The organism is Campylobacter bilis (genome assembly GCF_016806695.1).
In the GTDB taxonomy this organism is placed as follows: Bacteria; Campylobacterota; Campylobacteria; order Campylobacterales; family Campylobacteraceae; genus Campylobacter_D; species Campylobacter_D bilis.
The window spans coordinates 1-57,671 of sequence record NZ_WUED01000010.1 but is presented as its reverse complement, the minus strand read 5'-3'; the positions used below and the strand labels follow the sequence as shown (position 1 = coordinate 57,671).

Genomic DNA, 57,671 nt, shown 5'->3' with positions numbered 1-57,671 from the left:
CTTGATCACATTGGCTTAGCTTATAATAACCCCAAGCTAGAGAATCTAGATAATATAAATTATGAGGTTCTTTTTCTAAAGCAAGCTTGACAAACTCAATACCTTTTTTCACATCTAAATCATAATCAATAAGTAAATATCCATAGTAGTTTAAATATAAAGGATTGCTTTGTTTTTGGATGGCTTTTTCGAATTTCGCTTTAACAGAATGGATGACTTTTGGGCTGAGTTTTTTAGACGCATTGGCACTTTCAAATTCAAAGATGGCGGATTTTAAAAGATATTCTTTATCTTTAGTCTGGTGGTATAGCTTGAGGCTTATTTTATTAGCTTCATCAAAACGCTTTAAATTCTGATATAAGGCAAGCTTGATATCATCATCTAAATCGTATTGTAAGGCAAGATCTAAGGCCTCTTGGGTTTTAGCCTGTAAATTTAAAAGCTCGACTAGGGCTAAAATGAAAGATTTGTCATGGCTAAGCTCATAAAGTTCTTTATAAAGTTCTTCTAAGGCCTCTAGATTTTTCTCATCAAAATAAATTTTTGCTAATAAAAGGCAAGCTCTAGGTGAACAAGAATTTGTTTTTCTTGCGAATTCTAAGACATTTTTGATATTTAAAGTATCATTTAAAAGCACATAAACGCCTATTAATTTAAACAAAATTTCTTCATTTTGGACTTGATTATAAGCAGATCGATAGTATTTTGCGGCATGTTTTAAATCCTTTTTTCTGACTAAAATATCGCCATAAAGTTCTAGATTTCTAGGATCGCTGTCTTTTTTCCCTAAAAGATCTTGCATGAGTTTTTGAGCATCATGGAGATTGTTAGAATGTAAGGCATACAGGGCACTAAGACGCTTGAGATTGTCGTTTTGGTCTCGGTGAAGCTTTGCTAGATTGTTTAATTGCTCTTGCTTATCAAGATTATTAGCTAGGGTTAATAAAAAGGCATTTTGCAAAAAAACACTATCATGATAGTCTTGATACAGTGCTAAAAACTCATCTCTGGCTTTTTGGTATTGTTGGTAATACTCATAGGTGTAAGCTTTCATAACTCTTTGATCAAAATCACTAGTTTTGTATTTTTGATCATCAGGATAAAAGACAAAGGTTTGTGAAGTGCTACAAGCAGCTAGTAAAAAAGCTATTAAGACAAATAACAAATTCCTATACATTCTTTTTCTAATTCCTTTTGATGCGTTTTAAAGTATTCCCAAAATGGAAAAGTACGGCATTGTTTTGGACGTAAATCATAAATGCTGCAATTTCTTTCTTGGGTATTAAAAAAAATACAAGCAAAACCCTCTTCAAATTCAATTTCTTTAAAACTCATTCTCAAACCTACTTTTTTAAGGTATTTATGAGTGAATTCCTCTTTTTCTAAATTTAAATGCTTTCTTAATGCTTCTAATTCTTCCTTGCTTGCAAAAATATTTCCGCTTTCTCCGGTGCAACATTTGCCACCGCATTTTTCACAAGCATTCTCATCAAAAGCAAAAGAAAAATCCTTCTTAAATATCATAGCTTTCTAACCTAAATTTCAAATGAATTTCTTGCATTTGTTTGCTTAAAATTTCATTTTCATATACAAAAAAAGGTGTTAAAATCTCGCAAGGGGATTTAACACCCTTTTTTACCTGTATTAAAACCAACCTTGCTGGCTTATTTTCATGCGTGTGGACAAAACAAAGTTTTGTTGCTTTCATTCTCATGTCTTTGAGTGCGAAAAAAACTTTATCCAAAGCTGAAGCTTCATAGCAAAAATATAAGCTTCCATGAGGTTTTAAAATAGCATGGGCTTTATTAAAAAAAACATGTAAAGGCAAAAATTTTTCAAATTTACTGATGTATTTGTGGACATTAGGGCTTTTATAAGAAGCTTGAGTATAAAAAGGAGGATTGCACACTATGAAATCAAATTGATTTTGGCTTTGGAATTGATTAAAATCTACGTGGAAAACATGTGCTTGGATATGATTGGCTTTGAGATTTTTCTTGATCAAATAAATATTTTCTTCTTGGATATCTAGCAAAGAAAGGTTTAAATGCTTAGCATGTATTTTAAGCAAAATACCTATAATGCCACAGCCTGCACCTACATCAAGGACATCCCCTTTCACGCCTTGTTTTAAAATAAAATCAGATAAAAGCAAAGAATCACTATTATAACGGTATCCTTGGGATAATTGGGCTAGAGTGATTAACATAAAGTGTTAATGCGTCGGGATTTTAATACGGTTTGGATATTGTTTTTGAGGCATTTTTGTGGTATTTTCATCTTCAGAATGTGAAAAATGATTTGAAAAATTTTCTGCCTTTAAAAAAGAAAACACTAAAATGGCTAAAAGAATAATTTTCATTGTATGTTAACCTTATATATTTATATCGCCTTTAGCATGGTGTCCCCGGCGAGATTCGAACCCACGACCTCAAAATTAGGAATTTTGCGCTCTATCCTGCTGAGCTACGAGGACAGAAAAAAAGCGGGAAATCCCGCTTAGGCGTTTCTTTTTTTAATAATTTCTTCGGCAACATTTTTAGGAACTTCATCATAGTGATCAAATTCCATAGAATACGTCGCACGACCTTGGGTTTGGCTTCTAAGATCTGTAGAATAACCAAACATTTCAGCTAGAGGGCAAAAAGCAGTGATGATTTTATTACCACCTCTTTCATCCATGCTATTGACTTGACCGCGACGCTTATTAAGATCCCCAATAACATCACCCATATAGTCTTCAGGAGTTTCAACTTCAACCTTCATCATAGGTTCTAAGATAATCGCACCTGCTTTTCTAGCACCTTCTTTAAAACCCATAGAAGCAGCAAGTTTAAAAGCCATTTCCGAAGAATCGACTTCATGATAACTTCCATCATAAACAGTGACTTTAACATCCTCTACAGGATAGCCAGCTAAAACACCATTTTGCAATGCTTCTTGGATTCCTTTATCCACTGCTGGGATGTATTCTTTAGGAATGACCCCACCTTTAATATCGTTTACAAACTCATATCCACTGCCTGGTTCAAGTGGTTCAAGACGTAAAAATACATGGCCGTATTGACCGCGACCGCCTGATTGTTTAGCGTATTTGTATTCTTGCTCGACAGTTTTTCTAATGGTTTCACGGTAAGCTACTTGAGGTTGACCTACTTCAGCTTCTACTTTAAACTCACGCAACATACGATCTACAATGATTTCAAGGTGTAATTCACCCATACCTGAAATGATAGTCTGACCACTTTCTTCATCTGTAGATACTCTAAAGCTTGGATCTTCTTGGGCTAATTTATTTAAAGCTATAGACATTTTTTCTTGATCGGCTTTGGTTTTTGGCTCGACAGCAACAGAAATAACAGGATCTGGAAAGTCCATTCTTTCAAGGATAACTTTATCTTTTTCACTGGCTAAAGTATCACCTGTTAATGTATCTTTAAGTCCTACAACAGCACCGATTTCGCCTGCATAAAGTACTTTGATTTCTTCCCTTTTGTTAGAATGCATTTTCAAAAGACGGCCGATTCTTTCTTTTTTATCCTTAGTGGAATTATAAGCATAAGATCCACTTTCTAAACATCCACGATAAACACGCACGAAGGTAAGCTGACCTACAAAAGGATCTGTCATGATCTTAAACGCAAGGCCTGCAAACTCACCATCATCAGTTGATTTTACAGATACTTCGGTTCCATCTTCGTACTCGCCTTTGATATTAGCAACCTCATCAGGAGCAGGCAAATAAGCCACAACAGCATCAAGCAAAGGTTGAACGCCTTTATTTTTAAAAGCAGTACCACAAAGCATAGGAACTATAGAAAGGCTTAAACATCCTGCTTTAATGCCTGCTTTAATTTCTTCAAGGCTTAGTTCTTCTGCGGCTAAATATTTTTCCATTAAAACATCTGAAGTTTCACAAACCGCTTCGATCATTTTAGTACGGTATTCTTGGGCTTTTTCTTTAAGCTCATCAGGAATTTCTTTTTCTACATAATCAGTAGGTTTAGTATCATCTTCCCAAACTAAAGCTTTCATAGTAAGAAGATCAACAACACCTTTGAAATTGTCTTCAGCACCGATTGGGATTTGAAGAGGGACAGGATTAGCTTTTAAGCGATTGCGGATTTGTTCTTCTACATTATAAAAATTCGCACCAATTCTATCCATTTTATTAACAAATACTATTCTTGGCACGCCATATTTATTGGCTTGTCTCCACACAGTTTCGCTTTGAGGCTGTACTCCACCTACGGAACAAAACACCGCCACAGCACCATCAAGCACACGCATAGATCTTTCAACTTCTATAGTAAAATCCACGTGGCCTGGAGTGTCAATAAGATTGATTTGATGTTCTTTCCAAAAACAAGTTGTAGCGGCTGAAGTTATAGTGATGCCGCGTTCTTTTTCTTGCTCCATCCAGTCCATAGTAGCAGCACCATCATGAACCTCACCTATTTTATGACTCATACCTGTAAAGAAAAGAATTCTTTCACTAGTGGTGGTTTTACCCGCATCGATATGTGCAGCAATGCCTATATTTCTAACTTTTTTTAAAGGAGTGCTTCTTGACATTTTTTATCCTTCTTACCAACGATAATGCGCAAAAGCTTTATTTGCTTCAGCCATTTTGTAAGTATCTTCTTTTTTCTTAAATGAAGCGCCTTTGCTATTAGCAGCGTCTAAAAGCTCGGCTGCAAGCTTATCAATCATAGTTCTTTCGCTTCTTTTTCTTGCAAAAGAAATGATCCAACGTATCGCTAAAGCCTGTTGTCTAGCTGGACGCACCTCCACAGGAACTTGATAAGTCGCGCCCCCAACACGGCGTGATTTTACCTCTAAAAGAGGCTTAATATTTTCAATAGCATCATTAAAAATATCGATGCCTTTTTTATCGCCACCTTTTTTATCAATGGCTTCTAAAGCACCATACATGATAGTCGTCGCTGTGCTTTTTTTGCCATCGTACATTAAAGAATTAATGAATTTTGTGATTATTTTATTACCATAAATCGGATCAGGTAAGACCTCTCTTACCGGAGCTTTTCTTCTTCTCATTATTTTCCCTTCAAATTTTAAATTTTACTCAAACAAAATCAAATCTAAGGATTTGTCTGTGCATAAAGATTACTTCGCAGTGCCTGCTTTAGGACGTTTGGCACCGTATTTAGAACGAGAGACTGTTCTTTTTGCAACACCTGCTGTATCAAGTGCACCACGAACTATGTGGTATTTCACCCCTGGTAAGTCTTTTACCCTACCTCCACGCACTAAAACAATGCTGTGTTCTTGTAGATTATGGCCTTCACCGCCGATGTAGCTGATCACTTCAAAGCCACTAGTAAGTCTTACTTTGGCAACTTTTCTTAATGCTGAGTTTGGTTTTTTAGGAGTTGTAGTATAAACCCTAGTGCAAACTCCCCTTCTTTGTGGACAATTTTTAAGCGCTGGAGATTTAGATTTTTCTAAAACTTTTTTACGCTCTTTTCTAACCAATTGATTTATGGTTGGCACAATCATTCCTTTCTTTAAAAATTATAATAAACTTTGGATTTTAGCTAAATTTTGCTTATAAGATTATAAACTAAATAAGATTTTCGCAGATAAAATTGGAATTTTAAAATTCTTAAAAATTATCCTATCTAAAAATATAGATAGGATAAAAATCACTGTTTATTTGTGTTGTATTGTAAATAAACTACATGGGTGGCTAAGTACTCTTCAAGACCATGCTTTCCATCGGCCCCACCTATACCACTTTTTCTAAAACCTGCATGAAATCCTTGCATGGCCTCAAAATTCTCACGATTTATATAAGTTTCTCCAAAATTTATTTCTTTGCTAGCTCTCATTGCTACATCTAAATTCTGTGTATAAATAGAACTTGTAAGCCCATATTCACAATCATTTGCCATATCAATAGCTTCATCAAGGGTGTCAAATTTAGCAATAGGTAAAATTGGGGCGAAAATTTCTTTTTGCATGATTTCATCCTCATGCTTAACATTAGTAAGAACACTTGCAGGAAAATAATATCCACTTGTATCAGTGATCTTTGCACCGCATTCTACAACCGCTCCTTTAGCTTGGGCTCTTTTAAGTATTGCTAAAGCATTATCAAGCGCTTCTTGATTGATAAGTGGACCCATGTCAAAATCGCCTTTTAAAGGGTTGCCAACGCTTACTTGACTCATAGCTTTTACAAATTTATCCACAAATTCATCATAAACACTAGTATGCACATAAGCTCTTTCAGCACAATTACAAACCTGTCCGTTATTACAAATTCTGCTGGCCTTGATCGCTTGCACTGCTAAGTCAATATCTGCATCCTTATACACTATAGCCGGGGCTTTGCCTCCAAGTTCTAAAGAGACTTTGATGATATTTTTAGCTGCAGCCTCCATGACTTTAGTCCCTGCTTTAATGCTTCCTGTTAAGCTTACCATACCTAAATTCTCATTGCTTGATAATTCAGTCCTACTACACTGCTTTTACCTGCTACTAAATTAAACACGCCTTTTGGTAAAGAACTTTGCGAAACAAGTTTGGCAAATTCAAAAGCATTATTTGGGGTTTGACTGCTTGGCTTTATTACTATAGTATTTCCTGTTAATAAAGCTGGTGCCATCTTTCTAGCTATGAGAAAAAACGGAAAATTCCAAGGCAAAATTCCACTAACTACCCCAATAGCACTTTTATACAAATTATATATGTTCATTTGGCCTATCACTTTGTATGATTTCACCCTCATACCTTCTAGCCCATTCAGCTGTATAATCTATACTAAGATGCTGTAAAATTGATCTCTATGTTGGCCAAAGCTTTAGTTTTTCCTTGCTCTTGGATTAAAATATCACTTAAAAAATTAGCATTTTTACGTATTAAATCAGCAATTTCTTTTAAATGGTTCGCCCTTTGAATGGCTGGTTTGGCCTCCCAAGCCTTTTGGGCTTTTTTGGCTGCATTGATTGCTCTTTGGGTATCTTCTAAAGAAGCACTGGCTACTTTTGATATTACTTCTTTAGTAGCAGGGTTTAAAACCTCAATAAATTCTCCGTTAATATAATTTAAATAAGTTTTCATTATTTTCTCCTTTTTTAATCTAAATGAAAGACTTCTTCCATATTCAACCATTTATGACCTGTACAAGTTAAAAATACTTGGCAAGGATCTGTTGCTTTCCACCATTTTTGAGTGTTTTCATCCCTTGCCATCTTAGCCATATCTGCTTCAAAATCAACACCTACGTACTCAAAATATGCAAATAAATATTCCCCAAACAAATAAATGGAATAATTTTGTATATTGCACTCTTTAATCTTAGCACAAACGCCTTCATAAGGGTTTGCATGAAGATTTTTATATTCTTTTATTTTTTCTTTTTTTATCTTGATAATTTGACCGTATCTTTGCATTAAAACTCCTTATAAATTGATAAAGCATTTTGATAAAATATCTTTTCTAAGTCTTTAAAAATCTTACTGTTTATAATAAGTTTGACCCATTGACTTGGATTTATTTTTGCTACAGGATAATTACTACCGAAAATAAAATTATCTTCATTAAAATTTTCTTTTAAAAAAGCAAAAAGCTCATAAATAAATTCTTTTGGAGTTTGACTTGAAAAATCATCAGTAGCTGAAAGCTTGATATATAAATTCGGGAATTTCTTCAAAAGACTTAGTTCTTTTTATACTCAGATAAACGATGTATTTTTGGGTTTCCTAGATGATTTAAAACCACTTTTAAATTAGAATTTTCACTTAAAAATTTTTCTAAAAAACCAAGTTCTTCATTTTTTATACAAGCTTCAAAAGGTATATTTAAAGCCTTTAAAATTTCTATTTTCTCTTGAAAATCTGAGTCAAATAATCTTTTAGCACCTTTTGTGCTTGTATGCATGACTTCCCTAAAAGAACTAAGCTTTGCCTTGTATTTTAAATCCGCTAAACAAAGCAAAAGATTATAAAGCTTTTTTTTGCTCAAAGGCAAACAAAGCCTCTTTTTGCAAATCATCACTATTAACTTCAACATACATAGCGCCTAAAAATTGAAATTCTTTATATTCTTCTTTTACTTTTAAAAAATCATAATTTTGTTCTAATTTTTCCTTGCCTTTCAACCATGAAATAGGCATTTTTTCTAAATCCCATAGGTGCAAATGTGCGTCAAAAATCTTTTGCATTTCAAACCTTTGCCTTAGAACCAAAAAAACCATAATATGACACGTATAAAAACAAAGGTGCCATTGCCAAATATCCCATGCTAGTGCCATAATGATCATTAATAAAACCTATGATTAAAGGCATTATAGCTCCCTCTCTCTCCCTACTATACTCATCACAAGCAAAGATCCGCCCAATTTTACTTGATTTAAAGGCAAATTCTTCGTTGCAACTGCGAAAATAGTAGGAAAAGAAATAGACATGAAAAAAATAAAGCAATTAAAAGAACTGTGCTAAAAAATCCTTGTGCAAAATATAAACTAACATATATAAGTACATTGATTAAAGAATAAAAACCTAAAATTTTCTCACCTTTAATGATTTTCATCAAAGGAGTGGAAATAATGCGTCCTAACATAAATGTGATTAAAGCTATAGAAAAATAATACGCACCTTGAGAATCTTTTAATGTTTCATTATGCTTTATTGTGTAATTGATAAAAAACGCTCCGGCTGCAACTTGATTAGCTACATATAAAAATTGTGCTAAAAGTCCTAAATTAAAATGCCTATGTTTAAAAACCTCTAAAGGTTTAGAATTGTCTTTTTGAACAAAAGCATTTGCTTCTAGAAGCTTGCATTTTTCTCATCTCCAAGTTTTACTATATAAGGATTAGCACTAGTTTCTAAGGACCCAATACCACAAGCTAGAATAAAAAATGCAAATAAAAATAAATAAAAAGAAGCTAAATTAGTAGCAGGTATAATAAGTAAAGCTTCTATAGTATAAAGGGCTAAACCAAAAATAATCCCCATTTTATAAGAATATTTTTTGGCTATATAGCCTGCTGGTAGTGCTATTATAAAATAAGCAAACTGTAAAAATCCACTTTCATGTTGGCTAATATGAAAGTGATTTTGAAAATTTTTATTCATCACGTCAATAAGTCCATAACTTACACCCCATAAAAAGAAAAGAGAAGTTACTAAAATAATAGCTATTTTAATATTTTTAGAATCAGTCATTTTTAACTCCTTAAATTTCATCCCAATTTAAAGCCCTATCTAAATGAACATAACCGCCATCTAGCACTAAAATTTGTCCTGTTGTATGCGAAGCTAAAGGGCTAAGCGTAAACACTGCAGTATTTGCGATCTCTTCTACAGTGGTGAAACGGCGTCCAAGGTATAGTCTTTGCGATTTTTTCATATTGTCTTTTAGGATTAGAGAAATTTTGCAACCACTTTTTATAAAGTGGAGTCATTACTTCAGCCGGAGCTATAGCATTAACTCTAACATTATCTTTAGCAAAAGCACAAGCCCATTCTCTAGTAAAACCCATTTGAGCCGCTTTTGCAGAAGCATAAGCACTGGTTTTTCCCTGTCCTGTAAGGCCTGTTTTCTCACTATATTTAAAATACTGCCTTGTTCTTTTTTAATATATGGCAAGCATTCTTTTGTCATAGTATAATAGTGAAAAAGATTGTTTTCATAAGATTGGATCGAATCTTTAATACTTACATTTTCAATGTGCAAATTATCATTCATTCCTGCATTATTGACAAGGGCGTAAATTCCACCATGCTTTGTAGCTACCTCTATGACAAAATCTTTAATTAAACCATAATTTTTCAAATCAAGCTCATAAAATTCATAATTTTCACACAAGCTTTTCAACTCTTGATCATGCTTTTTAGATATAGATCTTGAAAACACTATGGGAATTCCACCTTCTATAGCCCATAATTTAGCAATGCTATAACCAATGCCTTTAGCACCGCCTGTAATAATACAAATTTTGTTTTTAATTTTTAAATCCATTTGTTCTCCTTTAATCTTAAACTAACAAGTTGTAGCAAGCCTCCAAACTGAAAAATCATTTTGCTCGTTTATTTCTGCTTTTACCAATTCTCCATACGAAATCCGTACGATTAGTTCTATAAGCTCATCGCACACTTCTTCTTTTGTTTTAATCCCATCTAGTATACTTCCTGCATTAATATCAATAGCATCGTTCATGTTTTTATAACAAAAAGTATTAGAACTCATTTTAATAGTAGGTGCAATAGCTGATCCCGTAGGAGTGCCACGACCTGTAGTAAAAACGCAAATATTTGCCCCACCTGCAACCATGGCACTGAGTTGTTCTATATTATTTCCGGGTATATTCATAAAAGTAAGACCCTTAGAAAGCACAGGTTTAGCATAATCAATCATATCCATTAAAGTCCGAGTTCCAGCCTTATAAACACATCCTAAAGATTTTTCTTCTATGGTGCTAAGCCCGCCTGCGATATTTCCTGGACTAGGATTTGCTCCCCGGATATCTGTATGAAAAGATTTGATTAAATTCTCGTAAGCTAAAATCTTATCATATACCCTTTTAGCCACTTCATCATTTTTTGCTCTTTTAGCAAGTATAGCTTCACAACCTATAAGTTCTGTAGTCTCTGCTAGGATTACCGCACCGCCTTGATCAATTACAAAATCACTCAAACTCCCTAAAACAGGATTTGCACTAAGCCCGCTATAACTATCACTACCACCGCATTCTGCAGCTAAAATCAAATCACTAAAATCGCCTTGACTTTTTTGTAAATTTCTAGCTTCTTTTAGCATGGCACTAACGATTTTTATACCTTTTTCTATAGTATTTTTGCTACCGCCACATTCTTATATCACTAAGTATTGAACCTTTTTATAAGGTGTTGATGCTTTGATTTTTTCAGCTACTGTTTTAACTTGTATCACTTCACAGCCAAGCCCTATGATCAAAACACCAAAAACATTAGCATTAGTGCCATGACCTATTAAAACATCCCTAGTTTGTAAAGCATCAAATTCAAGTTGAAAACAACCATGCTGATGGTTGATATAAACTGCACCATGGCATTGTTGGGCTATGTTTTGACATACTTTATTAGCACAATGTACACTTGGTATGATAATGACTTTATTTCTTAAACCTAATTTTCCATCTTCTCTTCTATAACCTCTTATCTTTTTCATTTTTATTCCTTATCTGCACAAGCTCTAATGCCTACGATATTATGTACATGCACCCACTCTCCTGCATTAATATTACAACTTGCACTGGCTATGGCTTGTGCATATTTAATAATAATTTCATCTTTTTTAATATTTTTTAATGCAAACTTATGTCCACTTGGGATATCATTTAAAAGCTCTATATTTGCTAATTTTTAGCCTTTTTGAAAATCGCGTAAAACCGTAGCTACATTGTCTTTTTCATTTATTATAATATAATCTTTCATAATTTGATACCTGTTTGTTTTTCTATAATCTTAATAAGTTCTTTAGCTTCATTAAAACGCGTATTTAATTCTTCTTTTGCAACAGAAGATAAAGGATGTACACTCGTATTTGCAAATTCAAATCCTCTAGCTTTTAAAAGTAAAGCAAAGCCCATAGGAAAAGCCATACTCATAGCAAATCTTATAGCCTTTAATAAGCTTTTTTGGATCAATAAAGCCCTGGATATGTTTTTTTTCATTAATCAATTTATAAATTTCACTCATCAATTCTGGAAAAATACCTCCTATACTAGTCATAGAACCTTTTGCACCTGCTAATAACGCCCCTGCATAAAATTCCTCCCTTCCTACAAAGACATCAAAATCACTAGGCACTAAATCTAAAATATGATTTAAAAGCAAAGCATCTCCACTACTATCTTTTATACCTGCTACATTATCAAGTTTTGAAACTTTTTTTATAAATTGCAAACTCAGTGCTGGTGCAAAAAGAGGAATATTATAAATATATAAAGGAAGTTTTACTTTAGAAGAAAGATCTTTTACATATTCAAAAAGAATATCTTCGTTTAATTTGTAATAATAAGGCATAGCAAGCAATAAAGCATCAAGCCCTAACTCATATGCTTTTTGCACTAAAATAAAAGTATTTTGATAAATTGTCGAAGTAATACCTGTAATAATAGGCACATTATTTTTTGCAGCCTCTTTTGCAAGCTTCATTAATTTTACTTGATCTTTTATACTCAAAGCTTGAGAATCCCCTATACTTGTATTACAAAACAATCCTTTTAAACCCTTTGAAATTCAAAATTCACAATAATGGATAAATTCTTTTTCATTAATACTTCCATCATTTTTACATGGGGTAAGCAAAGTCGGCAAAGTGCCTTTTAAATTTCCCATTTCATTTTTATTTCGTATATACAAAAAATATAACAAGTTTTTTTTTAAAAAAGCAAATTAAATAAATAACACATTTGTCACTTTTATTAACTGCAATACACCTAAAATACTTAACTTGTATAAAAATTATTAAAGAGATTATTTTGTTTCATTATGTTACCAAAAGTAAAAAGTATGATAAAATTATAAAGAAGCAATAATCAAGGATAATCGATGAATACACATCAACCTACTTTAAGAGTCTTAAATATTTTAGAACTTCTTGCAAATTCAAAAGAAAAACCTACCCTAAGTATTATGGCTAAAAAATTAAACATTCCAGCAAGTACTCTTTGGCCTATTTTACAAACCTTGCAAGAAAAACAATATGTAAAATGTGATTTAGAAAACAAAGCTTATTACTTAGACTTTAAAATTCTAGCCCTAAGTAATAATATCAAAAGCAAAAATAGCATTCTTGAAATCATTAAAAAACACATGAAAACCATAAGGGATCTTACAAATCAAACTTGTCAAATGGGGATTTTAAAAGAAGGCAATGTGCTTTATCTAGAAAAAATTATGCTAATAATCAAGTGCAATTAAAGTCTTTTATAGGTGCTTCATATCCTGCCTATGCAACCTCTTTAGGCAAAGCCTTACTGGCAAACAAAAGCAAAATAGAATTAAAAAAACTGTATCCTCAAACCTTTAAAAAAATCACAGAAAAAACCTTAAATAATATAGATCAATTATATCAAGAATTAAAAGAAATTAAAAAAACTAAAATTGCTCTAGAAAGCGGAGAAATGAATCCGGAAATTGAATGTATGGCTATAGGGATAGAACACAAAAATAAAATTATAGCTGCTATTAGCATTTCATATTTGATTTTTTATTCTAATGAAGACTTCAGAGAAAAAAATAGAAAAATCTTACAAAGAGAAAAAAATAAAATAGAAGAATTGATTAATTCTAACTTTCCAGATTTAGACGAACTTTATTAAAATAGCCCAAAAAAGGGCTATAGGAATTATTTTTGTTCTTTAAGTTTTAAATTTTGTTCGCCATAAAGCCCTGTTCCAACAGGGATGGTTCTACCTAAAATGACATTTTCTTTTAGATCTTCTAAATAATCAAATTTGCCAGCTATACTTGCTTCGGTGAGAACTTTGGTAGTTTCTTGGAACGAAGCTGCAGAAATAACACTATCACTTCCAATAGCCGCTCTTGTTACGCCTAAAAGCACAGGCTCAGCAATAGCTGGTTCTCCGCCCATTTTGATAATTCTTTCATTTTCTTCGCGGAATTTACGCCTTGAAACCAAATCACCTTCAATAAATTTAGTATGTCCACTGTCTACGACTTTAACTTGTCTTAACATTTGTGAAACAATGACTTCTATATGTTTATCTGAAATCACAACGCCTTGACCGCGATAAACTTGCTGAATTTCTGAAATGAGATAATAATGTAAGGCTTTTTCACCTAAAATTTTAAGCACATCATGACTTGAGACAACACCATCGGTAAGTTTTTCTCCTGCATGGATAAACTCACCATCTCTTACTTGGATATGTTTAGCTTTATCAATTAAATATTCCGCACTTGTGCCATCCTCTGCTTGAATAATAATCCTTTCTTTAGAACGCAAAGGCTTGTCAAAACGCACCACCCCATCAATTTCTGCAATCACAGCAGCATTTTTTGGCTTTCTAGCTTCAAAAAGCTCTGATACTCTTGGAAGACCACCTGTGATGTCTTTTGATTTTGCTGCAGCTTTTGGGGTTTTTGCTAGGATATCTGCTTGAGTGACCTTATCACCATCATGCACAAAAATAACTGTTTTTGGCTCTAGTTGATAACGCACAGCTTTATCATCTTTACCCGCAATTATCAAAGTCGGTCTTACCCCACTTGGCAAATACTCACTAATGACTAAAGAACGCTTGCCTGTAGCTTCATCGATTTGCTCATCTGCACTATAACCTGCTTCAATATCTTCAAAGCTAACCATCCCATCAATTTCTGCAATGATGGTATTATTATAAGCATCCCATTCTGCAATCACCTTTTTTTCTTTTTGAGGTGCGCTTGCAATAATAGCATTTACATCATCGACTTTTTGACTGTCATCAAATTCTATTTTTGATTCTCGTGGGATATAATGTCTTTTTGCTTCTCTATTATTTTCATCAGCAATAACCACAAAAAAACCTTTTTCTTTAACTATATCACCTTTTTTGACATTTTTAACCCTATCTAAACCATCTCCTTTAAGGATATAAAATTTAAGCGTCCCTTTCTCTCCGGCTTTAATATTTTGCACTACAGGCTCACCATCTTCTACTAAAATTTCACTAGCAAAAGGAATACGATTAGGCACATTCCAACCTTCTTTGATAACTTCTACTATGCTCTCATTTTCATCTACTTGCATACCACTTTGATAAGGCAAATAAAGCTTGCCGTCTACACTACCACTCACACCTGCTAATTCATTTGGTTTAGCAAGATCATATTTTCTAAGTATGTATTTAATCTCTTGTTTTTTATCTTTAATTGAAACAACCACATCCTCATGGATGCTTTCTATATTAATAAGTCCTTTAAATGGGGCTTTTATTTTAGGCTCTACAAGCAAAATAGCTGCATTTCTACGATTAGCGACAATATTTTTACCTTCTTTGTTTTTATAAGTTTTAAAATTATAAAATCTGATAAAACCTTCTTTTTGTGCGCTTACTTGTCTGTCTTGTAAATCTGTACTTGCTGTTCCTCCGCTATGGAAAGTTCTTAATGTAAGCTGAGTTCCTGGTTCGCCTATGGATTGTGCAGAGATAATACCTACAGCTTCACCTGGTTTGACTAATTTGCCTTCGCCAAGATTGATACCATAGCATTTTGCACAAATGCCTTTTTTAGCCTTACAAGTAATAGGAGTGCGGATATTGACGCTTTTAATGCCACTTTCACCTAGAATTTTTGCCTTTTCTTCATCCATTAAAGTGCCTTCTGCAAAAAGCACAGAATTAGTAATAGGATCGATCACATCTTCAGCTAAAACCCTGCCTAAAATTCTCTCTTCTAAGGTTTCAATAATAGAACTATCAGCACTAATTTCATTGATTTGAACGCCTTCATGAGTTCCACAATCTTCAATGGTAATTTTTACATTTTGTGCTACATCAATGAGTTTTCTTGTAAGATAACCTGCATTAGCTGTCTTAAGTGCAGTATCGGCAAGACCTTTTCTAGCACCATGAGTTGAAATAAAATATTCAAGAACATTTAAGCCTTCGCGAAAATTCGAGATAATAGGAGTTTCTATAATAGAACCATCAGGTTTAGTCATAAGCCCTCTCATAGCAGCAAGCTGTGAAATTTGTGCTGCACTACCCCTAGCACCTGAGTCAGCCATCATATAAATAGAATTAAATCCTTCTTTATCTTTTTCTACAAGTTTCATCATTTCTTTAGAAAGGATATTGTTTGTACTTTTCCAAATATCAATAATTTTATTATACCTTTCTCCAGAAGTAATAAGACCAAGATTGTAAGAATTTTGTATGTCTCTTACTTGTTTTTTAGCCTCATTGATAGCTTTTTGCTTATCATCAGGAACTATAATATCAGCAATAGATATAGAAATACCTGCTTTTGTAGCATACTCAAAACCTAAATTCTTAAGCCTATCTAAAAAGCTCGCTGTGATCTCTAAACCACCTTGCTTGTAAACATAATCCACAAGTGCGGCGATATCTTTTTTCTTTAAAACTTTATTCCAACTATTTTCAGGGACAAAATCTGGCAAGATAGATTTAACAATAAGCCTTCCCGCTGTAGTGGCAATCTTCCTACCATCAACCATAGTTTGTATGCTTGCATGAATATCTAAACATTTGCTTTCAAGTGCCATCATCACTTCATCAATGCCTGTGCAAATTTTATGCGAACCCTTTGCTCCTGCTTTTTCTAATGAAAGATAATAAATCCCCAAAACCATGTCTTGAGAAGGCACGGTGACAGATTTACCACTTGCAGGTAAAAGGATATTCATAGATGAAAGCATGAGTATTTTACACTCTGCAATGGCCTCTTGAGAAAGAGGCACATGCACGGCCATTTGATCCCCATCAAAGTCCGCATTAAATGCAGTACAAACTAAAGGATGAAGTTGTATAGCCTTACCTTCGACTAAAACCGGATGAAAGGCTTGGATAGAAAGCTTATGCAAAGTCGGTGCACGGTTTAACATAACAGGGTGTCCTTTTACAACCTCTTCTAAGCACTCCCAAACTTCGTTAGTTTTGTTTTCTATCATTTTTTTTGCTTGTTTAACTGTAGTTGCATAGCCCTTTTCTTCAAGCTTAGCCAATAAATGAGGTTTAAAAAGCTCTAAAGCCATTTTTTTAGGTAAACCACATTGATCCATTCTAAGCTTTGGCCCTACTACAATAACACTACGCCCGGAAAAATCTACTCTTTTACCCAATAAATTTTGTCTAAAACGCCCTTGCTTGCCTTTGATAATTTCACTTAAAGATTTTAGTGGACGTTTATTAGCACCTTTTACAGCATTAGCACGACGACCATTATCAAAAAGTGCATCAACAGCTTCTTGAAGCATTCTTTTTTCATTTCTTATAATAATTTCAGGTGCATCAAGCTCCATAAGTTTTTTAAGACGCGAATTTCTATTAATAACACGACGATACAAATCATTCACATCAGAAACAGCAAATTTACCACCATCTAAAGCTACCAAAGGACGTAAATCCGGTGGCAAAACTGGAAGATTTGTAATCATCATCCACTCAGGGCGATTAGGAACAAGCTCATCGCTATGGGCATTAGCATTTAAATTAGAATTTAAGAAATTTTCTACAACTTTTAAACGCTTGATGATAGTTTTTTTCTTTGCTTCTGAATTCGTTGCTGCCATTTCTTCTTTAAGTTGATTTAAAAGCGCAACTAAATCTAAATTAGCAAGCAGATCACGAACAACCTCGCCACCCATTCTTGCTTTAAACCCGCTATTTTCATAACGCTGCATTAAATTTTGATACTGTTCTTCATTTAAAACATCACAATACTCTACCTTTTTCGTACTTTCATTATCATAAAAAGCATCACCTGGATTTTCAACAATATAAGCTTCATAATAAAGCACACGTTCAAGATCTTTCATTTTAACGCCTAAAAGCGTTCCTATACGGCTTGGTAAGGAATTCACATACCAAATATGTGCTACTGGAGTTACAAGCTCTATGTGTCCCATTCTAGAACGACGCACTTTAGAATTAGCCACTTCAACGCCGCATTTTTCACATTTAACACCTTTAAAACGCATTTTTTTGTACTTACCACAAAGGCATTCATAATCTCTAATAGGACCAAAAATCTTAGCACAAAAAAGCCCATCTCTTTCAGGTTTTAAAGTCCTATAATTAATCGTTTCTGGCTTTTTTACTTCTCCATAAGACCATGATTTGATTTTTTCAGGGCTTGCAAGTCTTAGCTGAAATGCCTCAAAATCTCTAGGTCTTGCATCTTCTTTGATTTCTATTATTTTGAATTTACTCATTATTTTCATCCTTATCAAAAATCTCTACATCTAAAGCAAGAGATTTAAGCTCATTGGTTAATACAAAAAATGTCTCAGGAATTCCTGTTGCTGGAACATTTTCGCCTTTTGTTAATGCTTTATAAGCACTAAATCTACCTTCTACATCGTCAGATTTAATAGTTAGCATTTCTCTTAAAGTATGAGCCGCCCCATAAGCTTCAAGTGCCCAAACCTCCATTTCTCCAAATCTTTGTCCTCCAAAGAGTGCCTTACCACCCACTGGCTGTTGTGTGACTAAGCTATATGGACCTGTGCTTCTTGCATGGACTTTTTCATCCACTAGATGATGCAGTTTTAACATATACATACAACCCACATGCACACGCTCTGCAATTTTTTCCCCTGTACGCCCATCATAAAGCTCTGTTTTACCATCCATATCTATTTTGGCCATTTCAAAAAGTTTGCTAAATTCTTCTATATTAACACCTTCAAAAACAGGAGTTGCAAACTTCACCCCCTTACTCCAATCTCTAGCATAATTTAAAAGTTCTTCATCGCTTAAGCTATTGATAAATTCTTTTTCATTTTCAAGTCTTGGAAGAGAACAAATCTCAAGCATTTTAGATCTTAACTCTTTAATGAAATCCTTTTGTTTTTTATCGAAAATTTCTTGGATTTGATCTCCGAGTCTAAGACCAATAAGTCCTAAGTGACTTTCTAAAATCTGACCTATATTCATACGGCTTGGAACACCTAAAGGATTTAATGCAATATCCACGCTTTTACCATTTGGCAAATAAGGCATGTCTACTTCAGGCACTATAGTAGAAACAATACCTTTGTTTCCGTGGCGTCCTGCCATTTTATCTCCAACTTTAAGCTTTCTTTTTGTAGCGATATAGACTTTAACAAGCTTGATTACCCCACTTGGTAAAATATCATCTTTTTCTAGAATTTCAAGCTTTTCATCGTGTTCTGCTTTTAATTTCTTTTTCTCATTTTGAAAATGGTTTTTCAAATCCTCATATTGTTTTTGAATCTCTTTAGAATAAGCTTTGATTAAAGTTGTTAAAGTAAAGCGATTGATTTTTTCAAGTTCGTTAATATCAGCAGTTTGGCCTTTTTTATAATTTTTATCACCGATTTTTTGATCGCTATTTAAAGGTGCTTTAGCAAGCAAGGCACAAACACGAAGCATTTCTTCTCTATCCATCATTAAAAGTCTATCATGATGCTCTTTTTCTAAAGATATTTTTTCTTTATTATAAGATTTGATGGCACGATCATCTTTTTCATAGCCTTTTTTAGTAAAAATTTTTACATCCACTACAACACCTTCTAAAGATGCAGTAGCATAAAGGGATTTATTTACAACATGACCTGCTTTTTCACCAAAAATAGCTCTTAAGAGTCTTTCTTCTGGAGTAGGCTTAACCTCACCTTTTGGTGATACTTTACCCACTAAAATCATGCCTGGTTTAATATGAGTGCCAATTTTTGCAATTCCACTTTCATCTAGATGTGCCACATCTTCTTCTTTTACATTAGGAATGTCTTTGGTGATTTCTTCTATACCATCTTTTAATTCCCTAGCTTCAATTTCTTTTTCATAAATGTGGACACTAGTAAAGGTATCTTCACGGATGATTCTTTCACTTACAACGATTGCATCCTCATAATTATAACCATTCCAAGGCATAAAAGCAATTAAAGCATTTTTACCAATAGCAAGTTCGCCTTGATCCATAGAAGAACCATCCGCGATGATTTGCCCTGCTTTTACTAAATCTCCTTTTTTAACAATAGGATGTTGAATATAATTTGTATTTTGGTTTGTTCTTAAATTTTTCTCCATAGTATAATGATCAATAAAAGGCCCTTTATCATCTTCACCTAAAATAAAAATGCTTTTATTGTCTACTTTTTCAACTATTCCACTACGTTTTGCTTTCACTGCCTCCCAAGCATCACGTGCAATAATTTTTTCCATGCCTGTACCAACTATAGGAGCTGAGGCACTAAGAAGAGGTACAGCTTGACGCTGCATATTAGAACCCATTAAAGCCCTATTAGCATCATCATGTTCTAAAAAAGGGATTAAAGATGCTGCAACGCCAACAACCATACCCGAACAAAGATCAATTAATTGAACCTCTTCGCGTCTTGCAAGTATAGTTTCACCATCCTGTCTTGCTTCTACGAATTCTTCTATTATATAGCCCTTAGCATCAAGCTTAGTCGAAGCAGGAGCGATAAATAATCCTTCTTCTTGTGTTGCAGTAAGGTATACAACTTCATCAGTGACCTTGCCATTTTCGACTTTTCTATAAGGAGCTTCTACAAAACCTAGTTCATTTACTTTTGCGTAAGTTGAAAGGGTGTTAATCAAACCTATATTTTGACCTTCTGGAGTTTCAACTGGACAAATTCTACCATAATGCGTCGCATGCACATCACGCACTTCAAAGCCTGCTCTTTCTTTTACCAAACCACCTTCACCTAGTGCTGATAAGCGGCGTTTATGCGTCACTTCACTTAAAGGATTTGTTTGATCCATAAATTGCGAAAGCTGACCGCCTGTAAAAAATTCTAGTATAGTTGTTGTAATCATTTTAGGATTAATTAAATCATAAGGCATAACTTTATCAAGATCTGTATTTAAAGAAGTGAATTTATCTCTAATAGCCTTTTGCATTTTAGCAAGACCTAAATGAAGTTCATTAGCCAAAAGCTCACCTATAGATCGGATACGACGATTTCCTAAATGATCTCTATCATCAATATGACCCTTGCCATTTTTAACTTTAATAAGATATTTAGCTGTTTTAATAATATCTTCATTAGTTAAAACAGTCACATACTCAGGGACTTCAAGTCCTAGTTTATGATTCATTTTCATACGACCTACTTTTGTAAGATCATATCTTTCAGGATTAAAAAACAAATCATTAACAAAAGCTTTTGCAGCATCTTTTACCACAGGCTCACCCGGACGCATGACTTTATAAATTCTAATAGCAGCTAAATCATTTTCATCTTCAATATTTTCACTTTGTTTTAAAAGTTTTAAAGTTTCACTATCTTGTGCAAAAGAATTGATAATAGCAGCATCCACACCATTTGCCAAATCATTGGCAATATCAAAACTTTTTTGTTCTTTAATTTTAGCCAATTTATTCTCATCAATTAAAGTCAAAGAATCAAATAAAACCTGACCACTTGCTTTATCAATAATAGGATTTGCTAAATAACGATTAAGTAAAATTTCTACAGGATATTCTATCCATTTTAAACCTTCTTTTATAAGCTGCTCTGCTTTTTTCTTTGTAAGTCTTTTTCCAGCTTGATGAACAATCTTGCCTTTTTCATCTTTAATATCATATTCTATTCTGTCCATAAAATCATTAGGATGAAATTCAGTTAAAAATTTATCTTTTTTAACATGTATGGTTTGAATAGGATAAAATAACTTAATAATATCTTGTTTTTTATAACCCAAAGCCCTAAAAAGCATTGTTACAGGGATTTTTCTACGCTTGTTGATTCTTACATATAAAACATCTTTTGCATCGTATTCAAAATAAAGCCAAGAACCCCTATCAGGAATAATTTGTGCAGTATAAACAAGCTTATTTGCAACTGTAGAACTTTCTTCTTCTTTAAAAATTACACCAGGGCTTCTGTGAAGCTGGTTTACAACCACCCTTTCAACCCCATTAATAATAAAAGATACCCTATCAGTCATTAAAGGAATTTCGCGGATATAAATTTCTTGTTCTTTAATATCTTTAATACCCACTTTTTCCCCTGTTTTTTCATCTTTTTCATGTAGGGTAAGACGGATTTTCATTTTTAAATTTACAGAATAAGTCAAACCTCTTTCCATACACTCACGGATAGTGTATTTTGGTTTGCCAATTTCACTGCTGACATATTCAAGACTCAGTCTATTTTGAGGATCATGGATAGGAAAAATAGATTTAAAAACTTTTTCTATACCACTTTCACCATTATCAATATTTAAAAAATAATCAAAACTCTTTTTTTGTAATTGTAGAAGATTTGGGATTTCTATTTGTTTTGAAACGTTTGAGAAATTGACTCTTAAACGATTTCCTAGTTTATTATCTAACATATCGCAATACCTCATGGTAAATTTTGTAAATTTAAAAAAGAAAACCTAAAAATTAGGCAAAAAACAAAAAAGAAGATCTGCGCAAAGCAAATCTTCCTCAAATTTTAAAGCTCAAATTACTTAAGTTCTACTTTAGCACCAGCTTCTTCGAGTTGTTTTTTAGCTTCCTCAGCCTCAGCTTTAGCTACGCCTTCTTTTAAAGTTGAAGGAGTTTGTTCAACTGCATCTTTTGCCTCTTTAAGCCCAAGACCTGTAAGAGCACGAACGATTTTAATTACTTCAATTTTTTTAGCACCGCTATCAGTTAAAACGATATCAAATTCAGTTTTTTCTTCCGCTGCTGCTGCACCACTACTAGCTGCTGCACCCCCAGCTACCATTACAGGAGCAGCACTAACGCCAAATTTTTCTTCGAATTCTTTTACAAGTTCTGATAACTCAAGAACACTTAGATTTGAAATATATTCTAATACATCTTCTTTAGAAATTGCCATTTTTCATCCTTTTTTTTTTATTTTATTAAGACTCTTTTTTATTTTTAAGCGCATTTAAACCTATTGTGAAATTGGTAATTGGCGCATTCCAAACTTGCAAAAGCATAGCAAGCAACTCATTACGTGAAGGCATTTTAGCTAAAGCTTTAACTTTAGCAAGATCCGCAACTTCGCCTTCAATATGTGCTGCTTTAATTTCAAATTTGTCATTATTTTCTTCAAATTTGGCAACTACTTTTGAAACGCTAAGTTGATCTTCACCCCAAAGATAAATATTTGTATCTTTAAGAACTAGACCTGTTTTACCGGAATTATTAAGAGCAATGTTAGCCAAAGTATTTTTAACAATTTGAACTTTTACATTGTTTTCTCTTGCATTATTTCTAAGCTCTTCTAGTTTTTTTGTACTAAGACCTCTGTAGTTGCAAACTACAATAGCTTCACTAGATTTAAAACCTTCTTCAAGTTTAGCAATAATTTCAACTTTTTCACTTCTAGTCACATTTTCTCCTTTCCGATTGAGATTTCAAGTAGAGTGGAAATTCCTATTAAGCTTACGCCTCGACTATCTTCAATCTAAAATAAACATCTCAAAAAATCAAAATTTTTTCAAATATTTATTTTAAAATAAAAGAGTTGCTGCTAGGCAACTCTTATTTCATATCAAGTAATTCTTGTGTTTCAAGTTTAACAGAAGGACTCATTGTCAAAGATAAAGCCGCATTTTTTATATATCTGCCTTTAGCTGTAGCAGGCTTATGCTTATTAATTGCTTTTACAAAAGTAGTAATATTATCCCATAATTGCTCTTTAGAAAAACTTACCTTACCAAGTCCTGCATGGATATTTCCCTGTTTATCAACACGGAAATTCACTTGCCCACTCTTTGCATTATTAACAGCTTGAGCTACATCCATAGTTACAGTGCCTGTTTTTGGATTTGGCATTAAGCCTTTAGGGCCTAAAATTCTACCGACTTTACCCACAAGTCCCATCAAATTCGGGGTTGCAATTAAAACATCAAAATTCATATTTCCTTTTTGGATCTCTTCTACTAAATCATCGCTTCCTACAATGTCTGCACCAGCATTTTTAGCTTGATCTGCTTGGGCATCCTTTGCTATCACAGCAACACGAACTTTTTTACCTGTACCTGCAGGCAAAACAACCGATCCTCTTACCATTTGATCCGCATGTCTTGGATCGACATTAAGCTTTAATGCAATCTCTACAGTTTCATCAAATTTAGCAGACTTTAAAGTCTTTACCGTATCAATCGCCTCATTTAAGGCATACTCTTTGTTTGTATCAATTTTTCCTAATAATTCTTTTAATCTTTTTGCTATCTTAGCCATTTATTTTCTCCGCATTTTTAAAGTGCTACCGCCTTTTACCTTGGCGGTGAAAGGGATTAATCTACGATTTCAACACCCATAGATCGAGCCGAACCGGCAATGATTTTTGCAGCTTGGTCTCTATTTTTAGTATTTAAATCTGCAATTTTTTTATCTACTATTTCTAAAACTTGGGCACGAGTTAATTTACCTACTTTGTTCTTAAGTGGATTATCAGTACCTTTAGAAATTCCAGCTGCTTTTTTAATCAAATCTGTAGCCGGTGGTTGCTTTGTAATAAAAGTAAAGCTTTTATCCGCATAAACAGTAATAACAACAGGAATATTAAAACCCGCCATGTCTTTTGTTCTTTCATTAAAGGCTTTACAAAACTCCATAATATTAACACCTTGCTGACCCAAAGCAGGACCAACTGGTGGTGATGGGTTTGCTTTTGTAGCAGCAATTTGCAATTTAATTTCGCCTACGACTTTCTTAGCCATAACAAATCTCCTTACTTGATATAAATTAAATTATTTTTTCAACTTGAGAATATAAAATCTCTACTGGAGTTGAACGTCCAAAAATGGAAACATTAAGTTTTAATAAACCGCGAACCATATCATATTCTTCCACGATCGCAGTGAAATTTGCAAATGGTCCTTCTGTAATTCTTACATTCTCTCCTTCTTCGAAAGAAATTTTTGGTTTTGGAGCAGCACGATTGTGCACTTTTTCTAAAATCAAATTAATATCTTTTTCTGTTAAAGGGGTAGGTTTTTTAGATTCTCCGATAAAACGACCCACTTTTGGAAGAGATTGGATGCGATGCCAAAGTTCTGTATTTAAATCAAGAAGGGCAAAAACATATCCAGAATACAAACTTCTTTCGCTGATTTTTTCTTTTCCATTTTTAAATTCAATAACATCTTCAGTTGGAACAACGATTTCTTTAAGCTGTTCTTCGATCCCATTATCTTTTACTAAATTTTCAATAGCTTTTTTAACTGCCATTTCACTACCAGCATAAGTTTGGATTGCATACCATTTATGAGTATTCATTCATCCTCCTCATATAACTACAGAAACAATAGAGGACATAATCCAATCCACTAACGCTAAAAATAAAGAAATCGCTGTAACCACTATAAAAACTGTAATATAAGCATTTCTTACCTGTTCTTTTAAAGGAAAAATTACTTTCCTTAATTCGGCTTTTGATAATTTAAAATAAGTTATTAATTTTTCCATTTATTTAAACCTTAATTATGGCAGGGCAAGAGGGATTCGAACCCCCAACCATCGGATTTGGAATCCGGCGCTCTACCGTTGGAGCTATTGCCCTAAGGGCATCAAGCTTAACTTTTTAGTTTAACTTCCTTGTGAAGCGTATGTTTTTTTAATCTTGGGCAATATTTTTTTAATTCTAACTTATCAGTAGTGTTTTTATTGTTTTTATAGGTACTATAGTTAATATCGCCACATTCTTCACATTTTAAACCAACTTTAATTCTCATTTGATTTTCCTTAAAAATTAAGGTCAAGCATAAAACTTGACCTTGCTAAATTATTTAATAATTTTAGAAACAACACCTGAACCTACAGTTTTACCACCTTCACGGATAGCAAAACGAGTGCCTTCTTCAAGCGCTACAGGAGCAATTAAGCTTACAGTAATTCTTACATTTTCACCTGGCATAACCATCTCAACACCATCAGCTAGCTTGATTGAACCTGTTACATCTGTTGTTCTTACATAAAACTGTGGTCTATAATTATTGAAAAATGGTGTATGTCTACCACCTTCATCTTTATTTAAGATATAAACTTCAGCTTCAAAATCAGTATGTGGAGTGATTGATTTTGGTTTTGCAAGAACCATACCACGAATAACTTCTTCTTTTTTAGTACCACGAAGAAGAACACCTACGTTATCTCCTGCTTCGCCTTGATCCATTTCTTTTCTAAACATTTCAACACCTGTTACAGTTGTTGTTTGTGTATCTTTAATACCAACAATTTCTATAGTATCGCCTACTTTTACAATACCTTTTTCAATTCTACCTGTAACAACAGTACCACGACCTGAAATAGAGAAAACATCTTCAATCGGCATCAAGAAATCTTTTTCAGTATCACGAGTTGGAGTTGGAATATAAGTATCTACTGCATCCATAAGATTCATAATTTTTGCTGACCATTCACCATCTTGTCCAGCTTTAGCTTCTTCAAGTGCTTTTAAAGCAGAACCTGAAATAATAGGTGTATCATCACCTGGAAAATCATAAGAACTTAATAATTCTCTAATTTCCATTTCAACCAATTCTAAAAGTTCAGCATCATCAACCATATCTGCTTTATTCATGAAAACAACAATATATGGAACACCCACTTGACGAGAAAGAAGAATATGCTCTCTAGTTTGTGGCATTGGACCATCTGCAGCAGAAACAACCAAAATCGCACCGTCCATTTGTGCTGCACCTGTAATCATATTTTTAACATAGTCTGCGTGACCAGGACAGTCAACGTGGGCATAATGGCGCTTATCTGTTTCATACTCAATATGAGAAGTAGCAATAGTAATACCGCGTTCTTTTTCTTCTGGAGCATTGTCAATATTATCATAATCTTTAAGTTCTGCCAAACCTTTTCTAGAAAGAACAGCAGAAATAGCAGCTGTCAAAGTAGTTTTACCATGGTCAACGTGACCGATAGTACCGATATTTACGTGTGGCTTATTACGTGAAAATTTTTCTTTAGCCATTTTTTTCCTCCGTATAAAATAAATTGATCAAAGCAAGTCTATATTTATATAATTTTTTCAATTCATGGAGCTCATAGCGGGAATTGAACCCGCGACCTCTCCCTTACCAAGGGAGTGCTCTACCTCTGAGCCATACGAGCGCTCAGAAAAATTATATACCAAATAGACAACAAAAAAACTTTTGGGATATTTTACTGTAAGTTAACGGTTAAAATACAGCTCCCAGTTCTTTTAATTATGGAGCGGGAAACGGGACTCGAACCCGCGACCCTCAGCTTGGAAGGCTGATGCTCTAGCCAACTGAGCTACTCCCGCAATGGTGGTGAGTCGTGGATTCGAACCACGGAAGGCGAAAGCCAGCAGATTTACAGTCTGCCCTCGTTGGCCACTTGAGTAACTCACCTTTAAAAAATATTGCTTTTGAATATTCTGGTCAAACACTGCTAAAATAAAATGGAGCTGGTTAAGGGACTTGAACCCCCGACCTGCTGCTTACAAGGCAGCTGCTCTACCAACTGAGCTAAACCAGCGAAAATAAAACTAAGATTATATCTTAAAAAAAGTATTTTGTCAAGAGTTCTTAAAGGCTTTTTACATATTTTACAATTAATTATTTATGATAATCAAATAGGTTTAAAAATTTCTTTGCCCTTTCACTTTTTGGATTTTCAAAAAAACCTTGAGGATTATTTTCTTCAATAATCTTACCCTCATCCATAAAAACGATTTTATCCGCTACTGCTTTAGCAAAACCCATTTCATGTGTGACAATCAACATAGTCATGCCTTCTTTAGCAAGATTAAGCATCACTTCTAAAACTTCTCTTACAATTTCAGGATCAAGCGCAGCTGTCACCTCATCAAAAAGCATAAGCTCAGGATTCATACACAAACTTCTTACAATAGCAATTCTTTGCTTTTGACCTCCACTTAATTCTTTAGGATAAGCATGAAGTTTATGCAAAAGCCCTACTTTTTCCAACCAAATTTTAGCCTCTTTTAAAACCTCATCTTTTTTTCTTTTTTGTACTTTCATAGGTCCTAAAAGTATATTTTCTTCGACGCTTAAATGCTCAAAAAGTTCATAAGATTGAAAAACCATGCCAACTTTTTGACGCATTCTTGACCATTCTTTAAAATCTTTATCTATTTTTTCACCATCAATATAAATACTACCACTTGCTATTTCTTCAAGTCCATTAATACAACGCAAAAGTGTAGATTTACCACATCCACTAGGACCTAAAATCACTACGACTTCTTTAGCTTTTACTTCAAGATTAATATCTTTTAAAGCATGATGCAAACCATAATATTTTTGTAAATTTTCTATTTTTAAAATACTCATTTTAACTCCATTTTTTCTCTAATTTTTTAGAATACAAAGCAAGAGGATAACAAAGAATAAAAAAAATGAAAAAAATCAAACCATAAATAATAAAAGGTGCTAAATCATTTTTATTATTAAACTCTATAATTTGCTGTCCTACTTTCACAAGTTCAACCGCACCGATTAAATAAGCAAAAGTAGTGCTTTTTACCATACGAGTAAATAAATTCATACTCATAGGCATCAATCGCCTAAAGGCTTGAGGAATCACAATATAAATAAAACTTTCTAAAGTATTTAACCCCAAAGAAACAGCACTTTCGTATTGATGCTTGGGAATACTTTGTAAAGAAACGCGCACTAAATCCATCATTTCAAAACAACCCCATATACTAAAAACAAGAATAGCTGTATTTATAGAACCCAAATCCCATCCAAACCATCTAGGAAAACCAAAATACACGACAAAAAGCCACACTAAAAGCGGCATAATACGCACCAATTCTAGACCCAAACGGCAAAAAGCATAAATATAAGCATTTTTAAAGCTCATTAAAATTCCTAAGAATAACCCACCTATAAAAGTAATGATAATACTTACAAAAGCAATTTCAAGAGTGATAAAAAACCCTTGCCAAAGTCTTAAAAATGTATCGGCATTTAAAAGTTCAAACATGAAGCAACCTTTTTTCAAACCTTGATAAAACCAAAGATAAAGGCAAAATAATACACAAATATCCCATAAACAATAAAAACAATAATTCGTCGGTTTTATAAGTTAAAGAATTTAAACTTGTCATTAAATTCACCAAATCTGGCAAGGCAATAATACTCACCACCGAAGTTTCTTTAATCAAAAAAATGATATTAGCACTAATACTTGGCATAGAAATAGCCAAAGCTTGTGGTAAAATCACATAACGTAAATTGCCAAATCTAGAAAAACCTAAGGCTAAACCCGCTTCAAATTGCTGTTTTCTTATAGCTTCAAAACCTGAACGCAAACTCTCTGCCATGTAAGAACCACCCAAAAAACTCAGTCCTACAATAGCACAAGCAAAAGAAGGCCTTAAGGTCTCTTCTACACTTAAACAAATAAAACGAAGGGGTTCAATTTGCTCTAAATGTATATTGAATTTTGGTAAAGCATAGTATAGGAAAAAAAGCTGAATCAACAAAGGAGTATTCCTTGAAAATTCTATATAAGCTTTGCACATAGTATCTAAGATTTTTATTTTAAAATAACTTGCTAAAATGCAAAATAAACCTATAAATAAAGAAAAAACAATTCCAAAAAAACTTAACTTGATTGTAAGCCAAGCGGCTGCTGCAAAAGCAGGAATTTGAGTTAATATAAAATGAAAATCCATACTCTACCCTTAATCTTACCAAATTTCTTTTATAATCATGGCTTTATTTAAAATTTCAATTTTACCTTTTTTTGTCTCAATAAGTTTTAAAATCTTAAGTTCTCTTAATATCCTTGATAAAGACTGTGCTCTAACATTTAAATCAATTGCAATCTGTTTTTGAGCTATTACATCTAAGTTTTTCTCATTTTCTAAAAGATATTTCAATAATTTTGTCCTTAAATCTAAGACATTTTGAGATAATTTCTTCTCCAAAATATTAATCTTTTCAAAAAGTGAAGTGATGAGTAAAAAATTAAACTCTTTATTTTCACTACATAAATTTTTAAAATCAGCAAAACTAAGCTCTAAAACTTCGCTATTTTCTTCACAAATTGCATTTGCTGGATAATTTAATTTTTTAAACACGGGCATTTCTGCTATGAAATTTGGGGGATTAAAATAATGCAAAGTGATTTCTTTATCGCTAGCTGTACTTTTATAAATACGTATTTTTCCTTTAAGCAGAATAAAAAAATGCCTAGCCTCTTCGCCTTCATAAAATAAAATACTATTTTTTTGCATTTTTTTTAATTTTCCTACACCGGATAAAAGCTCTAAATAATCTTTCATGAAATTATATTCCATTCCTAACCTATGTTAAATTTTGTTTATCTTATTTTTGTTATATTAACTTTATAAAATTAACGTTTAGGAAAGATTACCATGAAATTTGAAACAATCACCCAAGAAAACATAGCAGAACTTATGGAAATATTTTACGAAAAAGTTAAACAAGACAAAAATTTAGGACCCATTTTTAAAAATGCTATTGGTACAAGTGATGAAGAATGGAAAAAACATAAAGCAAAAATAGGCAATTTCTGGACAGGAATACTCTTAGGAGAAGGTGATTATAATGGACAACCTTTAAAAAAACACTTAGACTTGCCACCTTTTCCTGAAGAATTTTTCGACATTTGGCTCGATCTTTTTGAAAAAAGTTTAAATAAAGTTTATGATGAAAGAATACAAGCAGTAATCTTACAGCGTGCACAGATGATAGCCTCGCATTTTAAAAATATGCTTTATAAATTCAATAAAAACTAATTTAGCTGATCTTTTGCTAAATCTTTTTTTACCTTTTCTAAAATTTTTTCATCTTTAGAAAAATCAAAAAATTTAAATTCATTCCCATGCTGGATAAAACCATCGAGTAAATCTCCGCTTAAGCGATTTTGAAGATCAAGTTCTGCAATCTTAAATCCATCTAAAGTTTTAGCAAATTCTTTTAAACGATGAGGAATTTCTTTTAGTTTCGTATAAAGATAGCAAGTGCTTTTAAGCCCTACGCGACCTACGCGACCGCGAAGCTGATGTAAGGTGGCTAATCCTAAACGCTCAGCTCCTACAATAACTATCATGCTTAATCTTGGCAAAGAAATACCCACTTCCACAACTGTAGTACTTAATAAAATATTTCCCTCATCTCTAAAACGTTCTAAAATAGCTTCTTTTTGCTTATCCTTTCCATGTGTTAGAAAAACTTTATCATAATGACTTTCCCAATATCCTCTTGCTTGCTCTAAAGAAAGATAAGGAAGAGTATCGCTTGCACTAACTAAAGGGTAAATAATAATTACTTGATGATTTTTAGCAAGTTCTTCTTTGATCTTTTCACTTAGTTTAGCAAAACCTTCATTTTGTATGCAATAAGTTGTAATATCTTTTTTAAAAGGCATTTCTTTAATAAAGCTAAAATCCAAAAGTTCTGATTGTATCATGCTTAAAGTTCTAGGTATAGGGGTAGCTGAAAATTGTATGAAATGCGCAACAGCTTGGCCTTGACTTAAAGCATGAATTTTCTCACGTTGCGCCGAACCAAAGCGGTGCTGTTCATCTATCATTACAAGTACAGCATCATGAGCTTTTATATGAATTAAAGCATGAGTGCCTATAATAAGATGTGCTTTTTTTATACTATCTTGCAAATCCTTTTCTTTTCTACCTCCTTTAATGAACAAAACATTTACAAAATCAGGTAAAAGCTTCTTAGCTTCTTCATAAAGCTGATTTGCCAAAATACTAGTAGGTGCCATTAAAATAGCTTGTTTAGGATATACCATCAAGGCCGCACCCAATAAAACCAAAGTCTTTCCACAACCCACATCTCCCATGATCACACGTCTTTTAGCCTCTTTTGAACGCAAGTCTTTTTTAATATCTTCTAAAGCACGCAATTGATCTTTTGTGGGTGCAAAAGGCAAATTTTCAAGCCAAGTATTGATATTAAAAATTTCTATGTCATGGGCTTTAAAATGTGTTTTTTTAGCTTGTAAGCGTTTTAAAAAATTATATATTTCAATATATTTTAAATCCTTAGTAAATTTTTGTAAATTAGCTAGCATAAAACAACTTTTTTCATCATAAAGATGCAAATTTAAAAGAAAATGTATATACTGATCTTTTATACCACTTTCTTTTAAATTATCATAATTAAGATACTTGTGTATAAACTCAGCAATCTTTGCATCTTTTAAACCTAAAATTTGATATTTTGGAGTAAAACCCTCAAAAGAAGATAAAATTCTAGGATTATTAAAATGCCATGCTTGATTAAAACGAGAAATTTTACCGCTTAAGATAAGTGTTTTTCCTATTTTACAACTCCCAAGATGCCATGTTTTAGGATGAAAAAAAACAAAAGAAACATTTATATTCCATTCCTTACAAAAACCTAAGCCAAAAAGCTGATTTTTCTTTAAATCTACATTTTTAATAAGAATTTTTTGCGTGCAAATTTCATTAATCTTAGGATTTTTACTTGGGCTTAAATTCTCAATTTTTTTAGGCAAAAGAAGGGCTAGATCAATAGCACTTCTAATTTTTAATTTTTTAAAAAATTCAAAATCGCTTTCTTTAATTTTCATTTTGAATGCTTGCAAAACTTATGCTTAAAAGTTCTTGATGCTTTTGGATATAATTATTTATATGATTAAGTTTTACTTTCTGCATAAATTTTAATTCTTCCTTGTAATAACCATAATGTAAGCCTTGGTAAAATTCATTAAAAGCCATGCTCAAACGCCTGCTTAAACTCTCATAACGCAAAGGCGTTGATCCAATAAGAAAATTTTTAGCCTGATCTAATTCATTTTGCGTAATACCCTCTTTTACAAAGTTTTCAAACACTTCTTTGACAATTTGTTTAGCTTCTTTAGCACTTTGATTTTTAGTTTGCAAATATCCAAAAACCCTAGAAAAAGACATATTCATATCAAGCATAGCATAAGCAGAATATGCAAGTCCTCTTTTAACACGAATTTCTTCCATAATTCTTGAACCAAAACCTCCCTGACCTAAGACAAACAAAGCAATTTTTGCCAAATACAAATCCTCATCTTTAAAACTCGCAAAAAAAGGCGTAGCAAAATAAATATAAGCTTGCTCACTTTCTTTACGTACTAGAATTTTATCTTTGGTTTTTTGGCTGAGTTTATAATTTTTTTGGATATTTAAGCTTCCTTTAGGAAGTTTAAACAAAAGTTTTAAAATATATTCTTTAGCTTTTTGCTCCTTTAAATCTCCACCTAAAACTACTACAAGATTGCTAAGATTAATATTGCTTTGATGAAAATCTTTTAAATGCTTTAAAGAAATAGTTTTAATACTTTTTTCATCTCCGTCATTTGGACTTTGAAATTCTTCACACTCAAAAAGCTCTTGATTGAGTAAATTTTTTGCTAGATAGTCAAAATCACTATTTTTGCTTGCTAATTCTCCTAAGGTATTGATTTTTAATTTTTCCAAAATTTTATCTTCTATTCTAGGCTTTAGTAATAATCTTTCTAAATTATTTAAAGCAAAATCAAAATTTTCTTTCAAACAAGAAAGATTGATTTCTAAACTTTCAAAACCACTGCTTGCCTCTAAATTTATAGCTTTAAATTCTAAATCCTTAAAAAACTTATCATCCACACCTTCATTTAAAATACGCGAAAACATCTTTGCAAGTCCTGGTATTTGATCATAACTTCTGCCGCAATTTCTAAAAACAAGCTTTAAAATCACAACAGGCAAATCAGTGTTTTCTTCAAAAATAAAAGGGATTTTATTTTGATTTAATTCTAAAAACTGCATTAAAACCTCTCTAAAATTTCATAAGCAGTATTACGCTTTGCAGGATATTCACCCAAACTCTTAATCAATCTTATCATTTCATCTTGATTCATTCTATAACTTGCCCCTGCCGCACTTACAACATTTTCTTCCATCATAGTCGAACCCAAATCATTAGCACCAAATTTTAAAGCAAGTTGCCCTATAAAAGAACCCTGAGTCACCCAAGAACTTTGTAAATTTTTAAAATTATCCAAATAAAGTCTTGCTAAAGCCAAAAGCTTTAAATATTTATTAGAACTTTGTTTAATAATTTGGGGATATTTTTCAATCAAAGCCGTATTTTGACTTTGAAAACTCCACAAAATAAAAGCTCTAAAACCATTGGTTTCATCTTGTAAATTCCTTAAATATTCAAAATGATCTATAATTTCTTCATCAGTTTCAACAGTCCCAAACATCATAGTAGCTGTACTTTTCATACCAATTTTATGAGCTTGGCGGTGCACTTCAAGCCAAGTATTAGTATCACATTTATTAGGTGCAATAATATCACGCACTCTATCACTTAAAACCTCAGCACCTGCACCTGGTATAGAAAATAAACCCTTCATTTTAAGTCTTTGCAAAACTTCCACAATGGAAATTTTAGAAACTTTTGCAATATAAGCAATTTCTACTGCGGAAAAACCGTGTATAGTAATATTAGGATAATGTTCTTTTATCCATGAAACAAGTTCTTCATACCATTCTATTTTTAATTTTGGATGCACCCCACCTTGAAAAAGAATCTGGGTTCCCCCTATAGCTTCAAGCTCTTCTATTTTTTTGCCTATTTGTTCAAAGCTTAAAATATAAGCATCTTCATCCTTATGATGACGATAAAAAGCACAAAAAGAACAATCAATACAACACACATTAGTATAATTAATATTTCTATCAACGACAAAGGTTGTAATCTTTTGAGGGTGTAATTGTAATTTTTTTTCATAAGCCATTTGACCAAGCTCACTCAAACTTGCATTATGAAGCAAATTTAAAGCCTCTTTTTTATCCAGTCTTTTCACAATTTTTCCTTGTTTTTTACATAATTAATGCATAATTAGAATAATTATAGCATTTAAAAAATAAATTATGCTATAGTTTCATTTATGAATTACATTGATTTATTGAAAAATAATAAAAATATTAGAATATTAGCTTCAGTTCAATTTATAGTGTACTTTGGTGCATGGTTTTCTCAAACAGGAGTTTTCACTCTCTTAGTACAGCTTAATGCACCTACTTGGGCAACAGCCACAAGTGCTATGCTGGCTTTCTTGCCTGGAGTTTTACTTGCACCTATAAATGGTGTTATTGTAGAGAAAAACAAACCCAAAAAACTCCTTCTTAGTATGATAAGCATAGAACTTATTTCGATTTTTTGCCTTATATTTATTACAAGCCTTAACATGTTATGGCTTTTATTTATTTTAATTTTTATCAGACTTTGCGTTGCTTGTATTTATTTTCAAGCTGAAATGAGTTTATTAGCTAAAATTTTAAACCCTCAAGAACTCAAATTAGTCAATGAAATGCACAGCGTTATTTGGGCTATTTCTTATACTGCAGGGATGGCAAGTGCTGGAATTTTTATTTATTTTTTAGGTGTAAAGAGTGCTTTTTTATTTGATTGTGTGCTCATACTTATAGGAATTAGCTTTTTAGCAAGATTAAATATTGGCGATTTTAAACAAAAAACTCAAAGTCATTTTTTTACCATGATAAAAGAAGGCTTTTTTTATGTTTTAAAAAATAAAATTATTTTTCATCTTATTATACTTCATGCCTTTATTGGCTTAACAGCCTACGAAACCTTAGTCACACTTCTAGCACAACACAAATATAAAGAAATATTATCAGCTGCACTCGTCATAGGATTTTTAAATGCTATTCGTGCTTGTTCTCTTGCTATAGCACCTATGATTTTAAGCCGTTTTATCAATGATAAAAATTTATTCTATATGTATCTTGGACAAGGTTTGGGTATCATACTATGGGCAATAACTCAATTTAATTTTTATATTTCTTTTCTAGGTTTAATCGGTGCTGGGTTTTTCACATCAACGCTTTGGGCTTATACTTACACACTCATACAAAAAAATTCAGATAAACAGTATCATGGAAGGGTCATTGCATACACTGATATGGTTTATCTTAGTTTTAGTGCTAGCGTCTCATTGTTGATGGGATTATTGTTTGAAATAGGCTTGAGTTTAGAACTCATCACAGCTTTATTAGGTGCAATTTTTATCTTTGCAGCATTTTATTGGAAATGGTTTTATAAAAAATATTTATAATACACCTAATATTTCAAATTTTAAATAAATCTTGAAGATTTTTCATAGCCTCTTGATTACTTATAGTATTGTTTACGTGAGAAGTTAATTCATTAAGTTCTATTTCATAACCACTAAGCATTGAAGCAAGGCGGATATTGATGCCATTTTTACCTATGGCCTTGCTTTTTTGTTCGCTATTTAAACTTACTATTGCTTTTTTACCTTCAATTTTTACGGAATTGACAATAGCAGGAGCCAAAGCACGAGAAATTAAAATTTCATTTTCATTAGCAAATTCTATACAATCAATATTTTCATTATGAAGTTCTTTACTAACTGCATTAATCCTTACCCCTTTTACTCCAACTGTAGCTCCTACAGGATCAATATTTGCTCCATTGGTTTTAAGAATTATCTTAGCTCTTTCACCTGGAATTCTTGCACAAGCTACCACACTCACATAACCGTCTTTAATTTCAGGCACTTCTGCTTGAAGCAAGCATTCTAAAAACTTAGGGCTTGTACGGCTAAGCTCCATTTTAATACCTTTATCAGTATACACGCGACGTATGACAGCTTTTACCACATCGCCAATTTTAAATTTTTCACCTTTAATACGATTTTTCCTTGGCAAAAAAGCTCGCAACTCATCAATTTCTATATAGGTATTTTCCTCATTATCTACTCTTACAACAGTACCAAAAACCATTTGCCCGACTTTATTTTTATATTTTTCAAAAATCGTTTGTTCTAATAATTTTTGTATATGGTATTCAAGCTCTTTGTGCAAAGTATTTACCGCTGTTCTTCCTAAATTTTCTAAAGAACACTCATAAGTTAACTCATCGCCTATTTCAACATCAGGCACTTCTGCTTTAGCTTTACTTAAAGCAATAAAACTTTCACTTTTATTTTGCAATCTTTCATCCTCATCATCTACAATAGTGATTTTTTGATAAAGATTTAAATTTTTTTGATCTACAAAAAATTCATATTCTTGGCCATAAATTTTCTTCGCGGTATTAATTAAAGCCATAACCACTTTTTCTTTTACATGCTCTAAATCCAAATTTTTTTCATTAGCAATAGACTCAATGATATCTGCTATTTTTTCCATATTTTACAAAACCCTTTTTTACGGGAGATTTTAATCAAAGTAGATAAAAATTATATCCTTAATAAGTTTAATTAAAAGTAAAATTTGCTAAAATTATAGATTAATAATGAAAATTTTTTAAGGACTAAAGTCATGGAATTAAAATTAGCAAGAACTTCAATTAATGAAAAGCCTAAAAATATTGGTTTAGAAAAAATTGAAGAGATTTTAGAAAAAGAAGGACAAAAATTTTTTTACTTTGATAAAGACAATACCCACAAACAAATCCTTGCTTTTGTAAATCATTTTGGCAAAAAAGGTTTAAGCGTCTATCATAGAAGCCTAAAATACGGACTTGATGACAATGACTTTATGTATGAGGTACATATTCTTTGAGTGCTAAAAAATTATTTATCCAAACCCTAGGATGCGCGATGAATGTCAGAGACTCTGAACATATGATCGCAGAACTCACACAAAAAGAAAACTATGCGTTAACACAAGATATCAAAGAAGCTGATCTTATACTTATTAACACTTGCTCAGTGCGTGAAAAACCTGTACATAAACTTTTTTCCGAAGTAGGTAGCTTTGAAAAAGTAAAAAAACAAGGTGCTAAAATAGGTGTTTGCGGCTGCACAGCTTCACATTTAGGCAATGAAATTTTTCGTCGTGCTCCTTATGTAGATTTTGTCCTAGGTGCAAGAAATATTTCTAAAATCACCCAAGCAATAAAAACCCCTAAATTTATGGGAGTTGACATAGCTTATGATGAAAGCGAATTTACTTTTGCAGATTTTAGAAACAGTATGTATAAATCTTATATTAATATTTCTATAGGTTGTGATAAACACTGCACTTATTGCATAGTTCCTCATACACGCGGGGATGAAATTTCTATACCTTTTAATATTATTTATCAAGAAGCACAAAAAGCCATTGAAAAAGGTGCAAAAGAGATTTTTTTATTAGGTCAAAATGTTAATAACTATGGCAAAAGATTTAGAAATGATCATAAAAAAATGGATTTTTCTGATCTTTTAGAAGAGCTTAGCACTTTAGAAGGCTTAGAACGCATCCGTTTTACAAGCCCACATCCTTTACACATGGATGATAAATTTTTACAAGTTTTTACCAAAAACCCAAAAGTGTGCAAATCCATGCACATGCCTTTACAAAGTGGATCAAGCAAGATCTTAAAAGCTATGAAACGCGGTTATGATAAAGAATGGTATTTAAACAGGGCTTTAAAACTTAGAGAAATTTGTCCTGATGTAAGCATTTCAACAGACATTATTGTAGCTTTTCCAGGTGAGAGTGAAAAGGATTTTGAAGAAACCATGGATGTTTTAGAGCAAGTACGCTTTGAACAAATTTTTTCTTTTAAATACTCCAAACGTCCTTTAACCAAGGCTGCTACCATGCCAAATCAAATTGATAAAGAAACCGCCTCAAGAAGACTAAGCACTCTACAAAACCGTCATAATGCAATTTTAGATGAAATCACAAAAAAACAAGAAAATAAAACCTTTAAAGTTTTATTTGAAGAACTAAGAACAGGCAATATGATTGCTGGTAGAACAAATAATAATTTTTTAGTGCAAGTACAAGGTAGTGAAGAACTTTTAGGACAATTTAAAGAAGTAAAAATCACAAATGCAAAGCGTATGGTTTTACATGGGGAAATCATTTAAAATTTATTGTTTAACATATATAATTTTTATCTTACAATGGTTGATTTTTCTAACCTGTAAAAAGCACTACAAAGGTGAAAAAATCGATCTTAAGCCTAATGTAATACTTTTTTGGCATGGAAAATTAGCTTTAATGCCCTTTGCTTTTAAACACTATAGACAAAAAAATAAAAAAGCTTATGTGATGATTTCTTATCATCAAGATGGAGAGCAAATTGCTAAAATTATTAAACTTTTTGGACTCAATACTGTGCGCGGAAGCACCTCAAGGGGTGGCAGTAATGCACTTAGATCTGCTTTTAAAGTTTTAGATCAAAATGACGATATAGTTATTACACCTGATGGGCCGCGTGGGCCTTATCATAGTGTTTCAGATGGTTCTATTACTTTAGCTCAAAAAAAAGGCTTAAAAATAAGGATTTTAAACTATGAAGCCAGTCGTTTTTGGGAATTTAGAAGTTGGGACAAGATGATTTTGCCAAAACCTTTTAGCAAAATCACTTATAGTTTAAGCAAGCCTTTGGATATTTCCAAACTAGATAAAGAAAAGGCCAAAGAATTCCTAATAGAACAATTTGATAAAATCAGTTTAGCCGATCAATTTTAAGGAATGAAATGTTATTTTTGCTAAAAAAAATACTCCCGCAACTTTTCATTAGTATCATCTTAAAAGATAAGAAAAATATCTTGAAAGCTTCTATTTATAGGGCAAATAAACTAATTAGCAGCAATGAAAAAAGTTTTAAAAAAAGTGAAAATTTATTAGAATACGTAAAAAATTTAAGCAAGCATTTCTTATTCTACCATACAGCCTTATTTTTAGATGCTAAAGAACAAGGATTAATACCAAGTACAAATATCAAAGATTGTGAACAATTTAATATAGGAAAAATCAGTCTACAGCATATCTTATTAAATAATGCTTTAATTTATACAGCTACTGAACATATAGAATATTATAATGAACTTTTTGAAGAGTACAAAGGTTTGGATTTTTTATATTCCCCTTTCGCGCTTCTTTATTATAATATACAAAAGGAAAAACAAGCCGAAGATAAAATCTTACTTTATGGCCTTAAGCGAGAAAATCTTTTAGCACTTATTATAGCTAAAGGCAATACAATTTTATACGGAGATCTTAAACTTCCAGAAGAAAACCAAAAAACCCAAAGCGATGATAATACCGAAATGACTTTAGATAATTTTAATGAAAGTTTAAACGAAAAATTTGATCTACTTGATGAAGAAAAAAATCCTGATTTAACTGATGAAGACAATTTTAACCTAGAAGAATTAAATCAATTTAACAACGACATGGAGCTTTCTCGCTATATCATCACTAGCATTAACAAATTTTATAATGATGATAAATATTTAGGATCTTTTATTAATGATATTTTATTATATAGTGAATCAAGTATTGATATAAGTGCAATTGATTTTTTAGAAAATGAAACTTTTTTAGAAGTGAAGGTTAAAAGCATTAATACACTTGATTTGATGATAGAATTAATGCGAAAGGAGCTTAAATGACTTATAGCTTCATACAACCAAGAAAAAAACCTATTTTCACACTTTTTGATAAAATTTGGCTAGGACTTTTTAGTTTTAGTATATTGTTTATATTATTAATTTATTTTATATATGGAATAAAAATCACCCTAATTCACACTTCTATTAAAGACGAAAAACAACAAATCACCACACTTGAAAAGCAAACAAAACAAAACGAAATGCTTTATGCAGTCTTACTCGAACAAAGCCAAATAGCTACAAATTTCAATACCCAAAATCAAATCCTTAAAGAAAGTTTAAAAAGTTTATTAGATATTGTTGTAAAAACTGACAATATCACCCTTGAAAGCGTTGAACAACAAGCATATTCTTTAAAACTTATTGGGGTTACACCTACTAAGGAAATGTTTGCCTTGCTTTTAGAAACTCCTTTAAAAAGTATTTTTGATCAAAGCAGTACAACTTACTATCGTTTGGATAATGGATGGTATCGTTTTGTCAATATTAGCAAAAAATTCCAGGAGTTATAAATGAAAGATAAAAGTCTTGAAGAAATCAATTTATTAAAACTTCTCATTTATGCATTAAGTTTCATTAGTGTTTGTACAGCATTGATTTTATTTTTACTTTTACCCACACTTAAAAATTATCAACAAGCAAGTCTTAGAGAAAATTCTCAATTCACAATATTAAAAGCAGCTAAAGCAAAATTAAATGTTAGCAAAGATAAAATCTCAGATTTAAGGAATGAAAACAACAAAAGCTTAGATCAATTCAAACAAAATTTTAATATAAAGAATTTTAACATTTTTTTACAAAAATATTTTAAAAATATTGAAATTAAAGAAACAAATTTAGAAAAACCAGAAAAATACCTAAAAAATCGCTTACTCATCCAAGCAACAATCAACAATCCTAGACGTCTTTATGATTTCATTGATGCTTTAAAAAACTATAATAATCTCATTAAAATCGATTATCCTCTTAAACTCAAAGCTGCAGAGCAAGGTATTATTATAAACCTCACTCTCAAAATTTATTCAAGTTAAACTGACATCATCGCCTTTTAAAATTTGATTCATGGTATTCATAGCACACATTTTACCACACATAGAACATGAGTTTAAATCATCAGGACGACGTTCATTAAACATTTTTTTGGCTTTTTCTCCATCAATGGCAAGCTTAAACATTTTTTCCCAGTCTATATCTTGTCTTGCTTTACTCATAGCATCATCTACGGCTCTTTCTTTTGGAAGCTTTGCTATATCTCCTGCATGTGCTGCAATTTTAGTTGCAACTATACCATCTCGAACATCTTGTAAATTAGGAAGTCTTAAATGTTCTGCAGAGGTAACATAGCAAAGTATATCTGCCCCACTTGCTGCTGCAACAGCTCCTCCAATAGCCCCGCTAATATGATCATAACCTGCTCCAATATCTGTCACCAAAGGTCCTAAAACATAAAAAGGTGCCCCTTTACATAAACGCTTTTCTATTTGCATATTTGCCTCAATCTCATTAATAGTCATGTGTCCAGGCCCTTCTATCATCACCTGAACCCCAACGTCCCAAGCTCTTTGGGTAAGCAAAGACAACTCAATCAATTCTGAAATTTGTGCCACATCACTTGCATCATGTGTTGATCCTGGACGCAAAGCATCCCCTAATGATAAAGTCACATCATATTTTAAACAAATATCAAGCAAATCATCATAATATTCAAAAAAAGGATTTTCAGCTTCTTTCATCATCATCCAAGCATAAAGCACAGATCCTCCTCTTGAAACTATATTTGTGATTCTTTTGCTTTGTTTAAAAATATGTGCTGCACGAGAATTAATACCTGCATGAATAGTCATAAAATCAACTCCACTTTTAGCATGATGATAAACCACATCTAAAAAATCTTTAGCACTGATTTGCTTTAAGTCTTTTTCTAAAAACCCAACCGCATCATAAACTGGAACAGTACCTATCATAGCTTTTGAAACACTAATGAGTTTATCTCTAAAATGGCTGGTTTTACCATAATTACTCAAATCCATAATCGCTTCAATATTAAACTTATGGGCAAGATCGACTTTTTCCATTTCCTCAGTATAATCAATACAATCATTTGAAACCCCTAAATTAACATTTACCTTAGTACGAAGTCCAAATCCTATGCCATTAGGATCAAGGCTTTTGTGATTAATATTCGCAGGGATAATGATTTTACCACAAGCTAAATTTTCAAGCAAAAAATCTTCACTTACTTGCTCTTTTTGTGCAACAATTTGCATCTGTTTAGTAAAAATACCTTCTTTGGCATAATTCATTTGAGTTTTCATAAATTTATCCTTTTAAAAATTTGGGATAAATGAAGGGTAAGTACAAATTTTTGAAAGTATTTAATTTTATAAATCTTCCCGACGCTGGCATTATCCAGATCCGGTTCGGTCTAAGCTTTTAACTTACTCTCAGCCTGTATCACAAGCTCCCGTCATTTATTATTAAGAATATTATAAAATATTATTATTAATAATGATTCATTTTATCTTTAAACGTGCGGTTTTTGTAAAATGGATCAATTCTTCTGTGGTTTTTATATGATAAGGAAGCCTTCCAAGACAATATTTGAAAATTTCAGCAGCGGCTAAAGCATCATCTAAGGCTCTATGATGCACATTCTCTATACCTAAAAATTCCTTTAACACCTCAAGTTTATATCGGGGGCTTTGTATACAACATTGTGCCAATTCTATAGTACAAATACGACGGTTGAGTAAAATTCCAAAATCACATTCATTTAAAACCTTAGAAATAAAACTATAATCAAAACACACATTATGGGCAACAAAAACGCTATCTTTTAAAAAAAGTCTAAAATCATGCAAAACTTTTGACAAGATGGGTGCATTTTCTACCATATCATAGCTAATACCTGTAAGTTCTTTGATATTATCAGGGATTTCTTTTACTTTAATAAAACTGTGAAAAGTCCCAATTTCTTTAGAATTTTGAATTTTCACAGCTCCAATTTCTAAAATTTCTCCCTTGCTCACCCCACCTGTGCTTTCTATATCTACTATACAAAAAATTTCTTCTTTGATTTTTTTTGTACGCGTTTTAAGAGTAAGAGTATTATCCTTATTTAAAATCAAAGCCAAACCTAAAAGTTCAAAAGTTTCCAAATCTAAATCAAAATTTTTTAATTCTTCGATTTTAGAAAATGCTTCAATAACCCAATCATAAGGTTTGCTTTGCTTATTTAATACAGAAATAATCTGATCAATTTGCTGTAAACTCAAAATTCAAACTTTAAAGACGAAATTGCGGTTTTATAATCGTCTGAAGAAAAAATATAATTTCCCGCTACTAAAATATCAGCTCCTGCTAACTCCAAATCGCTTGCATTTAAGCCATTAACCCCTCCATCAACCTCTATAAAAACCTTAGCATTTTTCTCATCAATTCTTTGACGCAATTCTTTGATTTTCTCATAAACTAAAGGTAAAAATTTTTGTCCTCCAAACCCAGGATTAACACTCATTAAAAGCACCATATCTACAAATTCTATCATATGTTTAATAGAACTTACAGGAGTATGAGGATTTAATACAATAGCTGGATGGATACCATGATTTTTTATATATTCACAAAGCCTTATAGGGTGATCTTCGCTTTCAATATGAAAAGAAATGAATTTAGGTTTTAAAGGAATGAAAAGATCTACAAATTTACTCACATCCTTAACCATTAAATGTACATCTAATGGCACTTTAGTAATACTTGAAATTTTTTCTATAACACAAGGCCCAAAAGTCAAATTAGGGACAAAATGCCCATCCATCACATCAATATGTAAAAGATCAGCCCCTGCAGCATCAATAGCCTTGATTTCTTCTTCTAATCTTAAAAAATTCACAGATAATAAACTAGGAGCTACATACATAAAATAAAAACCTTAAAAATTAAATTATAAAACTCTAAAATAAACATATTCTATCTATTTATATATTAAAAAAACTATAAATATGTGAATATTTTAAGCTTAAATTTGATAAGATCTTGATTTAAAATTTTCATAAGGATAAAAAATGGCAAGAATATGTCAGATCACAGGCAAACGTCCCATGGTAGGTAATAATGTCAGCCATGCTAACAACAAAACAAAAAGACGCTTTTTACCCAATCTTAGAACAGTACGCATAACTTTAGAAGATGGTACTACAAGAAAAATGAAAATTGCTGCTTCTACCTTAAGGACTCTTAAAAAACAAAATTCTAAATAATTTTGAGGAATAAATCCTCAAAATTTTAAAATATCTTAAATCTAAAAATTTTATTTTTAAGCAATCACACATATAATGCATATTTAAAAATTATTACTTATTTTATTATTTTTTAAGCTTAAATTATCATTTAATAGTGTAAAATATCGTATTTCATAACCCTAATTTCAATTTCACTAATATTTAAGGAGAGTTTATGCTACATGAGTATAGAGAACTAATGTCCGAACTAAAAGGCAAAGATGTTTATTTTACTAAATTATTTGATCGCCATAATGAACTCGATGATATGATTAAAGACGCAGAAGAAGGCAGAACTTCTCTTAACAGTATGGAAATTTCAACACTAAAAAAAGAAAAACTCCGTGTAAAAGATGAGCTTAATCAATATCTAGTAAACTATAAAAAATAAGGCAGGACAATGTTTAAAAACAAAACCAACCATTTTGAACTTCAAAAACTTGAAGAAGATAACAAAACTCTTACGCATCAAATTAAAAAATTGCAATCTGAGAATCTGGAATTAAAACATAAAATTTCATCCTTAGAACAAGCAGCCTTAGAATCTAAACTTAAAACCGATCTTTTAAATGTTTTATTAACTGGAGTTTTAAAAAACATTGCTATAGTACAAGCAGATATGCTAGAAAATGTAAACAAAGCAGAAGTTATTTCTAATTATTCTAAAAACTCTCTTACAGAAATGGATGAACTTAATGATATTGCTAATTCTATTAATGCATCTTTAGGGGATATTACAGAATCAGCAAATAAAACAAGAGATGTTGCAGGAACTTTACACAGAAGTGTCGATGAAATTACTAATGTAATCAACTTAATTAAAGATGTATCTGATCAAACCAATCTTTTAGCTCTTAATGCAGCTATAGAAGCTGCTAGAGCAGGAGAACATGGTCGCGGATTTGCAGTTGTTGCTGATGAAGTAAGAAAATTAGCTGAAAAAACCCAAAAAGCGACTACTGAAGTTGAAATGAATATCAATCTTTTAAAACAAAATGCAAATGAAATGTACACCCAAAGCGAACAAGTAGAAAAAATCTCTATGGATTCTAATGCACATATTATGAGTTTTTCAGAAAAATTCACTCATTTAGTAAACGAAGCACATTCTACTAACTCCAATGCTGTAGGCATTGCTTCTGAAGCTTTTGTATCTTTAGCAAAACTTGATCATATAGCCTTTAAATTAAATGGTTACAAAGAAATTTTTGCAAAATCAGGAAAACAACTAGCAGATCATACTTCTTGTCGTTTAGGAAAATGGCTCGCTAGCACAGGTAAAGAAAGATTTGGACATAGCAAAAGCTTCTTAAAAATCAATGAACCTCATGAAAAAGTTCATGAAAATATGAATGCAGCTATAACAATAGCAAATACACAAGATGTTAGCAAAGATATCACTCAACTTAGTGTTATTAATAAATGTGAAGTTGCTGAAAATGCCTCACTTGATCTTTTCAATGTATTTAAAGAAATGCTTAATGAATCGCATGGTTAAAACTTTTGATTAAGCCTTTAAGCTTAATCAAAAATATCACTTTTTCCACTTTTCTTTTAAAAACCACATATAGGCAAAATCAAGCAAAGGTGTTCTTATCATGTCCTTACACTGTGCTTCAAAATCCTGTACTTTAATGTAAATAGCTTCGATTTCCTCATCGTCAATCCCACCGCCTGAAGAAACTCTATCATTTTCATCCACTTGTGCAAAATAAAAGCTTTGTCTACTCACCCCTGATCCAAAACCTGTATAAAAGTCCCCTATTTTTTCTAAAATTTTAGGAGCATATCCTAGTTCTTCTATACATTCTTCTTTAGCTATTTCTTCTAAAGATAAATTTTTATCTACAAGCCCTGAACAAAGTTCTATAGTATATCCCATATTTTCATTTTTTTTATACTTTTGATCATGAAGTTGATAGTACCAAAGTGGTATACGAAACTGACGCACAAAAATAAAACTTTCCCATTCTTTATGATATAAAAGCACAGACACACTATCCTTTGCCTCTATAAAATCCCAAGTAGCAATTTTACCCTTGCTCTCATAAGCAAATCTTTTAGGTTTAATATAATTTGATTCTTTAAAAGGAAGTTCTTTTAAATTTTTAAATGCCATGCTTTACTCTTTTTTCTTTAAAATAATAAATTTTTACTTAAAATATACTTGAAATAAAAGCTAATATAAAAATTCTTTAACACAATGAAAAATTTCTTTGAACTCATACAATTACACGGATTTTGAAATTTTGCACCAATAAAAGCTATAACATTTTCTAAATAAAGCATGATTAAATTCAAATGCTTTTCATTAATTAAAACCATTTTAGGACTTAAGTAATATTTTTTATCCATCAAAAAGACAAAAAGCTTAAATTTCCTGATAAGCCCCAATTTTTAAAATCTTTTGCATACGATTAGCAGAAAGCTCTCGAACATCAATATTTTCAAGCTCATTTAAAGATTTTTCTATATAATCAGCAATGGCAATTGCAGCTGCTTCTTTATTACGGTGGGCACCATTTATGGGCTCTTCTATAACATCATCAATCAAACCTTGAGATTTTAAATCATCAGCCGTTACTTTCATAGCCTTAGTTGCAGCTTCACTTTTTGCAGGATCATTCCAAAGTATTGCAGCACAACCTTCAGGAGAAATGACAGAAAAAACAGAATTCTTCATCATAGCTAGCTTATCAGCCACACCTATAGCCAAAGCTCCTCCACTACCACCTTCACCAATTACGATTGCAATAGTAGGAATTTTTAAATCACTTAATTCATATAAATTTCTAGCAATAGCCTCACTTTGGCCCCGCTCTTCAGCACCTATACCAGGATAAGCACCTGGAGTATCAATTAAAAATAAAATAGGAATTTGAAATTTTTCAGCAAGTCTTGCCACTCTTAAAGCTTTACGATAGCCTTCAGGATGAGGCATACCAAAATTTCTAGCGATTTTATCTTTTGTACCACGACCTTTTTGCTCCCCAATAACAATAATTTTTCTCTCACCTAAATACCCCATAAAACAGACAATAGCAGGATCATCACGAAAAACACGATCGCCATGAATTTCATGAGGAGTGTTTAAAATAAGCTCTATATAATCAAGCGCATAAGGACGATCAGGATGACGAGCCAATTGCAAACGCTGAAAATCATTTAAATTTTTATAAGTTTTAGAAATTTCTTTTTCAAGATTTTTCTTTAGAATCGATACAGCTTCTGTGTCTCCTTTAATCTGTGCATTGACAATATCTTCATCGATTTGTTGAATATTTTTTTCAAAATCTAAATATGAAGCCATATTAATCTACTTTTTTAAATACAACACAACCGTTTGTGCCACCAAAACCAAAAGAATTACTCATAACCACTTTTAAATCAGCTTTTCTTGAAATATTAGGAACATAATCAAGATCACATTCCTCATCTTTAACAAACTGATTGATTGTAGGAGGAATTATCCCTTGATTTAAAGCCATGATACTAATCACAGCTTCAATAGCACCCGCAGCCCCTAAACAATGCCCAATTTGTCCTTTAGTAGAACTAACAAGAGGAATATTAGAACCAAAAAATTCTTTAATAGCCACAGTTTCATTCCTATCATTAACCAAAGTCGAAGTTCCGTGTGCATTTATATAATCAATATTTGGATTTCCTGCCATATTTAAAGCTTTTTTCATAGCTCTTAAAGGCCCATCTAAAGTTGGCGAAGTAATATGATGTGCATCAGCACTTTCGCCAAATCCAATCAACTCAGCATAAATTCTAGCACCACGCTTTTTAGCTTCTTCATACTCTTCAAAAACTAAAGCTCCAGCCCCTTCACCCATAACAAATCCATCTCTTTCTTTGTCAAATGGTCTTGAAGCATGCTGAGGGTTCTCATTTCTTGTTGATAAAGCTTTCATTGAAGCAAATCCACCAATTCCTACGGGACAAATAGCAGCCTCCGCACCTACAACCAACATTTTTTTAGCACTTTGTAAAGCTATACTCTTATAAGCCTCTGCTATAGCATGAGTTCCTGCTGCACAAGCTGTAACACAAGAAATATTTGGTCCTTTAAGTCCATATTCTATAGAGATTACCCCTCCTAGCATATTTACAAGAGCTGAAGGTATAAAAAAAGGTGAAATCTTACGTGCTCCACGTTCAAAACAAATAATAGAATTTTTTTCAATATTAGGCAAGCCTCCAATACCAGCTGCAGAAACGATGCCAAATTCTTCTTGATCTAGATCTTGCTCCAATTTAGCATCTTGCATGGCTTCTTTTGAAGCTTTAATCCCAAATTGTATAAAACGATCGATTTTTTTTACTTCTTTAGCATCAATAATTTCTAAAGGATTAAAATTCTTAACTTCTGCTGCAATTTGAACTGGAAAATCTGTAGCATCAAAAAGAGTGATTTTTCCAACTCCGCTTTCTCCCTTGCAAATCTCTTTAAATGAACTTTCTTTATCCAAACCAAGGGCATTAATCATACCAATACCTGTAACTACAACTCTTTTCAAGAGTAAGCTCCTTGCAAGAAAAAAATTATTTTTTTAGATTATCGATATAGTTTACAACATCTTCTATTTTGATTAATTTTTCAGCATCACTATCTGGAATTTCTATTTCAAATTTTTCTTCTAAAGCCATGATAAGCTCTACCACATCTAAAGAATCCGCACCCAAATCTTCAATAATTTTTGATTCCATTTTCACTGTATCTGCATCAATACTTAATTGTTCAACCACTACGGCTTTTACATCATCAAATGTTGCCATTTATTTCTCCTTCAAAAATTAAAATAAAGGGTATTATACTATAAAAAAGCTTAAATTATGTTATAGTTTTTCTTACGCTTAAAAATAAATATACAAAAATTAAAAGAAAAATTTTCTACATTTTATAAAAAACATAAAATATTCATAATCATCAACTGTTTTAAAATAAAAAAACAGGAATTATCAATCTTAAAATAAAGAATAGTCTGAAAAATCAATACTTAAATTAAAATGATAAAAAATTTTTAAAGATAAAAAAATTGTTAGTAGTTTCATTATACTAAACAAATGAAAAATTTAAAAAGCTCCATCTTTAATGAAAAGCCAAATCAAAAATAAGTCTAAAAATTCTAAACAAGAAAATATAAAACTCTCTTTGATTCTAGCTATTTAAAAATGAGTAAATTTGCAACAATATATGCTAAATTATAACTATATATTTATAAACATAATGTCTAAGCTTTAAAAAGTTCAAAGCTTCCATCCACAAATTGTTTCCTCGCACTTAAATTATCAAGATAAAAGACTTCAAACTGAGAATTTTGAGGCGTTTGATAAAGCTCCACAAGATAAGGATATTTTTCAAACATCATCCTTTTTACCTCTAAATCATCTTCAAAAACTGCATTAGCTCTAAGCCTTAAAAAAGTACCATCCTTAGCACAAGAACAAAACTCAATCCCATTATAATTTTTCATATGTTTAAAAAGCCCTTTAGTATTTGCTGTGCAAAAATAAATTTTATCCTTCGCAAGCAAAGGACTTTGCATGGGACGAACTCTAGGATTCCCACAAGTACCTAAAGTTGCCAAAAAAGATGGTACATTTTCATCCAAAAATTGTATTATTTCTTTCAAATCCATAATCTATCCCTTACATATATAAACCGCCATTTATTTTAAGCACATCTCCTGTTACATAAGAAGCATAATCACTTAATAAAAACGCTACACAATTAGCAACCTCTTGAGGTTCTGCAAAACGCTTCAAAGGAATATTATTTTGATAGCTTTGTTTAATCTCATCACTTAAAACTTCTGTCATATCACTTTTTATAAAACCTGGAGTCACACAATTAAAACGTAAATTCCTACTTGCTCCTTCTTTAGCAAAAGATTTAGTCATAGCAATCATACCTCCTTTACTTGCAGCATAATTAACCTGACCTACATTTCCCATTTCTCCCACAATAGAAGCTATATTAACTACCGCACCAAAACGTTTTTTACTCATAGTTTTTAAGGCCTCTTTACAACCTAAAAATGCTGAACTTAAATTTGAATCCATCACACTACTAAAATCTTCTAATTTCATTCTTAAAGCAAGCTTATCATTGGTTATTCCTGCATTGTTTACAAGATAGCTTAATTCTCCATCACTTTCTACAATGGTTTTAACACCATTTTCAAACTCATCTTCTTTGCTTGCATCAAATTTAATCAAAGCAACCTTACCGCCATTAGCAATGATTTCATCTTTTAAAGCATCTGCAAGTTCAGGTTTAGAACGATAATTTATCCAAACTTTAAGCCCAAAATCTGCTAAAGTTTTTGCAATTGAAGCACCAATACCCTTACTCGCTCCTGTAATCAGAACATTTTTTCCACTAAATTTCATCACTTTATCCTTAAAAATTTAACTTTTAAAAATTAAAATCTTAACAAATTTCTTATCAAAAGGCAAATAAATTAAAATAAAGCTTCATCCATTTCTTTTGGAATTGGAAGATCTAAAATTTTTAATACACTAGCAGCTATATTACTAAGCCCCATATTATCTTTAATCTTATAAATCCCTTCAGCTTCGACAAAAACAAAAACATCAAAGGTCGTATGATTGGTCAATAAATTCCCATTTTCATCTTGCATGGCTTCACAATTTCCATGATCACTTGTGATGATAAAAGCATAGCCATGTTCTCTTGCACAATCTATAATTTCGCCTAAACAAGCATCTACAGTTTCAACAGCTTTAATAGCTGCATCAAAATTTCCTGTATGTCCTACCATGTCACCATTTGCAAAATTAACCACTATAAAATCTTCACCTTTTTTTATGCCTTGTTTAACAGCATTACACACTTCAAAAGCACTCATACTAGGCTGTTCATCATAAGTTTTTACTTTAAGACTTGGAATTAAAATCCTTGTTTCATTCTCTAAAAGCTCTTCTTTTCCTCCATTAAAAAAGAAAGTAACATGGGCATATTTCTCAGTCTCAGCCGTATGAAGCTGGGTAAGTCCAGCACTAGAAATCACCTCTGAAAGAGTATTTTTAAGCTGTTCTTTTTCAAAAATTACTGGAATATTAAATTGTTCATCATAAACACTCATAGTCAATAAATTCTCAAAAATCCTATCACGTTTAAACCCGCTAAACTCTTTTGAATTTAAAGCTTCAACAAGTTGTTTCATCCTGTCATTTCTAAAATTAATAAAAATCAAACCATCTTCTTCTTGTATTCCATGATAATTTTCATTTTGTGCCGCTTTAATAAATTCATCCATGATATTTGCATCATAAGATTTTTGGATGTAATCAAGCCAATTTGATACTTTATGAACCCTGCCCAATAAACCATCATAATATTCTTTAATCCTATCCCAACGCTTATCTCTATCCATAGCATAAAAACGCCCACAAAGAGTTGCAAAATAAACGCCTAAATTTTCACAAAAGTCTTCTAAATCTCTTATAAAATTCAAACCACTAATAGGACTAACATCGCGCCCATCAGTAATTGCATGAGCAAAAACTTCATTGCCATTTTTAGCACAAATTTCAAGCATGGCTTTAAAATGTGTATCCATAGAATGCACCCCACCATTACTATAAAGCCCTATAACATGAATTCTTTTACATTTTGCTAAAAGTCTTTGTAAATTTTCATTTTCTTGTAATTGTTTTGTCTCAATGGCCTTATTAATACGCACCAAATTTTGATAAATAATTTGACCACTTCCTATACACATATGACCTACTTCACTATTTCCCATTTGATTTTCTGGTAAACCCACTGCTAAACCACTTGTTTTTAACAAAGAATTAGGCACTTCTTTAAAAAGTCTTTCATAATTTGGTTTTTTAGCCGCTTTAAAAGCATTAAAATCACTACTTGCATTATAACCTATCCCATCTGTAATTATTAAAACACATTTTTGTTTCATTTTCCACTCTTTTATAAGAATTTTTTTGGCTAGATTGTACTAAAATTAAACTTTCAAAAAACCAAAAAAGGCTTGAATTTTGTATTATCTTTCAGATTTAAGCAATTATGCTTTTTTTACATATATTAGTGTACGTGCAGGCTTTGCATTTTTTATTGCTTTATGTTTATCTTTACTCTTAATGCCTAGATTTATTGCCTGGGCAAAAACTAAAAATGCCAGCCAACCTATCTATCAATACGCCCCAAAGGCACATAAAATCAAATCTCACACCCCAACCATGGGTGGAGTTATATTTATTAGCAGTGCGATCATTGCAAGCTTATTTTGCATCCAATTTGACAATATTTTTGCTATAAGTGCTTTACTTTGCTTAGTGCTTTTTTGCCTTATAGGACTTGTGGATGATTTAGGCAAAGTCTTAAAAAAAGACAATCATTCAGGGCTTAGCCCTAGAATAAAACTTTTAGCCCAAATTACTGTAGGACTTATTTGCATTTTACCTTTATATCTTAGTAAAGAACTCAGCACAGAACTTTTCATACCCTTTTACAAACATCCTCTTTTTAACATGGAAATCTTTGCTATTGTTTTTTGGATTTTAGTGCTAATTTCTAGCTCTAATGCTGTAAATCTAACTGATGGACTTGATGGCTTAGCAACTGTTCCTAGTATTTTTTCTTTATCAACTTTAGGAATATTTTTGTATTTAAGCGGGAATTTAAACTATAGTGAGTATTTGCTTTTACCAAAGATCCAAGGATTAAGCGAAGTTGTAATAATTTGTGCTGCACTTATTGGTGCTTTAATAGGGTTTTTATGGTATAATTGCTATCCTGCGCAAATTTTTATGGGCGATAGCGGAAGCCTGGCTTTAGGGGGATTTATAGGCTTTTTAGCTATTATAAGTAAAAATGAAATTTTACTCTTACTTATAGGATTTGTTTTTGTTCTTGAAACCATTTCGGTGATCTTGCAAGTTGGAAGTTTTAAAATCTTTAATAAAAGAGTCTTTAAAATGGCTCCTATTCACCATCATTTTGAAAAAATAGGTTGGGTAGAAAACAAAATCATAGTGCGTTTTTGGATGATAGCCTTGCTTGCTAATTTACTCGCACTCGCCTCAATAAAGTTAAGATAATGACAATTTCACTTTTTGGATACGGAAAAACCACACGTGCAATAGCTGAAAATTTGACAAAACAATTTGGCACTTTTAATATTTATGATGATCATTTTAAAAAAGCAAGCAAAGATGCATGGGGCAACAAACTCTTAAATCCTAAAGATTTTAATAAAAATACAAGCGAACTTGAAATTCCAAGTCCTGGTTTTCCGCCTGATCACCCCCTTATCCAACAAGCTAAGAATTTACAAAGCGAATACGACTTTTTTTATGATGCCATGCCAAAATCTGTTTGGATAAGCGGAACCAATGGTAAAACAACAACAACACAAATGAGTACGCATTTACTCTCACGTATAGGTGCACTCATGGGTGGGAATATAGGCACACCTCTAGCACAGCTTAACACTCAAGCAAAACTTTGGATACTTGAAACTTCTTCTTTTACCTTACATTATACACGTGTAGCAAAACCTGAAATTTACGCACTTTTACCCATACATCATGATCATCTTTCTTGGCATGGAAATTTTCAAAACTATATAGAAGCTAAATTGAGTGTTTTACAAAGAATGAATGAATGCGATGTGGCAATATTACCAAAAATATATGTAAACACTCCAACAAAAGCCCATATTATAAGCTATGAAAACGAAAAAGATCTTGCAAAAAAATTCGGTATCAAAACAGAAAAAATTCCCTTTCAAAGCCCTTTTTTGCTTGATGCTATTATAGCTTTAAGCATAGAAAAAATTTTACTTGATACTTTAAGCTATGAACTTTTAAATCACTTTGTACTAGAAGAAAATAAACTTGAAGAATTAAAAGACAGTCAAAATAGACTTTGGGTTAATGACACAAAAGCTACCAATGAAAGCGCTGTAATAGCTGCGCTAAATCGCTATAAAGATAAAAAAATCCATCTTATCATAGGAGGAGATGATAAAGGAGTGGATTTAAGCAATTTATTTTGCTTTATGAAAAATTTAAATATCGAACTTTATATCATAGGCACTAGTACACAAAAAATGTTTGATTATGCGTTAAAAAACGATTTAAAAGCACATAAATGCGAAATCTTACAAAAAGCTGTAATAAAAATTTCAAAAACACTAAAAACCAATGAAGTAGCACTTCTAAGTCCTGCTTGTGCGAGTTTAGATCAATTTAGCTCCTATGCACAACGTGGAGAGGTCTTTAAAGAATCCATAAAACAACTTTAAATATTCTTTAGAATTTTAATCTATATTCATTATTTTTGTATGCAAATTACTTTATCTTATAAAAACATTGTTTATCAATGAATTTTAATATGATTTTACTATTTTTTAATTTTAGAAAAACTCAACAAACAAATTAAAATAGTAAAAACAAAAAGTATGATGTAATTAACACTCACTTTATCATAAACAAAAAACAAAGTAAAAATAATAATGAAAAAAGAATACGAATTTGCCTTAGAAACTAGCTGTCCTACAAGATTTACTTCATATTTTTGTGCTAAAGAACTGCGAATGAGTATTCTACTCATATTAAAACAAAGCCCAAGAATAAAAACAGAAATGACTTTAAAAACAAAACCTTGCCAAAACCCTCAAAACAAAATAGCAAGCAAGAGTAAAAGTATGCTGAATTTATAATGTATAAAAAGACGGTGCCATATTTTTTTAGAAAACAAAATACTAGAACATATCATACCCAAGCCCATTACAGCATCTAAGATTCCAACTTCTACCATAGCTCCTTTTTCAAAAGCAACTTGCACAGGAAGCATGAAATTAAAAATAACTAAAGTCGGCCATATCAACACCAAAGACAATTCTAAACTAGATATTTTTATTTTTTTATCCACACTCACTTCTTCTTTTAATTCTCCTTGCTTTGTGTGATAAAACATCCCTATAAAAAAATAAATAAAAAAAGCAAAGAACTTACCAAAATAACAATTTGTGGATTGTCTTTGAAAATAAAAGCTGCGATAATAGGTCCTAGCATTAAACTTGCTTGATTTACACTCATGGATAAAGAGCTGAATTTAAGGATTTTTTCCTCTGTATAAGCCTTAGCTAAAACTGCAAACCACGACTCCCAACTTGATTCCATAATAAAAAAGAAAAACCAAAGCACTGTATTTAAAATAAGAATTAAAATTTGATTATGTGTAGAAAATAAAAGCAAAGAAATAAAAAAAGAAGCAAGAAGTGCAAAAGCTGTAAGCTTTGAACCGCTCATTGTTTTATTCCTATAAAACAAAGGAACAAGAATAGCAGGCAAAAAAGTCAAAGCAACTAAAATAGTCAAATAAGAAAAAGAATCATTCCTTGTGGCCATAAGCCAATTAATCGCGAGGTTAAAGCTCCACAACTTAAACGATAAAGCTCTGAAAGAAAGATATAAACATACATTATTCAAGCTCAAAAATTTGTTCACTTAAGGTATTTGCCAAATCAATAGGTAAATTTGTTTTTTCTTTGAAAAAATGATTTTCCCAAGCAAATTCCACAACCCCTTCTCTTGTACTCCAATCTTTTGGCACTACACTTTCATTTCCAATGCTTGTTGTGATTTTTATGCTTGTAAGCTCTTTAGGAAATTCTCTTGGTAGATTTATCTTTTTTATTTTCCCCGCTTTGGCCTTTAAAAAGGCTATACTCGAAGTTCTTTTTGGTTTTGGGATTTTAAAATTAGATAAATCTACACCCAAATAAGATGCAATATGTAAATAATAAGGATTAAACTCAAAAGCATTTTCAATTTGATCCATAATCCCATCTCCACCTGTTCTTGCTCCAACTTCTATGAGATAAAATTTACCCTCTTTGATTTTAATCTCTACATGAGCTATGCCTCTATCAATACCTAAAGCCTTACAAGCTTTATGAGCTAAATCATTTAAAGCATAATCATTTTGTCTATGACTTGGCACCAAATGTGCCATTTCACTAAAATAAGGGTCATCTGAAAGATATTTTTCACTCACACATAAACTTTTATAGAAATTCTTTCCACAAAGCACTTCAACAGAAACTTCTTCTTTAGAACTGATATACTCTTCTATTAAATACTTATCACCTTGAATTTTAAAACTTTGTTTATATTTAGCGATTAATTCTTTTGCTTGCCTTAAACCTTCAATCGCCTCTTTCTCATTAAAAGCAACAATAACTCCACCGCTTCCACCAAAATCATAAGGTTTAATAATCAAAGGAAAGCCTATTTTATCAATTGCCAATTTTAGTTGACTTTCATCTTCAAGTAAAAAATTTGGCACTTGAAAGCTGAAATTCTTCAAATTTTAGCTTCATTTTATATTTATTTCTTGCATTTTCTACAACCTGCTTATCCAAAAAAGGTAAAGAAAAATAAGCATTAAGCTCGTTAGCACTAGCTAAAGTCCAGTCATTTAAAGGCACAGCACCAAAAATTCATAACCTTTTTCAATTTGAATTTTCACAGCTTCTATAAGCTCCAAAACATCTTTTTCATCACACAATAAACAACCATCAAAATATCTATTTTTATTCAAGATTCCTTGTTTATCAGCTATAAAAATTTTAGCATCACTTGCTTTTCTTGCCCCAGCTAAAGCTCTTTCTCTTAAGTATTGATTTGCTCCAAGTAAGAGTATAAATTTTTGCATTGATTAATCCTTTTCTAAGCAAAAGCACAAAAATACTTAAATATTTAATCACCATCTTTTCTAAAACCAATTATATTTTTTATTAAAGATAAAAAACTTTTATCTTTAATAAAATTGTTAAATTCATGCATTAATATTAAATATTTTAAACATCAAAGCTAAAATAACTTAAATATAATTTATACCAAATCAGTTCTATAAAAATAACATATTAATTTATACTATACTTTTTTTAAAAAATAACTAAACTATACTTTAAAAAGTAAAAAAAATAATTTAAATATTACAATTTCCCCTAATCCCTCTACACAATAATAATTTAAAAGATTGAAATAAAAAAAAGAAAAACTAAGAATAATAAAGCAGTCTAACAAGTCCGCAATGAGTTACTTTCCCCCTACCAGTAAGGTGTAGTATCATCACCCACGATGTGCTTAGCTTCTTGGTTCGGGATGGATCAAGGCGTTTCCACATCTGTATAATCACGGACATTGTTATTTAAATATTCTTTATAAGAAGACTTAAAAAACAATGTTAAGAGTAAGTTTTATCAATTTTACTTTTGTAGGATGATTCTTATGAAAAACCTTAACAAGGAAG

56 protein-coding genes, 6 tRNA genes, 1 rRNA gene, 8 pseudogenes and 1 riboswitch (1 of these 72 running past the window's edge) are annotated in these 57,671 nt (G+C 31.8%); of the genes and pseudogenes, 14 read left to right on the top strand and 57 right to left on the bottom strand.

The window, feature by feature from the left end; all coding sequences use genetic code 11:
* The 17 genes and pseudogenes from GRQ01_RS06035 to GRQ01_RS05960 form a co-directional block, all read right to left on the bottom strand.
* On the bottom strand, positions 1-1,177 hold the 5' portion of the coding sequence (locus GRQ01_RS06035) for a tetratricopeptide repeat protein (protein WP_158334889.1). 110 nt of this gene lie to the left of the window's left edge; the window shows 1,177 of its 1,287 coding nt (coding positions 1-1,177); it begins with the start codon at positions 1,175-1,177; its stop codon lies beyond the left edge, outside the window.
* Positions 1,150-1,524 (bottom strand): YkgJ family cysteine cluster protein, encoded by a 375-nt coding sequence (locus GRQ01_RS06030; RefSeq protein ID WP_158334888.1) that lies wholly within the window; start codon positions 1,522-1,524, stop codon positions 1,150-1,152. The genes GRQ01_RS06035 and GRQ01_RS06030 overlap by 28 nt, the downstream gene beginning before the upstream one ends.
* Entirely contained in the window at positions 1,514-2,209 is a 696-nt protein-coding gene (locus tag GRQ01_RS06025; RefSeq protein WP_158334887.1) for a tRNA1(Val) (adenine(37)-N6)-methyltransferase, read from the bottom strand. The genes GRQ01_RS06030 and GRQ01_RS06025 overlap by 11 nt, the downstream gene beginning before the upstream one ends.
* A gap of 6 nt (positions 2,210-2,215) precedes the next feature.
* On the bottom strand, positions 2,216-2,362 hold the full coding sequence (locus GRQ01_RS06020) for a hypothetical protein (protein WP_193699226.1): 147 nt from the start codon (positions 2,360-2,362) through the stop codon (positions 2,216-2,218).
* Positions 2,363-2,399: 37 nt separating this feature from the next.
* Positions 2,400-2,476, bottom strand: a tRNA-Arg gene (locus GRQ01_RS06015).
* Positions 2,477-2,499: 23 nt separating this feature from the next.
* Positions 2,500-4,575: an elongation factor G gene (gene fusA / locus GRQ01_RS06010; protein ID WP_158334886.1), complete on the bottom strand. Its 2,076-nt coding sequence runs from the start codon at positions 4,573-4,575 to the stop codon at positions 2,500-2,502.
* 12 nt (positions 4,576-4,587) lie between these two features.
* Positions 4,588-5,058 (bottom strand): 30S ribosomal protein S7, encoded by a 471-nt coding sequence (gene rpsG, locus GRQ01_RS06005; protein WP_158334885.1) that lies wholly within the window; start codon positions 5,056-5,058, stop codon positions 4,588-4,590.
* A gap of 69 nt (positions 5,059-5,127) precedes the next feature.
* Positions 5,128-5,514 carry a 30S ribosomal protein S12 gene (rpsL, locus tag GRQ01_RS06000; RefSeq protein ID WP_002866973.1) on the bottom strand — a complete coding sequence of 129 codons (387 nt, stop codon included), beginning with the start codon at positions 5,512-5,514 and terminating at the stop codon, positions 5,128-5,130.
* Between the two features lie 152 nt (positions 5,515-5,666).
* Positions 5,667-7,086 (bottom strand): annotated as a pseudogene (gene aldA / locus GRQ01_RS05995) (aldehyde dehydrogenase).
* A 14-nt stretch (positions 7,087-7,100) separates the two neighbouring features.
* Positions 7,101-7,418 carry an L-rhamnose mutarotase gene (locus GRQ01_RS05990; protein ID WP_158334883.1) on the bottom strand — a complete coding sequence of 106 codons (318 nt, stop codon included), beginning with the start codon at positions 7,416-7,418 and terminating at the stop codon, positions 7,101-7,103.
* Positions 7,418-8,188 (bottom strand): annotated as a pseudogene (locus tag GRQ01_RS05985) (amidohydrolase family protein). The gene GRQ01_RS05990 and the pseudogene GRQ01_RS05985 overlap by 1 nt, the downstream one beginning before the upstream one ends.
* 1 nt (position 8,189) lies before the next feature.
* Positions 8,190-9,194: pseudogene (locus GRQ01_RS05980) on the bottom strand (MFS transporter).
* A gap of 10 nt (positions 9,195-9,204) precedes the next feature.
* Positions 9,205-9,378 (bottom strand): SDR family oxidoreductase, encoded by a 174-nt coding sequence (locus GRQ01_RS07750; RefSeq protein ID WP_265331900.1) that lies wholly within the window; start codon positions 9,376-9,378, stop codon positions 9,205-9,207.
* Positions 9,296-9,990: pseudogene (locus GRQ01_RS05975) on the bottom strand (SDR family NAD(P)-dependent oxidoreductase). Before GRQ01_RS05975 ends, GRQ01_RS07750 begins: the two are co-directional and overlap by 83 nt.
* Before the next feature lie 21 nt (positions 9,991-10,011).
* Positions 10,012-11,178, bottom strand: a pseudogene (locus GRQ01_RS05970) (UxaA family hydrolase).
* Positions 11,179-11,180: 2 nt separating this feature from the next.
* Positions 11,181-11,444 (bottom strand): annotated as a pseudogene (locus tag GRQ01_RS05965) (UxaA family hydrolase).
* A pseudogene (locus tag GRQ01_RS05960) lies at positions 11,441-12,350 on the bottom strand (dihydrodipicolinate synthase family protein). The pseudogenes GRQ01_RS05965 and GRQ01_RS05960 overlap by 4 nt, the downstream one beginning before the upstream one ends.
* 213 nt (positions 12,351-12,563) lie before the next feature.
* On the opposite strand from GRQ01_RS05960, the pseudogene GRQ01_RS05955 reads away from it, so the two are divergent.
* A pseudogene (locus tag GRQ01_RS05955) lies at positions 12,564-13,336 on the top strand (IclR family transcriptional regulator).
* A gap of 26 nt (positions 13,337-13,362) precedes the next feature.
* On the opposite strand, the gene rpoC reads toward GRQ01_RS05955, so the two are convergent.
* The 19 genes from rpoC to nssR all read right to left on the bottom strand — a co-directional run bounded on the left by rpoC (position 13,363) and on the right by nssR (position 29,943).
* Positions 13,363-17,916, bottom strand: coding sequence for a DNA-directed RNA polymerase subunit beta' (rpoC, locus tag GRQ01_RS05950; protein WP_158334882.1), 4,554 nt, complete (start codon positions 17,914-17,916; stop codon positions 13,363-13,365).
* Positions 17,909-22,036, bottom strand: a complete 4,128-nt coding sequence (rpoB, locus tag GRQ01_RS05945) for a DNA-directed RNA polymerase subunit beta (RefSeq protein WP_158334881.1) — start codon at positions 22,034-22,036, stop codon at positions 17,909-17,911. The genes rpoC and rpoB overlap by 8 nt, the downstream gene beginning before the upstream one ends.
* Positions 22,037-22,152: 116 nt before the next feature.
* Positions 22,153-22,530, bottom strand: a complete 378-nt coding sequence (gene rplL / locus GRQ01_RS05940) for a 50S ribosomal protein L7/L12 (protein WP_158334880.1) — start codon at positions 22,528-22,530, stop codon at positions 22,153-22,155.
* A gap of 25 nt (positions 22,531-22,555) precedes the next feature.
* The gene (rplJ, locus tag GRQ01_RS05935) at positions 22,556-23,032 is read right to left on the bottom strand and encodes a 50S ribosomal protein L10 (protein ID WP_203121266.1); all 477 of its coding nucleotides are present in this window, start codon (positions 23,030-23,032) and stop codon (positions 22,556-22,558) included.
* 151 nt (positions 23,033-23,183) lie between these two features.
* Entirely contained in the window at positions 23,184-23,885 is a 702-nt protein-coding gene (gene rplA / locus GRQ01_RS05930; RefSeq protein WP_158334879.1) for a 50S ribosomal protein L1, read from the bottom strand.
* Positions 23,886-23,941: 56 nt separating this feature from the next.
* The gene (rplK, locus tag GRQ01_RS05925; RefSeq protein WP_002915862.1) at positions 23,942-24,367 is read right to left on the bottom strand and encodes a 50S ribosomal protein L11; all 426 of its coding nucleotides are present in this window, start codon (positions 24,365-24,367) and stop codon (positions 23,942-23,944) included.
* Between the two features lie 25 nt (positions 24,368-24,392).
* On the bottom strand, positions 24,393-24,926 hold the full coding sequence (gene nusG, locus GRQ01_RS05920; protein ID WP_158334878.1) for a transcription termination/antitermination protein NusG: 534 nt from the start codon (positions 24,924-24,926) through the stop codon (positions 24,393-24,395).
* A 9-nt stretch (positions 24,927-24,935) separates the two neighbouring features.
* Positions 24,936-25,115, bottom strand: a complete 180-nt coding sequence (secE, locus tag GRQ01_RS05915) for a preprotein translocase subunit SecE (RefSeq protein ID WP_158334877.1) — start codon at positions 25,113-25,115, stop codon at positions 24,936-24,938.
* 18 nt (positions 25,116-25,133) lie between these two features.
* Positions 25,134-25,209: transfer RNA gene (locus GRQ01_RS05910), tRNA-Trp, on the bottom strand.
* A gap of 13 nt (positions 25,210-25,222) precedes the next feature.
* Positions 25,223-25,381 (bottom strand): 50S ribosomal protein L33, encoded by a 159-nt coding sequence (gene rpmG / locus GRQ01_RS05905; RefSeq protein ID WP_158334876.1) that lies wholly within the window; start codon positions 25,379-25,381, stop codon positions 25,223-25,225.
* Positions 25,382-25,431: 50 nt separating this feature from the next.
* Entirely contained in the window at positions 25,432-26,631 is a 1,200-nt protein-coding gene (gene tuf, locus GRQ01_RS05900) for an elongation factor Tu (RefSeq protein ID WP_158334875.1), read from the bottom strand.
* 65 nt (positions 26,632-26,696) lie between these two features.
* Positions 26,697-26,771 (bottom strand) — tRNA-Thr (locus GRQ01_RS05895).
* A 98-nt stretch (positions 26,772-26,869) separates the two neighbouring features.
* A tRNA-Gly gene (locus GRQ01_RS05890) sits at positions 26,870-26,946 on the bottom strand.
* A gap of 2 nt (positions 26,947-26,948) precedes the next feature.
* Positions 26,949-27,034: transfer RNA gene (locus GRQ01_RS05885), tRNA-Tyr, on the bottom strand.
* Positions 27,035-27,085: 51 nt separating this feature from the next.
* Positions 27,086-27,161 (bottom strand) — tRNA-Thr (locus GRQ01_RS05880).
* A gap of 80 nt (positions 27,162-27,241) precedes the next feature.
* On the bottom strand, positions 27,242-27,979 hold the full coding sequence (locus GRQ01_RS05875) for an amino acid ABC transporter ATP-binding protein (protein WP_158334874.1): 738 nt from the start codon (positions 27,977-27,979) through the stop codon (positions 27,242-27,244).
* A 1-nt stretch (position 27,980) separates the two neighbouring features.
* Positions 27,981-28,637 carry an amino acid ABC transporter permease gene (locus tag GRQ01_RS05870; RefSeq protein WP_158334873.1) on the bottom strand — a complete coding sequence of 219 codons (657 nt, stop codon included), beginning with the start codon at positions 28,635-28,637 and terminating at the stop codon, positions 27,981-27,983.
* The gene (locus GRQ01_RS05865; RefSeq protein WP_158334872.1) at positions 28,630-29,331 is read right to left on the bottom strand and encodes an amino acid ABC transporter permease; all 702 of its coding nucleotides are present in this window, start codon (positions 29,329-29,331) and stop codon (positions 28,630-28,632) included. The genes GRQ01_RS05870 and GRQ01_RS05865 overlap by 8 nt, the downstream gene beginning before the upstream one ends.
* Positions 29,332-29,346: 15 nt before the next feature.
* Complete coding sequence (gene nssR, locus GRQ01_RS05860; RefSeq protein WP_158334871.1) at positions 29,347-29,943, bottom strand: nitrosative stress-sensitive transcriptional regulator NssR; 597 nt, start codon at positions 29,941-29,943, stop codon at positions 29,347-29,349.
* 93 nt (positions 29,944-30,036) lie between these two features.
* Here nssR and ctb point away from each other — a divergent pair, with 93 nt between their 5' ends.
* Positions 30,037-30,420 carry a truncated hemoglobin Ctb gene (gene ctb / locus GRQ01_RS05855; RefSeq protein ID WP_158334870.1) on the top strand — a complete coding sequence of 128 codons (384 nt, stop codon included), beginning with the start codon at positions 30,037-30,039 and terminating at the stop codon, positions 30,418-30,420.
* Here ctb and recG read toward each other — a convergent pair.
* The 3 genes from recG to GRQ01_RS05840 are packed head-to-tail and all read right to left on the bottom strand — an operon-like array spanning position 30,417 to position 34,496.
* Positions 30,417-32,240: an ATP-dependent DNA helicase RecG gene (gene recG, locus GRQ01_RS05850; protein ID WP_158334869.1), complete on the bottom strand. Its 1,824-nt coding sequence runs from the start codon at positions 32,238-32,240 to the stop codon at positions 30,417-30,419. The two genes, ctb and recG, sit on opposite strands and share 4 nt — an antisense overlap.
* Positions 32,230-33,450, bottom strand: coding sequence for a M16 family metallopeptidase (locus GRQ01_RS05845; protein ID WP_158334868.1), 1,221 nt, complete (start codon positions 33,448-33,450; stop codon positions 32,230-32,232). Before GRQ01_RS05845 ends, recG begins: the two co-directional genes overlap by 11 nt.
* Positions 33,450-34,496, bottom strand: coding sequence for a dehypoxanthine futalosine cyclase (locus GRQ01_RS05840; protein ID WP_203121263.1), 1,047 nt, complete (start codon positions 34,494-34,496; stop codon positions 33,450-33,452). Before GRQ01_RS05840 ends, GRQ01_RS05845 begins: the two co-directional genes overlap by 1 nt.
* A gap of 84 nt (positions 34,497-34,580) precedes the next feature.
* On the opposite strand from GRQ01_RS05840, the gene GRQ01_RS05835 reads away from it, so the two are divergent.
* Positions 34,581-35,768 carry an MFS transporter gene (locus tag GRQ01_RS05835; protein ID WP_158334867.1) on the top strand — a complete coding sequence of 396 codons (1,188 nt, stop codon included), beginning with the start codon at positions 34,581-34,583 and terminating at the stop codon, positions 35,766-35,768.
* 13 nt (positions 35,769-35,781) lie between these two features.
* Here GRQ01_RS05835 and nusA read toward each other — a convergent pair whose 3' ends face one another.
* Entirely contained in the window at positions 35,782-36,867 is a 1,086-nt protein-coding gene (nusA, locus tag GRQ01_RS05830; protein ID WP_158334866.1) for a transcription termination factor NusA, read from the bottom strand.
* A gap of 132 nt (positions 36,868-36,999) precedes the next feature.
* Between nusA and GRQ01_RS05825 the strand changes: the two genes are divergently transcribed.
* From GRQ01_RS05825 to GRQ01_RS05800, 6 genes are read left to right on the top strand one after another with little or no spacing between them, the layout of a single operon-like run.
* On the top strand, positions 37,000-37,242 hold the full coding sequence (locus tag GRQ01_RS05825; RefSeq protein WP_158334865.1) for an HP0268 family nuclease: 243 nt from the start codon (positions 37,000-37,002) through the stop codon (positions 37,240-37,242).
* Entirely contained in the window at positions 37,239-38,540 is a 1,302-nt protein-coding gene (miaB, locus tag GRQ01_RS05820; protein WP_158334864.1) for a tRNA (N6-isopentenyl adenosine(37)-C2)-methylthiotransferase MiaB, read from the top strand. The genes GRQ01_RS05825 and miaB overlap by 4 nt, the downstream gene beginning before the upstream one ends.
* Positions 38,524-39,147 (top strand): lysophospholipid acyltransferase family protein, encoded by a 624-nt coding sequence (locus GRQ01_RS05815; protein ID WP_158334863.1) that lies wholly within the window; start codon positions 38,524-38,526, stop codon positions 39,145-39,147. Before miaB ends, GRQ01_RS05815 begins: the two co-directional genes overlap by 17 nt.
* Positions 39,148-39,155: 8 nt before the next feature.
* Positions 39,156-40,073 (top strand): clan AA aspartic protease, encoded by a 918-nt coding sequence (locus tag GRQ01_RS05810; protein WP_158334862.1) that lies wholly within the window; start codon positions 39,156-39,158, stop codon positions 40,071-40,073.
* Positions 40,070-40,585, top strand: a complete 516-nt coding sequence (locus tag GRQ01_RS05805) for a hypothetical protein (protein WP_158334861.1) — start codon at positions 40,070-40,072, stop codon at positions 40,583-40,585. The genes GRQ01_RS05810 and GRQ01_RS05805 overlap by 4 nt, the downstream gene beginning before the upstream one ends.
* Positions 40,586-41,104, top strand: a complete 519-nt coding sequence (locus GRQ01_RS05800) for a hypothetical protein (protein ID WP_158334860.1) — start codon at positions 40,586-40,588, stop codon at positions 41,102-41,104. It abuts the gene before it with no gap.
* Here the strand turns inward: GRQ01_RS05800 and thiC are convergent.
* The 3 genes from thiC to rpe form a co-directional block, all read right to left on the bottom strand.
* Positions 41,096-42,388: a phosphomethylpyrimidine synthase ThiC gene (gene thiC / locus GRQ01_RS05795; RefSeq protein ID WP_158334859.1), complete on the bottom strand. Its 1,293-nt coding sequence runs from the start codon at positions 42,386-42,388 to the stop codon at positions 41,096-41,098. The genes GRQ01_RS05800 and thiC overlap by 9 nt on opposite strands.
* 58 nt (positions 42,389-42,446) lie before the next feature.
* A riboswitch (TPP riboswitch) is annotated at positions 42,447-42,551 on the bottom strand.
* 35 nt (positions 42,552-42,586) lie between these two features.
* Positions 42,587-43,348, bottom strand: coding sequence for a 3'-5' exonuclease (locus tag GRQ01_RS05790; RefSeq protein WP_158334858.1), 762 nt, complete (start codon positions 43,346-43,348; stop codon positions 42,587-42,589).
* A complete protein-coding gene (gene rpe, locus GRQ01_RS05785) occupies positions 43,345-43,992 on the bottom strand; it encodes a ribulose-phosphate 3-epimerase (RefSeq protein WP_158334857.1) in 648 nt (215 codons plus the stop codon). The genes GRQ01_RS05790 and rpe overlap by 4 nt, the downstream gene beginning before the upstream one ends.
* Positions 43,993-44,137: 145 nt before the next feature.
* Here rpe and rpmB point away from each other — a divergent pair, with 145 nt between their 5' ends.
* The 3 genes from rpmB to GRQ01_RS05770 all read left to right on the top strand — a co-directional run bounded on the left by rpmB (position 44,138) and on the right by GRQ01_RS05770 (position 45,851).
* Positions 44,138-44,332 carry a 50S ribosomal protein L28 gene (gene rpmB, locus GRQ01_RS05780; RefSeq protein WP_158334856.1) on the top strand — a complete coding sequence of 65 codons (195 nt, stop codon included), beginning with the start codon at positions 44,138-44,140 and terminating at the stop codon, positions 44,330-44,332.
* 196 nt (positions 44,333-44,528) lie between these two features.
* A complete protein-coding gene (locus GRQ01_RS05775) occupies positions 44,529-44,744 on the top strand; it encodes an HP1242/YdcH family protein (protein ID WP_158334855.1) in 216 nt (71 codons plus the stop codon).
* A gap of 9 nt (positions 44,745-44,753) precedes the next feature.
* Positions 44,754-45,851 carry a methyl-accepting chemotaxis protein gene (locus GRQ01_RS05770; protein ID WP_158334854.1) on the top strand — a complete coding sequence of 366 codons (1,098 nt, stop codon included), beginning with the start codon at positions 44,754-44,756 and terminating at the stop codon, positions 45,849-45,851.
* A gap of 36 nt (positions 45,852-45,887) precedes the next feature.
* On the opposite strand, the gene GRQ01_RS05765 is transcribed toward GRQ01_RS05770, so the two are convergent.
* The 7 genes from GRQ01_RS05765 to gpmI form a co-directional block, all read right to left on the bottom strand.
* Positions 45,888-46,472 carry an NUDIX hydrolase gene (locus GRQ01_RS05765; RefSeq protein ID WP_158334853.1) on the bottom strand — a complete coding sequence of 195 codons (585 nt, stop codon included), beginning with the start codon at positions 46,470-46,472 and terminating at the stop codon, positions 45,888-45,890.
* A 252-nt stretch (positions 46,473-46,724) separates the two neighbouring features.
* A complete protein-coding gene (locus GRQ01_RS05760; protein ID WP_158334852.1) occupies positions 46,725-47,663 on the bottom strand; it encodes an acetyl-CoA carboxylase carboxyltransferase subunit alpha in 939 nt (312 codons plus the stop codon).
* Between the two features lies 1 nt (position 47,664).
* Positions 47,665-48,879 carry a beta-ketoacyl-ACP synthase II gene (locus GRQ01_RS05755; protein WP_158334851.1) on the bottom strand — a complete coding sequence of 405 codons (1,215 nt, stop codon included), beginning with the start codon at positions 48,877-48,879 and terminating at the stop codon, positions 47,665-47,667.
* A 25-nt stretch (positions 48,880-48,904) separates the two neighbouring features.
* Positions 48,905-49,138 carry an acyl carrier protein gene (gene acpP / locus GRQ01_RS05750; protein ID WP_066777208.1) on the bottom strand — a complete coding sequence of 78 codons (234 nt, stop codon included), beginning with the start codon at positions 49,136-49,138 and terminating at the stop codon, positions 48,905-48,907.
* Between the two features lie 455 nt (positions 49,139-49,593).
* A complete protein-coding gene (locus GRQ01_RS05745; protein WP_203121269.1) occupies positions 49,594-50,004 on the bottom strand; it encodes a pyridoxamine 5'-phosphate oxidase family protein in 411 nt (136 codons plus the stop codon).
* Positions 50,005-50,011: 7 nt separating this feature from the next.
* A complete protein-coding gene (gene fabG / locus GRQ01_RS05740) occupies positions 50,012-50,755 on the bottom strand; it encodes a 3-oxoacyl-ACP reductase FabG (RefSeq protein ID WP_158334849.1) in 744 nt (247 codons plus the stop codon).
* Positions 50,756-50,826: 71 nt separating this feature from the next.
* On the bottom strand, positions 50,827-52,305 hold the full coding sequence (gene gpmI / locus GRQ01_RS05735; RefSeq protein ID WP_158334848.1) for a 2,3-bisphosphoglycerate-independent phosphoglycerate mutase: 1,479 nt from the start codon (positions 52,303-52,305) through the stop codon (positions 50,827-50,829).
* Between the two features lie 79 nt (positions 52,306-52,384).
* On the opposite strand from gpmI, the gene mraY reads away from it, so the two are divergent.
* Both mraY and murD read left to right on the top strand, forming a co-directional pair.
* A complete protein-coding gene (mraY, locus tag GRQ01_RS05730) occupies positions 52,385-53,446 on the top strand; it encodes a phospho-N-acetylmuramoyl-pentapeptide-transferase (RefSeq protein WP_158334847.1) in 1,062 nt (353 codons plus the stop codon).
* On the top strand, positions 53,446-54,654 hold the full coding sequence (gene murD, locus GRQ01_RS05725) for a UDP-N-acetylmuramoyl-L-alanine--D-glutamate ligase (protein WP_158334846.1): 1,209 nt from the start codon (positions 53,446-53,448) through the stop codon (positions 54,652-54,654). Before mraY ends, murD begins: the two co-directional genes overlap by 1 nt.
* Before the next feature lie 98 nt (positions 54,655-54,752).
* Here the strand turns inward: murD and GRQ01_RS05720 are convergent, their stop codons facing one another.
* From GRQ01_RS05720 to rrf, 7 genes are all read right to left on the bottom strand, one after another.
* Entirely contained in the window at positions 54,753-54,962 is a 210-nt protein-coding gene (locus GRQ01_RS05720) for a hypothetical protein (protein WP_158334845.1), read from the bottom strand.
* A 63-nt stretch (positions 54,963-55,025) separates the two neighbouring features.
* Positions 55,026-55,328 (bottom strand): hypothetical protein, encoded by a 303-nt coding sequence (locus GRQ01_RS05715; RefSeq protein ID WP_158334844.1) that lies wholly within the window; start codon positions 55,326-55,328, stop codon positions 55,026-55,028.
* 2 nt (positions 55,329-55,330) lie between these two features.
* Positions 55,331-55,762, bottom strand: a complete 432-nt coding sequence (locus GRQ01_RS05710) for a hypothetical protein (RefSeq protein ID WP_227656242.1) — start codon at positions 55,760-55,762, stop codon at positions 55,331-55,333.
* 73 nt (positions 55,763-55,835) lie between these two features.
* Positions 55,836-56,702 (bottom strand): ATP-grasp domain-containing protein, encoded by an 867-nt coding sequence (locus GRQ01_RS05705; protein WP_203121260.1) that lies wholly within the window; start codon positions 56,700-56,702, stop codon positions 55,836-55,838.
* Positions 56,683-56,844: a hypothetical protein gene (locus GRQ01_RS05700; RefSeq protein WP_203121257.1), complete on the bottom strand. Its 162-nt coding sequence runs from the start codon at positions 56,842-56,844 to the stop codon at positions 56,683-56,685. The genes GRQ01_RS05705 and GRQ01_RS05700 overlap by 20 nt, the downstream gene beginning before the upstream one ends.
* Positions 56,835-57,071, bottom strand: a complete 237-nt coding sequence (locus GRQ01_RS05695; RefSeq protein WP_203121254.1) for a hypothetical protein — start codon at positions 57,069-57,071, stop codon at positions 56,835-56,837. The genes GRQ01_RS05700 and GRQ01_RS05695 overlap by 10 nt, the downstream gene beginning before the upstream one ends.
* 373 nt (positions 57,072-57,444) lie before the next feature.
* Positions 57,445-57,561 (bottom strand): 5S ribosomal RNA (rrf, locus tag GRQ01_RS05690).
* Positions 57,562-57,671 lie beyond the last annotated feature (110 nt).

Excerpts from the sequence above, each read along its gene's own strand:
- GRQ01_RS06030 (WP_158334888.1), bottom strand. The coding sequence starts at position 1,524 with ATGATATTTAAGAAGGATTTTTCTTTTGCTTTTGATGAGAATGCTTGT.
- GRQ01_RS06025 (WP_158334887.1), bottom strand. The coding sequence starts at position 2,209 with ATGTTAATCACTCTAGCCCAATTATCCCAAGGATACCGTTATAATAGT.
- GRQ01_RS06020 (WP_193699226.1), bottom strand. The coding sequence starts at position 2,362 with ATGAAAATTATTCTTTTAGCCATTTTAGTGTTTTCTTTTTTAAAGGCA.
- fusA (WP_158334886.1), bottom strand. The coding sequence starts at position 4,575 with ATGTCAAGAAGCACTCCTTTAAAAAAAGTTAGAAATATAGGCATTGCT.
- rpsG (WP_158334885.1), bottom strand. The coding sequence starts at position 5,058 with ATGAGAAGAAGAAAAGCTCCGGTAAGAGAGGTCTTACCTGATCCGATT.
- GRQ01_RS05990 (WP_158334883.1), bottom strand. The coding sequence starts at position 7,418 with ATGCAAAGATACGGTCAAATTATCAAGATAAAAAAAGAAAAAATAAAA.
- GRQ01_RS07750 (WP_265331900.1), bottom strand. The coding sequence starts at position 9,378 with ATGAAAAAATCGCAAAGACTATACCTTGGACGCCGTTTCACCACTGTA.
- rpoC (WP_158334882.1), bottom strand. The coding sequence starts at position 17,916 with ATGAGTAAATTCAAAATAATAGAAATCAAAGAAGATGCAAGACCTAGA.
- rpoB (WP_158334881.1), bottom strand. The coding sequence starts at position 22,036 with ATGTTAGATAATAAACTAGGAAATCGTTTAAGAGTCAATTTCTCAAAC.
- rplL (WP_158334880.1), bottom strand. The coding sequence starts at position 22,530 with ATGGCAATTTCTAAAGAAGATGTATTAGAATATATTTCAAATCTAAGT.
- rplA (WP_158334879.1), bottom strand. The coding sequence starts at position 23,885 with ATGGCTAAGATAGCAAAAAGATTAAAAGAATTATTAGGAAAAATTGAT.
- rplK (WP_002915862.1), bottom strand. The coding sequence starts at position 24,367 with ATGGCTAAGAAAGTCGTAGGCGAAATTAAATTGCAAATTGCTGCTACA.
- nusG (WP_158334878.1), bottom strand. The coding sequence starts at position 24,926 with ATGAATACTCATAAATGGTATGCAATCCAAACTTATGCTGGTAGTGAA.
- secE (WP_158334877.1), bottom strand. The coding sequence starts at position 25,115 with ATGGAAAAATTAATAACTTATTTTAAATTATCAAAAGCCGAATTAAGG.
- rpmG (WP_158334876.1), bottom strand. The coding sequence starts at position 25,381 with ATGAGAATTAAAGTTGGTTTAAAATGTGAAGAATGTGGCGATATTAAC.
- tuf (WP_158334875.1), bottom strand. The coding sequence starts at position 26,631 with ATGGCTAAAGAAAAATTTTCACGTAATAAGCCACACGTAAATATCGGT.
- GRQ01_RS05875 (WP_158334874.1), bottom strand. The coding sequence starts at position 27,979 with ATGAGTATTTTAAAAATAGAAAATTTACAAAAATATTATGGTTTGCAT.
- GRQ01_RS05870 (WP_158334873.1), bottom strand. The coding sequence starts at position 28,637 with ATGTTTGAACTTTTAAATGCCGATACATTTTTAAGACTTTGGCAAGGG.
- GRQ01_RS05865 (WP_158334872.1), bottom strand. The coding sequence starts at position 29,331 with ATGGATTTTCATTTTATATTAACTCAAATTCCTGCTTTTGCAGCAGCC.
- nssR (WP_158334871.1), bottom strand. The coding sequence starts at position 29,943 with ATGAAAGATTATTTAGAGCTTTTATCCGGTGTAGGAAAATTAAAAAAA.
- ctb (WP_158334870.1), top strand. The coding sequence starts at position 30,037 with ATGAAATTTGAAACAATCACCCAAGAAAACATAGCAGAACTTATGGAA.
- recG (WP_158334869.1), bottom strand. The coding sequence starts at position 32,240 with ATGAAAATTAAAGAAAGCGATTTTGAATTTTTTAAAAAATTAAAAATT.
- GRQ01_RS05845 (WP_158334868.1), bottom strand. The coding sequence starts at position 33,450 with ATGCAGTTTTTAGAATTAAATCAAAATAAAATCCCTTTTATTTTTGAA.
- GRQ01_RS05835 (WP_158334867.1), top strand. The coding sequence starts at position 34,581 with ATGAATTACATTGATTTATTGAAAAATAATAAAAATATTAGAATATTA.
- nusA (WP_158334866.1), bottom strand. The coding sequence starts at position 36,867 with ATGGAAAAAATAGCAGATATCATTGAGTCTATTGCTAATGAAAAAAAT.
- GRQ01_RS05825 (WP_158334865.1), top strand. The coding sequence starts at position 37,000 with ATGGAATTAAAATTAGCAAGAACTTCAATTAATGAAAAGCCTAAAAAT.
- GRQ01_RS05815 (WP_158334863.1), top strand. The coding sequence starts at position 38,524 with ATGGGGAAATCATTTAAAATTTATTGTTTAACATATATAATTTTTATC.
- GRQ01_RS05810 (WP_158334862.1), top strand. The coding sequence starts at position 39,156 with ATGTTATTTTTGCTAAAAAAAATACTCCCGCAACTTTTCATTAGTATC.
- GRQ01_RS05805 (WP_158334861.1), top strand. The coding sequence starts at position 40,070 with ATGACTTATAGCTTCATACAACCAAGAAAAAAACCTATTTTCACACTT.
- GRQ01_RS05800 (WP_158334860.1), top strand. The coding sequence starts at position 40,586 with ATGAAAGATAAAAGTCTTGAAGAAATCAATTTATTAAAACTTCTCATT.
- thiC (WP_158334859.1), bottom strand. The coding sequence starts at position 42,388 with ATGAAAACTCAAATGAATTATGCCAAAGAAGGTATTTTTACTAAACAG.
- rpe (WP_158334857.1), bottom strand. The coding sequence starts at position 43,992 with ATGTATGTAGCTCCTAGTTTATTATCTGTGAATTTTTTAAGATTAGAA.
- rpmB (WP_158334856.1), top strand. The coding sequence starts at position 44,138 with ATGGCAAGAATATGTCAGATCACAGGCAAACGTCCCATGGTAGGTAAT.
- GRQ01_RS05775 (WP_158334855.1), top strand. The coding sequence starts at position 44,529 with ATGCTACATGAGTATAGAGAACTAATGTCCGAACTAAAAGGCAAAGAT.
- GRQ01_RS05770 (WP_158334854.1), top strand. The coding sequence starts at position 44,754 with ATGTTTAAAAACAAAACCAACCATTTTGAACTTCAAAAACTTGAAGAA.
- GRQ01_RS05765 (WP_158334853.1), bottom strand. The coding sequence starts at position 46,472 with ATGGCATTTAAAAATTTAAAAGAACTTCCTTTTAAAGAATCAAATTAT.
- GRQ01_RS05760 (WP_158334852.1), bottom strand. The coding sequence starts at position 47,663 with ATGGCTTCATATTTAGATTTTGAAAAAAATATTCAACAAATCGATGAA.
- acpP (WP_066777208.1), bottom strand. The coding sequence starts at position 49,138 with ATGGCAACATTTGATGATGTAAAAGCCGTAGTGGTTGAACAATTAAGT.
- fabG (WP_158334849.1), bottom strand. The coding sequence starts at position 50,755 with ATGAAATTTAGTGGAAAAAATGTTCTGATTACAGGAGCGAGTAAGGGT.
- gpmI (WP_158334848.1), bottom strand. The coding sequence starts at position 52,305 with ATGAAACAAAAATGTGTTTTAATAATTACAGATGGGATAGGTTATAAT.
- murD (WP_158334846.1), top strand. The coding sequence starts at position 53,446 with ATGACAATTTCACTTTTTGGATACGGAAAAACCACACGTGCAATAGCT.
- GRQ01_RS05720 (WP_158334845.1), bottom strand. The coding sequence starts at position 54,962 with ATGAGTAGAATACTCATTCGCAGTTCTTTAGCACAAAAATATGAAGTA.
- GRQ01_RS05715 (WP_158334844.1), bottom strand. The coding sequence starts at position 55,328 with ATGTTTTATCACACAAAGCAAGGAGAATTAAAAGAAGAAGTGAGTGTG.
- GRQ01_RS05710 (WP_227656242.1), bottom strand. The coding sequence starts at position 55,762 with ATGGCCACAAGGAATGATTCTTTTTCTTATTTGACTATTTTAGTTGCT.
- GRQ01_RS05695 (WP_203121254.1), bottom strand. The coding sequence starts at position 57,071 with ATGCAAAAATTTATACTCTTACTTGGAGCAAATCAATACTTAAGAGAA.